The organism is Cupriavidus sp. 10L43_2, from assembly GCF_056395265.1.
The window spans coordinates 227,698-281,862 of record NZ_JBFTJE010000002.1 but is presented as its reverse complement, the minus strand read 5'-3'; the positions used below and the strand labels follow the sequence as shown (position 1 = coordinate 281,862).

The following is a 54,165-nucleotide window of genomic DNA, read 5'->3' as shown; positions in this document are numbered from 1 at the left end:
CGGGCCTTCGAGGACATTGGCTGCCGCCAACAGGCATTGGAGCGCAAGGGCCAGGAGGTGGCACATCAACATCCCCGACCAGACCATCCGCAACCCGCGTTCGATATTGGACCAGGGCATGTCAGGGATAGATATAGGCGTGCAGGACGATGCCGAACAGCAGTGGCATCGACCATGCCCAGTTTAGCCAGCGGCGGCGTTGCCGGACCCACAGCCCAGCCAATGCGAACAGAAGCAGGAAGATCTGTTCCCCGCTCGATTCGAAGTATGCGCGAAGGTTGGGGAATCCCTGGATCCGCCAGAGGGGCGGGCCGTTGTCGTCAGCAGGGTGCGGAATGCCGGCGACCGTCGCGAGGTCCGCGCACACGCTTAGGAAAAGAACGACCAGCAGCACGGACCAGAGGATGCGACAACCACGTTCAATAGCGAACCACGACATCCATGTCCTTTCCATACTTTAGAAATGCATCAACGAATGAAGGCATGTCGGAGGTCAGGTCTATACAGCCTGCCGAGCCGGCGACCCAGCCACCATGGATCGAGAAATCGCTGCGTCCATGTGTCCGGGTGCCCGGGAGTGGGTCCAGCCATACCCGGCGCTTGCCCCAGGACATGACGCAGCCCGGCCAGGTTCCACTTCCCTTCACGATGCCGAAGGCGCGGATGATGCACCGTCGTCGATCGGACCAGGAGTAGTTTTCCCACCGCTGCAGGCGGTCTTGCCTTGCACTGTAGTGGCCTTCGGGAATGGGCCCCAGATGCCGGGTTGCCTGATGTTCCTTGTCTGTATGTCCGGGCGCGCCCGAGACAGCATGCCACGACTGGTGCGCGCCATTCTCAACCCAAATGAGACGTGTGCCGTTGAAGTGCAACGTCGCTCGACGGGACTCCATGCGACGTATGGTCTCGGCAAGTCCGAGCATGCGAACGATCGATTCAGTATCGTTGCCAGCGGCGGCGGCAATCCCCAAGCGGCGGCCCGCCAGTTCGCGGAGCTCGGTTGCCAGATCCTGGCTCGCGTCGACTTCCCTGGCGATGTCTCTGGCGTCCATATGGGCCTCCACTCAAAGGTGAACGCCCAGCCTACCTATCCGACCGCTGCCCGCCTTGCGCGGGATCAATTGCCCGCATACTGTCTCAAACCTCAACACCCTTACCGCTTCGTTGCCTTCGGCAGGTCGAACGGCATGTCCTCATAGTCGATCAGCCGGGTCTTTTTGACGATCCGGTAGCCGATCCACAGGGCCAGGAACATCGGCACGCCGATATAGGTCGCCAGGATCTCTGGCCAGCGGTTGGCAATATCGGCGAATGCCGGGTAGTTCTGGCCGGCCACGATGACCACACACAGCACGCCGGCGAAGATCGGGCCGAAGGGGTAGAGGGGGGACCGGTATGCGAGGTCGCTCACGCTGTAGCCCTGGTAGACCAGCCCGCGCCGGAAGCGGTAGTGGCTCAGGGCGATGCCGAGCCAGGCGAAGAAGCCGGTCATGGCCGAGGTATTGAGCAGCCACAGGTACACCGCCTTGTCGCCAAACAGTGAACTGAAGAAGCACAGCGCGCCGATGCCGGTGGTGATCAGCAGCGCGTTGAACGGCACGCCGCTCGGCGTCAGCCGGGCGAACATGCGCGGGGCGCGGCCGCTGACGGCCAGGCCGTACAGGATGCGGGTGGAGACATACATGCTCGAGGTGCCCGCCGACAGCAGCGCCGTCAGCACCACCGCGTTCATCAGCCCCGCCGCGAAGGCCAGCCCGGCGTGGCGGAAGACCAGCGCGAACGGGCTCACGCCCACGTCGGTCACGTCGTTGCGGAGCAGGCTCGGGTCGGTGTAGGGAATCAGCACGCCGATGATCAGGATCGCCAGCACATAGAACAGCAGGATGCGCCAGAACGTCTGCCGGATGGCGCGCGGCAGCGTGCGGGCCGGGTCGGTGGCTTCGCCGGCGGCCACGCCCACGGTCTCGGTGCCCTGGAACGAGAACCCGGCGATCATCGCCACCGCGAACATCCCCGGCAGCCCGCCGACGAACGGCGCCTCGCCCATGGTGAAGTTGTGCCAGCCCGACTGCGGCCCGCCGTGCATGATGCCGACAATCATCAGCACGCCCACACCGAGGAACACCACCACCGTGACCACCTTGATCAGCGCGAACCAGTATTCGGCCTCGCCGAAGCCGCGCACCGAGAACGCGTTGAGCGCGAACATCAGTGCCAGGAAGCCGGCGCTCCAGGCCACGCCCGGCACGTCCGGGAACCAGTACTGCATGACGAGCTGGGCGGCGGTCAGTTCCACCGCAATCGTCACGGCCAGGCTGAACCAGTAGTTCCAGCCCAGCGCGAAGCCGAAGCCTTCCTCGACATAGACCGCGCTATAGGTGACAAACGAGCCGGCCACGGGCATGTGCACGGCCAGTTCGCCGAGGCTGGTCATCAGGCAATAGACCATCAGGCCGATCAGGCAGTAGGCGAGCAGGGCGCCGCCGGGGCCGGACTGGGCGATCGAGGCGCCGGAGGCCACGAACAGCCCCGTGCCGATGGCCCCGCCGAGGGCGATCATGGTCAGGTGGCGTGCCTTGAGCTGGCGGCGCAGGTCGTCGTGCTCGACGACGGGATGTTGATGCGGATGGGGATGCGAGTGAGTGGAAGACATCAGGTAGACACAGGGTCGCTGCAACGTCAGGGAATACCGGCGGCCTCGTAAGCCGGCCGGGGCGCGCGGGGACGCCATACCCATAAAAACGAAAAGGCGCGAGTCTAACCTGTCCTTTTTAGTGGATTGGAGGGCGGCGTCAAATAAAGTCGAACCTGGGCCGCAGGGTGGTTGAAAAGTGCCTCCGCCGCCATGACGGGCATCAAGCGGGCCGATTCCCTACGGGTTCCCCCTGAGGGTTTCGGCCCGCTTCGAGGCTCACCATGAACGCCGGATGGAGCGGCCATGAAGCCCGCGCATGACAGGGAATCCATCGCAGAAAATTGAAATTGAACGACCGTGCTATTTTGTGTATGCTTGATCCGCTTTCGGGCCCGACAGCCCGTGGAGCAAGGGATTGCGGGGTGAGGAGACATTTCACGACACCGCCGCGCAAGGCCCCGGCCGTAACAAAAATTCGAGAATTCGAATCCCGAGACAACCAAAGACCAAAGGAACCAGCATGACAGCGCAGTATCAGGTTCAGGACGGCGTTGCCGTCATCACGCTCGACAATCCCCCCGTCAACGGCCTGGGTCACAGCACCCGGCTGGGCATCGTCGAAGGCTTGACCCGTGCGCTGGACGATGCGGCCGTCAAGGCCGTCGTCATCACCGGCGCCGGCAAGGCTTTCTCGGGCGGCGCCGACATCCGCGAATTCAACACGCCGAAGGCCACGCAGGAGCCGACGCTGCATTCGGTGATCCGCGCCGTGGAAGCCTCCGCCAAGCCGGTTGTGGCCGCGATCCACTCGGTCGCCATGGGCGGCGGGCTGGAACTGGCGCTGGGCTGTAACTACCGCGTGGCCGCCAAGGGCGCGCAGATCGCGCTGCCGGAAGTGAAGCTGGGCCTGCTGCCCGGCGCCGGTGGCACGCAGCGCCTGCCACGCGTGATCGGCCTGGAGCATGCGCTGAACATGATCGTCTCGGGCACGGCCATCCCGTCCGAGAAGTTTGCGGGTTCGAAGCTGTTCGATGAAATCGTCGACGGTGACGTGCTGCCCGCCGCCATCAAGTTCGCCCAGAACGTTGGCGCGGCCCCCGGCCCGTACCCGAAGGTGCGCGACCTGAAGGTGCGCCACGAGAACGCCGAGGGCTTCCTGGCCTTCGCCAAGACCACCGTGGCCGCCGTAGCCAAGAACTTCCCGGCGCCGCTGAAGTGCGTGGAGGCCGTGGCCGCCTCGCTCAAGCCGTTCGAGCAGGGCCTGAAGGCCGAGCGCGAAGGCTTCATGTACCTGGTCGGCACGCCGGAATCGCGCGCGCTGCGCCATGCCTTCTTCGGCGAGCGCGCCGCCAGCAAGATTCCCGATGTGTCCAGCGACACGCCGGTGCGCAAGGTCGAGCGCGTGGCCGTGATCGGCGCCGGCACCATGGGCGGCGGCATCACCATGAACTTCCTGAACGCAGGCATTCCGGTGACCATGCTGGAAACCAAGCAGGAAGCGCTGGACCGTGGCGTGACCACGATCCGCAAGAACTACGAGAACAGCGCCAAGAAGGGCAAGCTCACGCAGGAGAAGGTCGAGCAGCGCATGGGCCTGCTGAACACCACGCTGTCCTATGACGACATCAAGGACGCCGACATGGTCATCGAGGCCGTGTTCGAGGAAATGGGCGTCAAGGAAATCGTGTTCAAGAAGCTGGACGAAGTGATGAAGCCCGGCGCGATCCTGGCCTCCAACACCTCCACGCTCGATGTGAACAAGATCGCCTCGTTCACCAAGCGTCCGCAGGACGTAGTCGGCATGCACTTCTTCAGCCCGGCCAACGTCATGAAGCTGCTGGAAGTGGTGCGTGGCGCGGAAACCGGCAAGGACGTGCTGGCCACGGTGATGCAGATCGCCAAGAAGATCAAGAAGACTGCCGTGGTGTCCGGCGTCTGCGACGGCTTCATCGGCAACCGCATGATCGAGCAGTACAGCCGCCAGGCTGGCTATCTGCTGGACGAAGGCGCGCTGCCCGAGCAGGTGGACAAGGCCATCGAGAAGTTCGGTTTCGCCATGGGCCCGTTCCGCATGGGCGACCTGGCCGGCAACGACATCGGCTGGGCCATCCGCAAGCGCCGTGCCGTGGACAAGCCGGACATTCAGTACTCGAAGACCGCCGACAAGCTCTGCGAGCTGGGCCGCTTCGGCCAGAAGACCGGCGCCGGCTGGTACGACTACAAGCCGGGCGACCGCAAGCCGTACCCGAACCAGCAGGTCAACGACATGATCGTCGAGCACTCGAAGGCGCTCGGACTCACGCGCCGCAAGATTTCCGACGAGGAGATCGTGGAGCGCCTGGTGTTCGCGCTGGTCAACGAGGGCGCCAAGATCCTGGACGAAGGCATTGCCTCGAAGGCGTCCGACATCGACATGGTCTACCTGACTGGCTACGGCTTCCCGCTGTTCCGCGGCGGCCCGATGCTGTACGCGGACCAGGTTGGCCTGTTCAACGTGGTCCAGGCCATGCAGCGCTACGCCAAGGGTTATCACGGCGAAGCCTGGAAGCCGGCCGCACTGCTGACGAAGCTGGCCGACGAGGGCAAGGGCTTCAACGGCTGACCCGCCACCGATATAGATAGTAGATAGCGTGAGGAAGCGGATTCGACCATGACCTACGGCGCGCAGGACTGCCTGCTGGTGATCGACGTGCAGAACGACTTCATGCCCGATGGCGCGCTGGCTGTGCCGCGGGGCGATGAAGTGGTGCCCGTCATCAACCGGCTGGCGCGGGCGTTCGGCCATGTGGTGATGACGCAGGACTGGCATCCCGCCGGGCATGCGTCGTTCGCCACCAGCCACGCCGGCCGCGCGCCGTTCCAGACCACCACGCTGGCCTATGGCGAGCAGGTGCTCTGGCCGGACCATTGCGTGCAGGAGACCCCGGGCGCCGCGCTGCATGCGGACCTGTGTATCCCGCACGCAAGGCTGGTGCTGCGCAAGGGCCATCATGCGGACGTGGACAGCTATTCCGCGTTCCTGGAGGCTGACCGCACCACCCGAACCGGGCTGGCCGGCTACCTGCGGGAGCATGGCGTCACCCGCGTCTTCTGCGCCGGGCTGGCCACGGACTACTGCGTGGCCTGGAGCGCGCTCGATGCGCGCGCCGCCGGCTTCGAGGTCGTGGTGATCGAGGACGCCTGCCGCGCCATCGACCTGAACGGCTCGCTGGAACAGGCCTGGGCGGACATGACCGCCGCCGGCGTGGTCCGGGCGACGTCGGCCCAGGTCCTGGAAGGCCATCCCGCCGCCCCACGCTGAACACACTGAATAACTCGCAAGAGACACCAAGATACCGAGGAGCAAGACATGAACGAGGCAGTCATCGTATCCACGGCCCGCACCGGGCTGGCCAAGAGCTGGAAGGGCGCATTCAACATGACCCACGGCGCGACCCTGGGCGGTCACGCGGTCCAGCACGCCATCGCGCGCGCCAAGATCGAGGCGGGTGAAGTGGAAGACGTGCTGATGGGCTGTGCCAACCCGGAAGGCGCCACCGGTGCCAACATCGCGCGCCAGATCGCCCTGCGCGCCGGCTGCCCGGTGACCGTGCCCGGCGCCACCGTGAACCGCTTCTGCTCGTCCGGCCTGCAAACCATCGCCATGGCCGCACAGCGCGTGATTGCCGATGAAGGCGACATCTTCGTGGCCGGCGGCGTGGAGTCCATCTCGTGCGTACAGCAGGAGATGAACCGCCACATGATCCAGGAAAGCTGGCTCAACAAGAACAAGCCGGAAATCTACTGGAGCATGCTCCAGACCGCCGAGAACGTGGCCAAGCGCTACAACATCTCGAAGGAGCGCCAGGACGAATACGGCGTGCGCAGCCAGCAACGTGCCGCCGCCGCGCTGGAAGCCGGCAAGTTCAAGGACGAGATCGTGCCGATGACGGTCCTCGCAGGCGTGGCCGACAAGGCCACCGGCCAGCTGATGACCAAGGAAGTGACGATCGACGCCGACGAGGGCATCCGCGCCGACACCACGCTGGAAGGCGTGTCGAAGATCCGCACCGCCATGCCCGGCGGCGTGGTCACGGCCGGCAATGCCTCGCAGTTCTCGGACGGCGCCTCGGCAGTGGTGGTGATGAACGCGAGCGTGGCGGCTGCCCGCGGCCTGCAGCCGATGGGCGTGTTCCGCGGCTTTGCCGTGGCCGGCTGCGAGCCTGACGAAATGGGCATCGGCCCGGTGTTCGCGGTGCCCAAGCTGCTGAAGAAGGCCGGCTTGAAGGTGGACGACATCGGCCTGTGGGAGCTGAACGAGGCCTTCGCGGTGCAGGTGCTCTACTGCGCCGACACCCTCGGCATTCCGATGGACCGCCTGAACGTGAACGGCGGCGCCATCGCCGTGGGCCACCCGTACGGCGTCTCCGGCGCCCGCCTGGTCGGCCATGCGCTGATCGAAGGCAAGCGCCGTGGCGTGAAGTACGTGGTCGTGACGATGTGCATCGGCGGCGGCCAGGGCGCTGCCGGGCTGTTCGAAGTGCTGTAAGTCTTCTCCCGCTTGATGGTTGTCTCCCCTCTCCCTCTGGGAGAGGGGCGGGGGAGAGGGCAGGCGGTTCAACATGCGCTATCGCATCGAGACATTCCCGCCCTCTCCCCCAACCCCTCTCCCGCAAGCGGGAGAGGGGAGCAACATCCCTCATCCCCTCAGCCCGGAGCCTCGCATTCCATGTCGCTGATTCTTTCCCGCCGTGACCTCAATTTTGTGCTCTATGAGTGGCTCAAGGCGGAGGACCTCACCCAGATTCCCCGTTACGCCGACCACTCGCGCGAGACCTTCGACGCCGCGCTGGACACCTGCGAGAAGATCGCCACGGACCTGTTCGCGCCGCACAACAAGAAGAGCGATGCCAACGAGCCGCACTTCGATGGCGAGACGGTCACCATCATTCCCGAAGTCAGCACCGCGCTGCGCGCCTTCTGCGACGCCGGCCTGATGGCCGCCGGGCAGGACTACGAGTACGGCGGCATGCAGCTGCCGGTCACGCTCGAGAAGGCCGCGTTCGCGTACTTCAAGGCGGCCAACGTCGGCACGAGTTCGTATCCGTTCCTGACCATCGGCAACGCCAACCTGCTGCTCACCCACGGCACGGCGGCGCAGATCGACACCTTTGTTCGCCCCGAACTCGAAGGCCGCTTCTTCGGCACGATGTGCCTGTCGGAGCCGCAGGCGGGCTCGTCGCTGTCGGACATCACCACGCGGGCCGACTACGAAGGCGAATCGCCGCTCGGCCAGCAATACCGGCTGCGCGGGAACAAGATGTGGATCTCGGCCGGCGAGCACGAGTTGTCGGACAACATCGTCCACCTCGTGCTGGCCAAGATTCCCGGCCCGGACGGCAAGCTGATCCCGGGCGTCAAGGGCATCTCGCTGTTCATCGTGCCGAAGTTCCTCGTCAATGGCGACGGCTCGCACGGCGAGCATAACGACGTGGTGCTGGCCGGCCTGAACCACAAGATGGGCTATCGCGGCACCACCAACTGCCTGCTGAACTTCGGCGAAGGCATGAAATATCGCCCGGACGGCAAGGCTGGCGCCATCGGCTACCTCGTGGGCGAGCCCCACAAGGGCCTGGCCTGCATGTTCCACATGATGAACGAGGCCCGCATCGGCGTGGGTCTGGGCGCGGTGACGCTGGGCTACACCGGCTACCTCCATGCGCTGGACTACGCGCGCAACCGTCCGCAGGGCCGGCCGGTCGGCCCGGGCGGCAAGGACCCGGCGAGCCCGCAGGTGAAGCTGGTCGAGCATGCCGACATCCGCCGCATGCTGCTGGCGCAGAAGAGCTATGTCGAAGGCGGCCTGGCGCTGAACCTGTACTGCGCGCGGCTGGTGGACGAGGAACACGCGGCCAAGGCTGCCGGCGAGGCCGAGCGGCACCGTGAACTGTCCCTGCTGCTCGACATCCTGACCCCGATCGCCAAGAGCTGGCCGTCGCAATGGTGTCTGGAGGCGAACAACCTCGCCATCCAGGTGCATGGCGGCTACGGCTACACGCGCGAGTACAACGTCGAACAGTTCTATCGCGATAACCGCCTGAACCCGATTCACGAAGGCACCCACGGCATTCAGGGGCTGGACCTGCTGGGCCGCAAGGTCGTGATGCAGGACGGCGCCGCGCTCCGGCTGGTGGGTGAGCGCCTGCGCGCCACGTGCGAGCGCGCCGTCGCCACCGGTGACAAGACGCTGGCCGCGCAGGCCGCCGCGCTCGGCAAGGCGTCGCAGCGGCTGGCGGAAGTCACCGCCACGCTGTGGTCCGCAGGGGACCCCAACGTCACGCTCGCCAACGCCTCGGTCTATCTGGAGGCGTTCGGCCACGTGGTGGTGGCGTGGATCTGGCTGGAGCAGGCGCTGGTGGCACAAGCCGCGCTGCCGCAGGCACAAGGCGAAGACGGCGATTTCTATCGCGGCAAGCTGGCGGCGGCGGCGTTCTTCTTCCGCTTCGAGCTGCCGAAGGTGTACCCGCAGCTCGACCTGCTGGCCACGCTGGACCGTACGACGCTGGACATGCAGGACGCCTGGTTCTGACCCCCTGCACGCCCGCATCCACAAGAAAACAAGGAGACAAGCATGCATACCATCCAGCAACTGTTCGACCTCAAGGGCCAGACCGCGCTGATCACCGGCGGCTCGCGCGGGCTCGGGCTGCAGATTGCCGAGGCGCTGGGCGAGCAGGGCGCGCGCATCGTGCTGTCCGCCCGCAAGGCCGACGAGCTGCAGGCCGCGCAGGCGCATTTGCAGTCGCGCGGCATCGAGGCCGACTGGATCGCCGCCGATGGCGCGCGTGATGACGAAATCGCGCGGCTGGCCGATGAGTCGCTGGCCCGGCTCGGCCACATCGACATCCTGGTCAACAACGCCGGCGCCACCTGGGGCGCCCCGGCCGAAGACCACCCCGTGGAAGCGTGGGACAAGGTGATGAACCTGAACATCCGCGGCCTGTTCCTGCTGACGCAGCGCGTGGGCAAGCTGTCGATGATCCCGCGCCGCCATGGCCGCGTGATCAACGTGGCGTCCATTGCCGGGCTGGCTGGCAACCCGCCGGGCAGCATGGAGACGATTGCCTACAACACTTCCAAGGGCGCCGTGGTCAACTTCACGCGCACGCTGGCGGCCGAGTGGGGCGAGCACAACATCACCGTCAACGCGCTGGCGCCGGGCTTCTTCCCGTCGAAGATGACCAAGGGCTCGCTGGAGCGGCTGGGCGTGGAGGCGATGTGCGCCGGCGTGCCGCTGCACCGCCTGGGCGACGACGAAGACCTCAAGGGCGCCGCGCTGCTGTTCGCCACGGCGGCGGGCAAGCACATCACCGGCCAGATCCTGGCCGTCGACGGTGGCGTGAGCGCGGTCTGAGCGCAACCTGAGCCCCATCTGAGCCATGACACAAGACAACGGCTTCAACCTCAAGATCCCGTTCCTGGCCGACCTCGGCGTGCGCTGCAACTTCATGGAGGGCGGGCGCAGCGAGATCGAACTCGACCTGCGCGAACGCCACCAGAACAGCTGGGACATGGCCCACGGCGGCGTGCTGATGACGCTGCTGGACGTGGCGATGGCCGTCGCCGGCCGTTCGATGGACACCGATGGCCGGGGCGTGGTCACCATCGAGATGAAAACCAGCTTTATGGCGCCGGGGCGCGGCAAGCTGCGCGCGCGTGGGCTGGCCGTGCATCGCACCTCGACCATGGTGTTCTGCGAGGGCGAGATCGTCGATGAGGCCGGCGCCATCGTCTCCAAGGCCTCAGGCACCTTCAAGTACATCAAGCGCAAGCCGCCCCAGCGCAAGCCCGGCTCGCCTGACTCCGGCGCGGACGGCTGAGTGCCGCGCCGCGTTTTCTCGTATTTTTCCGAACGTATCTCCTGACCGAGCGAAGGAACCCATCATGTCGAAGCAAACCTATCAGCGCATCGTCCTGGCATCGCGCCCCGAGGCCGCCGTCACGCCCGACAACTTCCGGCTGGAGCAGGCGCCCGTGCCGGAACTGGCCGATGGCCAGGTGCTCGTGCGCAACCACTATTTGTCGCTGGACCCGTACATGCGCGGCCGCATGAGCGAGGGCAAGTCGTACGCCAACCCGCAGCCGCTGGGCGAAGTGATGATCGGCGGCACCGTGGGCGAGGTGGCGGCGAGCAAGAATCCGAAGTGGAACGTGGGCGACAAGGTCGTCGGCATGTTCGGCTGGCAGGAATACGGCGTGACCGATGGCGGCGGCATCCAGAAGGTCGACACCACGCATATCCCGCTGTCGGCCTACCTCGGCTCGGTGGGCATGCCCGGCGTGACCGCCTGGTACGGCCTGAACAAGATCATCGCGCCGAAGGCGGGCGAGACCATCGTGGTCAGCGCCGCGTCCGGCGCGGTGGGCAGCGTGGTGGGCCAGTTGGCCAAGCTGGCCGGCTGCCGCGTGATCGGCGTGGCCGGTGGCAAGGACAAGTGCGACTACGTGGTCAAGGAACTCGGCTTCGACGCCTGCGTGGACTACAAGGCCGCCAAGGACGCCAAGGAACTCTATGCGATGGTCAAGGAAGTCACCCCGGACGGCATCGACGGTTACTTCGAGAACGTGGGCGGCGACATCCTCGACGTGGTGCTGGCCCGCCTGAACGCCTTCGCGCGCGTGGCGGTGTGCGGCCTGATCGCCGGCTACGACGGCCAGGACATGCCGATCCGCAATCCGCGGGCGATCCTTGTATCGCGTGCACGCATCGAGGGCTTTATCGTCTCCGAGCACATGGACGTCTGGCCGCAGGCGCTCAAGGAACTGGGCACCTACGTCGCCCAAGGCAAGATCAAGTTCCGCGAGAGCATTGCCGAAGGGCTGGCCAGCGCGCCGGAAGCCTTTATCGGCCTGCTGAAGGGCAAGAACTTCGGCAAGCAGCTCGTGAAGCTGGTCTGACGCTAAACGTATACATATAGAGGGAGACACCCCATGAACGCCCCGCAATCCGCACCCCGCCCCGACGACATGGCCGAGGGCCTGTCCGAGGAGGTCAAGGCCCGCTACCGCAACCTGCCGCGCCCGCCCAAGTTCGACACCCCGGCGCAGGAGCGGCTGCACCGCAAGCAGCGGCTGGCGGCGGCGTTCCGGCTGTTCTCGAAATTCGGATTCGATGAAGGCGTGGCTGGCCATATCACCGCGCGCGACCCCGAGTTCGAGGACACCTTCTGGGTCAACCCGTTCGGCGTCCATTTCAGCCAGGTGACGGTGTCGAACCTGATCCGCTGCGACCACCACGGCAACGTGGTGGAGGGCGACTACCCGGTCAACGCGGCGGCGTTCGCCATCCACTCGCGCGTGCACGGGACCCGGCCGGACGCCGTGGCGGCGGCGCACTCGCACAGCACCCATGGCCGCGCGTGGTCCACGCTGGGCCGCAAGCTCGATCCGCTGACCCAGGACGTCTGCGCCTTCTACGACGACCACGCGCTGTATGACGACTTCGGCGGCGTGGTGGTGGAACTCGACGAAGGCCAGCGCATTGCCAACGCGCTGGGCGACAACAAGGCCGCCATCCTCCAGAACCACGGCCTGCTGACCGTCGGCAAGACCGTGGACGAGGCCGCGTGGTGGTTCATCACGATGGAGCGCTCGTGCCAGGTGCAACTGCTGGCGGAGGCCGCGGCGGCGCGTACCAACGCCCCGCTCAAGATGATTGGCGAGGCAGCGGCGCGGCAGGCATACTCCATCGTCGGTACCGCACAGGCGGGCTGGTTCCAGTTCCAGCCGCTGTACGCGCGCATCGTGCGCGAGCAGCCCGACCTCCTGGAATAAGCCCCCAATCGATCCAACCCGACCTGACCGGACCCGCATCGCATGCCTGACATCATCCTGCATCAGTACGCCACCTCGCCGTTTTCCGAGAAGATTCGTCTCGTACTCGGCGCCAAGGGCTTGACCTGGAACGCGGTGGAGATCCCACCCATTCTGCCCAAGCCCGACCTGCTGGCGCTGACCGGCGGCTACCGGCGCACCCCGGTGATGCAGATTGGCGCGGACATCTATTGCGATACGGCGCTGATCTGCGACGTGCTGGACCGGCTGGCCCCCCAGCCGCCGCTCTATCCGGCCATCCAGGCTGCCTCGGCGCGGTTGGCGGCGGGGTGGATCGACAGCGCGCTGTTCACGGCCTCGGTCACCTACACGATGCAGCCAGCCGGCGTGCAGGCGATGCTGGCGCACCTGACGCCGGGCCAGGTGCAGGCGTTCATCGCCGACCGCAAGGCCATGCGCGGCGATACCAACGCGCTGCGCATGCCGCTGCCCGAGGCCGCCGCGATGCTCCACGACACGCTGGGCCGCCTGCAGGAGCAGTTCGCAGCCGGCGTGCCGCATGTGGCCGGCCCGGAATTGTCGATTGCCGATTTCTCGCTGTTCCACAACCTCTGGTTCATCCGCCGCGCCACGCCGCTGGCGGCGATCCTCGACGGCTACCCGCTGGTCAAGACCTGGTTCGCGCGCATGCAGGCGTACGGCCACGGCAAGCTGCGCGTGGTGCCGCCCGAGACCGCCATCGCCGACGCGCTGAACCACGACCCGCTGCCGCACGACACCACCATCCTGCCGGGCAGCGGCCTGGCGGCGGGCGACCCGGTCACGGTCACGCCCACCGATTATGCGAAGGATCCCGTCGCCGGCGTGCTGCTGACGCTGACCGGCCACGTGGTCACCATCCGCCGGCAGGACCCGCGTGCCGGCGCCGTCAACGTCCATTTCCCGCGGCAGGGCTACCACGTGCAGTCCGCCGCCTGACATCCCTATATAAGAAGGCATCTGCCGGAGGAGACGATATGAAGCAGTTCGAGAGCAAGGTGGCGGTGATCACCGGCGGCGCGTCCGGTTTCGGCAAGGAGTTCGCCCGGATCGGCGCTTCGCTGGGCATGAAGCTGGTGCTGGCCGATGTGCAGGAGGATGCACTCGACACAACCGTCGCCGAATTCAAGGCGCAGGGCGTGCAAGTCATCGGCCTGCGCACCGATGTGTCGCGCGCCGAAGACATGCAGGCGCTGGCTGACGCGGCGATGACCGCGTTCGGCGAAGTCCACCTGCTGTTCAACAACGCCGGCGTCGGCGCGGGCGGGCTGCTCTGGGAAAACACCCAGAAGGACTGGGACTGGGTGCTCGGCGTGAACCTCTACGGCGTGATCCACGGCGTGCGGATCTTCACCCCGCTGATGCTGGCCGCCGCCGCGAAGGACCCGGCCTACCAGGGCCATATCGTCAATACGGCGTCGATGGCGGGGCTGCTGAACCCGCCGGCGATGGGGGTCTACAACGTCTCCAAGCACGCGGTGGTGTCGCTATCGGAATCGCTCTACCAGGATCTGAGCCTGGTCACGGAGCAGGTGCATTGCTCGGTGCTGTGCCCGTACTTCGTGCCGACCGGCATCAGCCAGTCGCAGCGCAACCGGCCGGCCGGGCTGGCCAATGAGGCACCGCCCACGCGCTCGCAACTGGTGTCGCAGGCATTGTCGGACAAGGCCGTCCATTCGGGCAAGGTGACGGCGGCCGATGTGGCGCAGCTCACTTTCGACGCCATCCGCGACGAAAGCTTCTATATTTACTCCCACCCGCAGGCGCTGGAGACGGTGCGGCAACGCATGGAGGACATCGTCGGCCAGCGCAATCCGGGCGATCCGTTCGGCGACAAGAAAGAAGTGCGCGCCGGCCTGATCGCCGCGCTGCGCGGCTGAACCGAGCCACCCTAACGTAAAGGAGTGGCGATGGAGACCGCGATGACCGCACCCGCTGTGATTCAGCACCTGCAGTTTGCCAACCTGCCCAACGGCACCCGCCTCCATTACGCGAGCGCCGGGGAGCAGGGCAGGCCGCTGATCCTGTTCGTGCATGGCTTTCCCGAGTTCTGGTACGCCTGGGAGCACCAGTTGGCGCAGTTCGGCCAGACCCATTTCGCCGTGGCGCCGGACCTGCGTGGGTTCAACCTGTCCAGCAAGCCGGCCGAGCCGGACGCCTACAAACCGAAGCATCTGGTCGAGGATCTCGTGCAGTTCGTGCGCGCGCTGGGCTACCAGCGCTGCGTGGTGGTGGCGCACGACTGGGGCGGGGCGATCTGCTGGAACCTCGCCATCCAGCATCCGGATCTGGTCGAGCAGTTGATCATCATCAACTCGCCCCATCCCTATGTGTTTGCGCGCGCGCTGTCGGCCGATGCGGCGCAGCAAAAGGCGTCGGGCTATATGAACTGGCTGCGCAAGCCGGGGTCCGAGCAGGCGCTGGCCGCTGACGAATTCGCGCTGCTGGAGAAGATGCTGACGGGCGATGCCGACCGGCTGCCCGCCTGGTTCAACGGCGAGACGCGCACGCGGTACCACGCGGCGTGGTCGCAGCCGGGCGATGCCGGGAGCCATCCGCTTACGGGGGGCGTGAACTACTACCGCGCCTCGCCGATGCACCCGCCCGGGCCGGGCGAAGCCGCGCCGGACATCTCGCGGCTCGATCCGTCGGCCTTCGTCGTACGCGTGCCCACGCTGGTGATCTGGGGCGAGAACGACCGCGCGCTACCGAAGACGCTCGCGGACGGGCTGGAGGACTTCGTCCCCGACCTGCGCCTGGAGCGGATTCCGGAAGGCACGCACTGGATCATCCACGAGCAGCCCGAGCGGATCAATCTGCTGATCCGCAGCGCGCTGCCGTGATCGATCGTGGAGGGTGGTGAAGGTGACTAGGTGAGCCGCTCGCGATACAGGCGGTAGTTCTCGTCATCGAAGCAGACGAAGGTCACCTGCTCCAGGCTCGGCGCCTTGGGCAGGGCGTCCCGCACGGCGCGGATGGCGATGTCCACGGCGCGCTCGCGCGGAAAGCCGTAGATGCCGGTGCTGATGTTCGGGAAGGCGAGGGTGCGCAGGCCCTGCTCGCCGGCCAGCCGCACGCTGTTGCGGTAGGCGTTGGCCAGCAGCGCGTCCTCGTTCTGGCTCCCGCCTTTCCAGACCGGCCCCACCGCATGGATGACATAGGGCGCCGGCAGCAGGCCGCCCGTGGTGATGACCGCTTCGCCGGTCGGGCAGCCGCCCTGTGCATCGCGGATCGCCCGGCACGCGTTCATGATGGCCGGCCCGCCCGCGCCGTGGATGGCGCCGTCCACACCCCCGCCGCCCAACAAGCCGTTGTTCGCGGCATTGACGATGGCATCGACCTCCAGCCGCGTAATATCCCCGTGTACAACCTGCAAGTGCTCGCCTGTCATGGTGTCTCCCGATGGAATACGCTCTCAGCATAGCCGCTGATGTGGTCGATGATCGCGCAAAAGCGTCGCCAAAACACATCGCCGGAATGATTTCGTCATGCTGCAACCGCAAAACGCTGGCATGATACGGAAAACGAACGATCGTTCACTATTCGAACCTCGACAATATTCAGAGACAGCTTCCTCGGGTCAGTCCATGTCCGCCAAGCCTTTGCCGACCGATTCCGCGTCCGGTGTTCCTCCTGGCAAGTCCTCCCAGCCGCTCGACCCGCAAGTTGCGCAGTTGCTGGACCTGATCGCGCGCGCCAAGCGCCCGCCGATCCACGCGCTGGACGTGGCGGACGCCAAGATTGCGTACGAGAAAAGCGCCCCGATCCTCGATATTTCGCCGCCGCCCGTCCATGACGTGGAGAACTTCGCCATCCCGGCGCGCGACGGCCATCAGATTCCGGTGCGGCTCTATGCACCGCGCGAGGCAAGCTGGGCCGATCCGCTGCCGTTGCTGGTGTATTTCCACGGCGGCGGGTTTACAGTGGGGAGTGTCAATTCGCACGATGCGCTGTGCCGCACGTTCTGCATGGGCGCGGAATGCCTGGTGTTGTCGGTGGACTACCGGCTCGGGCCGGACTGGAAATTCCCGACGGCCGCCAACGATGCGTTCGACGCGCTGCACTGGGTCGTCGCCGAAGCCGAGCGGCTGGGCGCCGACCCGGCCCGGATCGCGCTCGGCGGCGACAGCGCCGGCGGCACGCTGGCCGCAGCCAGCGCCGTGGCGGCCCGCAACGCCGGCCTGGCGCCGGTGCTGCAACTGCTGATCTATCCAGGCACGAGCGCGCGGCAGGACACACCCTCGCACCGCGCACTGGCCGAGGGCTACCTGCTCACTGGCGACATGATCCAGTGGTTCTTTTCGCACTATCTGGGCCAGGACGCCGACCGTGACGACTGGCGCTTCGCGCCGCTGGACGGGGGCGGTACCGGCGCCGATGTGCGCGGGGTATGCCCGGCCTGGATCGCCGTGGCCGGCTACGACCCCTTGCATGACGAGGGCGTGGCCTACGCCGCCAAGCTCCAGGCGGCGGGCGTGCCGGCCACGCTGGTCGACTATCCGTCGATGATTCACGATTTTTTCAAGCTCGGCCGCTTCGTGCCGGCTGTACTACAGGCGCACGCCGACGCCAACGGCGCGCTCCGTCAAGCATTCAAGACCTGAAGTCGCAATATTGCAGAACTGCAGCAGAAGAAGGAGACATTGACTTATGCAACGCCGCCATTTCATCGCCCGTGCGGGCATGCTCGCCGCCACGGCCGCGATCGGTTTCGCAGCCCTGCCGGCCCACGCGCAGGCGGACAAATTCCCAACCCGGCCGATCCGCCTGATCATCGGCTACACGGCGGGCGGTTCCACCGACATCCCGTTCCGTGTGCTGGCCGACAACGCCTCGAAGATCCTCGGCCAGCCCGTGATCGTCGAGAACAAGCCGGGTGCCGGCGGCGTGCTGCCGGCCCAGTTGATGCAATCCACGGCGCCTGACGGCTACACGCTGGCCCAGGTCGCCATGCCGGTCTACCGCCTGCCGTACACCACCAAGATCAACTGGGATCCGGTGAAGGACCTGTCGTACGTCATCAACCTGGCCGGGTATTCGTTCGGTCTGGTGGTGCCGGCCGATTCGCCGATCAAGACGATGCAGGAGTACGTGGCCTACGCCAAGGCCAATCCGGGCAAGCTGACCTACGGCTCGCCAGGCTCGATGACCACGCTGCACCTGACCATGGAAGAACTGGCCATGCGCCAGGGCGTGCAGTTCTCGCATATTCCTTACAAAGGCAACTCGGAATCGATGCAGGCCCTGCTGGGCGGCCACGTGATGTCGGTGGCGGACACGCCGGCGTGGGCGCAGTATGTGGAGCAGGGCAAGCTGCGCCTGCTGTCCACCTGGGGCGAGAAGCGCTCGGCGCGCTTCCCGAACGTGCCGACGCTAAAGGAACTCGGCATGGGCATCGTCCAGACGTCGCCGTTCGGGCTGGTGGTGCCGAAGGGCACGGACCCGAAGATCGTGCAGAAACTGCATGACGCGTTCAAGAAGGCGATGGAAATGCCGAACTACCGCGAGTCGCTCGCCAAGTTCGACATGGAGCCGTACTACATGAGCAGCGAGCAGTACGCGGCTTTCGCCGCCGAGACGGTCAAGAAGGAAAAGGCCATCATCGAGAAGCTGGGCCTGGCCAAGGCACAGTAATTCGCTGAATGTCGATGACATGCGGGCGCCCCTCGAGGCGCCCGTATTGGCTTGGGGAATACGAAACATGGCGAAAGAGGATTTCCGCCACAGCGTGCCGCTGCGCGTGCGCTGGGCCGAGGTGGACCCGCAGTCCATCGTCTTCAACGCGCACTACCTGACGTATTGCGATATCTGCGTGACCGAGTACTGGCGCGCGGTGGGCATCCGCTATCCCGAAGACGTCCTCCACGCGCACGGCGTGGACATCTTCGTGGTGAAGTCGACCCTGGAATACCACGCCTCGGCGCGGTTCGACGACATGCTGGAGATCCGCGGCCGCATGGCCCGCCTGGGCCGCTCGAGCATGCTGTTCCGCGTGGAAATGTATCGCGGCGACGAACACCTGATCACCGGGGAGGTGATCTACGTCTGCGCTGACCCGGCCACGCAGAAATCGGCCCCGATCCCCGGGCAGGTCAGGGAGACGATCGAGGCGTACGAGGTGGTGAAGCCGGAGCGGTAGGGCGGAGGCTTTCGGGGACGAAAACCTCCGCAATCGAACCGCAGTCGGACGGTTTAGCCCCCGATTCCCGCATCCTCCATATAGCCGCGGATCACGTCATCGAAGCTCGCGTCGCTCTGGAAGCCCAGTTCGACGGCGCGGGTGACGTCCCATGCCGCCGGCCAGGTGCCGACGATGTTCTCGATGCGTTCTTCGCGCTGCCAGGTGACGCGGTCGGCCACGGTGTCGCCGGCCACGCGCCGGAGCGCCTCGACCATTTGCTTGGCGGTTACCGACAGGCCCGGCAGGTTCACCACGCGGCGGTTGCCGAAGCGCGCGCCGTCCAGTTCCAGGCCGTTGACCAGCGCCGTGATGGCGCCGCGCGGCGAGAGCAGCCACAGCGACGTCTCGGGGGCCACCGGGCAGTTGGCGGCCTCGCCGGCCAGCGGTTCGCGGATGATGCCGCTGGCGAACGACGACGCCGCCGCGTTGGGCTTGCCCGGGCGGACGCTGATGGTCGGCAGGCGCAGCACGCGGCCATCGACGAAGCCGCGTCGGCTGTAGTCGGACAGCAGCAGTTCGCCGATGGCCTTCTGCGCGCCATACGACGACTGCGGGTTCAGCGCGGTGTCGTCCTGCACTACGGCCGGCAGCTTGCCGCCATAGACGGCCACCGAACTCGTGAACACCACGCGCGGGCGGTGGCCCAGCTGGCGGCAGGTTTCGAGCAGCGCGCGCGAGGCATCGAGGTTCACGCGCATGCCGAGGTCGAAGTCGGCCTCGGCTTGCCCGCTGACCACGGCGGCCAGGTGGAACACGGCGCCGGTATCGGCATCCATCGCGCGGGCCAGCACGGCCGGGTCGGAGAGGTCGCCGGTGACCACGCGCACGCGCGCATCGTCGATCTGCGGCGCCACCACGTCCAGCAGCGTCAGGCGGTCGATCGTGACGGCCTTGCCGTCGAGGTTCAGGCTGCCGCGCTTGAGCAGCAGGCGGGCCAGTTGCAGGCCGAGGAAGCCGGCGCCGCCGGTAATCAGTACATTCATGGTTGCAGCTCAGTCGTGTAGACGTTCAGTTCAGCGATTGAGGTACGGCGTCAGCCAGCCGAGACCCGCCGAGGTGCCCGCGCGCGGGCGGTACTCGCAGCCGATCCAGCCGTCGTAGCCGAGTTCGTCGATCACGTTGAACAGGTAGGGATAGTTCAGTTCGCCCAGATCCGGCTCGTGGCGGTCCGGCACGCCGGCGATCTGGATATGGCCGATGCCCGCGAAGTCGCGCTTGAGCTTGACCGCGAGGTCGCCCTCGACGATCTGGCAGTGGTAGCAGTCGAACTGCACCTTCAGGTTGGCGGCGCCCACCTGCTGGCAGATGGCCTGGCCGTCGTCCTGGCGGTTCAGGAAGTAGCCCGGCATGTCGCGCGTGTTGATCGGCTCGATCAGCACCGTCACGCCCTGCGCGGCGGCCGAGGCGGCGGCATAGGCCAGGTTCTCGAGATACGTGGCACGCGCCTTCGCGCGGTCCGCATCGGCCGGCACCAGGCCGGCCATCACGTGGACGCGGTCGTTGCCGATCACGCCGGCGTACTCGAGCGCCCGCGCGAACGCGGTGCGGAACTCGGTTTCGCGGCCGGGCAGGGCGGCGATGCCGCGCTCGCCCGCGCCCCAGTCGCCCGGCGGCGCATTGAACAGTGCCTGGGTCAGCCCGTTGTCATCGAGCCGCTTGCGGATCTCGGCGGCCGGATGATCGTACGGGAACAGGTATTCCACCGCCTGGAAACCGTCCGCCGCCGCGGCGGCGAACCGGTCCAGAAAATCGTGCTCGGTGTACATCATCGAGAGGTTCGCGGCAAAGCGCGGCATGGCGGTCTCCTAGGAGGAATGGAATCAGCGGTTGACCATCTTAGCGGGCGTCAGCCACACCAGCAGCGCGCCCACCACCAGGATGCCGGACAGCACATACATCGGCAGCTGCGTGCTGTGGGTCAGATCCTTCAGCGTGCCCACCATGTACGGCGAGACAAAGCCGGCGAGGTTGCCCACCGAGTTGACCACGGCGATGCCCGATGCGGCGGCGATGCCCGACAGGAACGCCGTCGGCAGCGACCAGAACAGCGGTGCGCAGGTCAACACCCCGGCGGCCGCCAGGGACAGCGCGGCGATGGCTACCACGGTATTGTCGGTGAACGAGGCCGCGATGGCAAAGCCCACGGCACCCATCAGGGCCGGCACGATCAGGTGCCAGCGGCGTTCGCGACGGGCGTCGGCGCTGTGGCCGAGGATGTTCATGACGACGATGGCGCAGACGAACGGAATCGCCGAGAGCAGGCCGATCTTCAGGTTGCCGCTTACGCCGCTGGCCTTGACCAGGGTCGGCATCCAGAACGTCAGCGCGTACTGGCCGGTCACGAAGCAGAAGTAGATCAGGCACATCCACCACACGCGGCGGTCGCTGAACACGGCGCCGAGCGAATGCACGCCGCGCTGGCCGTTGGCCGTGGCGGCGGCGCTGGCGTTGCGCTCGTCTTCCTCGATATTGCGCTTGAGCACGCGCTTTTCATCGGCGTCGAGCCACGGGGCCTTGTCGATGCCGTCGCGCAGCACGAAGACCGTGACGACACCGATCAGGAATGCCGGCAGGGCCTCGATGAAGAACATCCACTGCCAGCCGGCCCAGCCGTGCGTGTCGTGGAAGGCGTCCATGATCCAGCCCGAGAGCGGGTTGCCGAACATGCCGGCCACCGGAATGCCCGACATGAACAGCGCGATCATCTTGGCGCGGCGGTCGGCCGGGAACCAGTAGGTGAGGTACAGGATCACGCCGGGATAGAAGCCCGCTTCAGCCAAACCGAGCAGGAAGCGCATGATGTAGAACGTGGTCGGCGTCTTCACGAACACGAAGAGCGCCGAGATGATGCCCCACGTGATCATGATCCGCGCGATCCAGATGCGCGCGCCGATGCGGTGCATCAGCAGGTTGCTGGGCACCTCGAACAGGAAGTAGCCGATGAAGAACAGCCCGGCGCCGAGGCCGAACACGGTTTCCGAGAATTGCAGGTCCTGGGCCATCTGCAGCTTGGCGAAGCCCACGTTCACGCGATCGAGGTAGGCGATCACGTAGCAGAGCATCAGGAACGGCATGATGCGCCAGAACACCTTCTTGTAGGCGCGTTTCTCGATGACGGCGTCGGCGTCGAGCCGGCCGCTGGCGGGAATGGCAGCCGCGCCGGCCGCCGTGTGGGAAGTATTCACGTTTGAGGTCTCCAATTTCATGGCCGTCGGATGACGGCCGGCAATCGTTGGCGCGCACGCATCCCGCGCGGGGCCGGGGGCACCACGCAGCTCGCGTCGCGAAAATCGTCGCGTTTTGTCCTAGGGGGGCGTTCTACTGATCGACGTCGGGCCTGCCCGGGCTACCAGCGCGCCTTGAAGGCGTCGCGCAGCTCGGTCAACGCAGCCTCATCGAGGCTGGCGCGGTCGGCAAAGCCGGCCTGGTCCTTGAGCATCATCCATAACTTGGCGGTCTCCTCCAGTTCTTCCAGCGCGTACGCCGCGCGCGAGACACTGTCTTCCCACACCACCGGCCCGAGGCGCGCCAGCAGCACGCCGCGCACGTCGTTGGCCAGCGTGGCCACGCGCGCGGCCACGGCTGGGTCGCCGGGACGGTGGTAGGGAATCAGCGGTATATGACCCACCTTCATCACGTGGTACGGCGTGAGAGGGGGCAGGACATCGTCGGGCTGCCAGACGCCAGCCAGCGTCAGCGCCACCAGGTGCGTGGAGTGGGTATGGACCACGCCATGCACGTTCGGATTGTTGTCGTAGACGGCGCGGTGCAGCGTCAGCGTCTTGGACGGCTTGTCGCCGGACACCCAACTGCCGTCCAGGCCGACCTTGGCCACGGCGGCCGGGTCGAGCGTGCCGAGGCAGGCGTCGGTCGGCGTGATCAGCCAGCCGTCATCGAGCCGGGCACTGATATTGCCCGCCGTGCCGACCGTGTAGCCGCGCTGGTAGAGGCTGACGCCGACGCGGCAGATCTCCTCGCGCAGCGCGGATTCCGTCTTGCCGCTCATTGCGCCGCTCCCAGCGCGCGCAGCGCCTCGTCGAAGAAATTCTCGCCGCCGAAGTTGCCCGATTTCAGGGCCAGCGCAAGTGGCGTGGCGTCCAGCGTGACCGTGGCGGGCACGCCCGGCGCGATCTGCGTGCCGATACGCAGCGCCTGCACGGCGAGCGACTGGACCACGGCGCCGGAGGTCTCGCCGCCGGCCACCACGAAGCGGCGCGTGCCCGAGGCCTTGAGCGCGGCGGCGATGCCAGCCAGCGCGGCCTCCACCAGATGGCCGGCGCGCTCCACGCCCAGTTCGGCCTGCACGGCCTTGACCTGATCCGGGGTGGCGGTGGCGTAGATCAGCACGGGTTCAGCGCGATCGGCGGCAAAGGCCAGCGCCTCGTCCACCACCGGCTCGCCACGGGCCAGCCGGAGGGGGTCGATGCGCAGGGCGGGGCGCTTCTGGGCGATCCAGTGCGCTACCTGCCCATTGGTGGCGCGCGACGCGCTGCCAGCCAGCACCACACCGTGGCCATCGACGGACGGCACCTCGGCGGCATCCACGCGTTGCGGCAGCAGGCCGGCACGGCGGAAGTTCTCGGGCAAGCCCAGGGCGATACCGGAGCCGCCGGTGATCAGCGGCAGGTCGGCGCAGGCCTGGCCGAGCGTGAACAGGTCGGCGTCGGAGATCGCATCGGCAATCGCCAGCCGCGCGCCTTCGGCACGCAGGGCGCCGATGCGCGTGCGGGTCTCGTCGGCACCGCGCGCCACGCTGTCGTAGCGCAGCAGGCCGACCTTGCTCTGGCTCTGGCGTTGCAGCACGCGCACCAGGTTGGCGTCGGTCATCGGCGTGAGCGGATGGTGTTCCATGCCGGACTCGCTCAGCAGCGTATCGGCCACGAACAGGTGACCGCGGAAGATGGTGCGGCCGTTCTCTGGGAAGGCCGGGCAGGCGATGGTGAAGTCGCTGCCCAGCGCCTCGAGCAGCGCCTCGGCCACGGGGCCGATGTTGCCGGCGTCCGTCGAATCGAAGGTTGAGCAGTACTTGAACACGAACTGGCGGCAGCCCTGGGCGCGCAGCCAGGCCAGCGCGGCCAGCGATTGCGCGACGGCGTCGGCGGCCGGGATGGTGCGGGACTTCAGCGCCACGACGATGGCGTCCGCCTGCACGGCGTCATTGGCCGTGCCGGATGCCGGCACGCCAATCGTCTGCACGGTGCGCATGCCATTGCGGACCAGCGTGTTGGCGAGGTCGGTGGCGCCGGTGAAGTCGTCAGCAATGCAGCCGAGCAGGGGCGTGTGGGTCGATGGGGTCGATGCAGTCATCATCGCGCTCCCTTACTTGGCCTTGGCCGCCGGCAGTTCGATGCCGGGGAAGATCTTGATCACGGCCGAGTCGTCCTCGCCGCCGTGGCCGGCGGTGGAGGCCATCATGAACATCTGGTGTGCGGCGGCGGACAGCGGCAGCGGGAATTTGCTGGTGCGCGCGGTGTCGAGCACCATCCCCAGATCCTTGACGAAGATGTCAACGGCGGACAGCGGGGTGTAGTCGCCGGAGAGGATGTGCGGCACGCGGTTCTCGAACATCCACGAGTTGCCGGCGCTGTGCGTGATGACGTCGTAGAGCGCGTCCGGGTCCACGCCCTCGCGCAGGCCCAGCGCCATGGCCTCGGCGGCGGCGGCGATATGCACGCCGGCCAGCAGCTGGTTGATGATCTTGACCTTGGAGCCGGCACCGTGCGCGTCGCCCAGGCGGTAGACCTTGCCCGCCATCGCGGCCAGCACGTCCTCGGCCAGCGCGTAGGCCTCGGCGGGGCCGGAGGTCATCATGGTCATTTCGCCGCTGGCGGCGCGGGCTGCGCCACCGGAGACCGGTGCGTCCAGCAGCAGCAGGCCGCGCTCGGCCAGCCGCTTGCCCAGCGTCTCGGCGAAGACGGGCGGCACGGTGGCGCTGGCGATGACCAGCTTGCCGGCGGACATGGCCGGCACGGCCCCGTTGTCACCGAACAGCACCGCTTCCGTTTGCGCGGCGTTCACCACCAGCGTGATGACCACGTCGCAACGTTCGCCGAGTTCGGCCGGATTGGCGCACGGCACACCGCCGGCATCGGCAAAGCGTTGCAGCACCTCGGGGCGCAGGTCGCAGGCGTGGACCTTGAAACCGGCACGCAGCAGCGACTGCGCGACACCATTGCCCATTGCGCCCAAACCGATGACGCCGACATTGCGGGACATATTGAATCTCCTACGGAAGTGTTTCAGTGCGAGCGGAGGCCGTCGCGTTCGGCCGGCGTGTCCTCGCCCAGTTGGGCGAGGCGGCGCGCGGCGTTGTACATGTGGGTCTGCGCGGCGTTGCGCGCGGCATCGGCATCGCCGGCGCGGATGGCCGCGACGATGGTCTGGTGTTCCTCGCGCACCTGGCGCGAGAAGTCCTCGCGGCGGGCTTCGTTGGTGCGGGTCACCCGCGTGGCGGTTTCGAGGTACTGGCTCAGGAAGGCCAGCGTCTTCAGGAAATAGGGGTTGCCGGTGGCTTCGGCGATGGCACGGTGGAAGGCCACGTCCGCCTGCACGCCATCGCCGCCTTCGGCCACGGTGGCATCGAGGTGCGCCAGCGCGGCGTCGATATTGGTCATGGCCGTATCGGTGCGGCGGCGCGCGGCCTGCGCGGCTACCTCGGCTTCGATCGAACGGCGCAGTTCCACGATCTGGAGCACCGATTCGAGCGTGCCGGTATCGGTGTAGTCGATGCGCAGCGGCCGGATGCCCGCCTGATCGGTGACGAATACGCCGCTTCCCTGGCGCGATTCCACCAGCCCCTCGTACTTCAGCCGGGCAATCGCCTCGCGGACCACGGTGCGGCTGACGCCGAATTCCTCGGACAGCACGGCCTCTGTCGGCAACTTGGCGCCGCGCGGGAAGGCGCCACCCTCGATCTTCTCGAGCAGTTGTTCGGCAACGCTGTCGGTCAGGGCGCGGGCGGGAATTTTCTGGAAGACGGGCACGGCGAGGGAGGGCAGTGATCAGGTAGTCAGGTCATCATACAAATTTTCGGCGCGCCTGCCGACCGGGGAAACCCTAGGATGTTTGGTGCATTGCGTTACGATTCGCCCGTTGCGCAGCGTATCATTGCGCCTTTCTACAGACTTCCAAGCTGGATCGAATCATGTCCGAGACCGTCATCGTTTGCGCCTGGGCCGAAGCCCTCGAGCGCGCCCGCGCCATCCGCTACAGCGTTTTTGTCGAGGAGCAGGGTGTGCCGGTGGAACTGGAATGGGACGACATGGACGAGCCGAGCTGGCACGCGCTGGCATTCGCCGCCGATGGCACGCCCGTGGCCACGGGCCGGCTGCTGCCGGACGGCCACATCGGCCGCATGGCCGTGCTGAAGGTGGCGCGCGGCACCGGCATGGGTGCGAAGGTGCTGGACGCGCTGATGGCCAAGGCCGCTGAACTCGGTTATCCCGAACTGATCCTCAACGCGCAGACCCACGCGGCGCCGTTCTACGCGCGCGTGGGGTTCGAGCAGGTGGGTGAGGAATTCGAGGAAGCCGGCATCCCGCACGTGGAGATGCGGAAACGGATTTAACAGTGATTACCGGGGCGCCGGCACGGTGCCCGGGTCGCGCGCCACGTTGAGCCGGCCGCGATACATCACCTCGCCGGTCGGACCATTCGCATCGAAGCTGCGCTCGCTGAAGTCGAAACGGCCATCGTGCCGCACGCGGAGCAGCGTGCTGGCGCGCGTGCCGTAGCTCGGCGAGCGGATGAACGACGACGACAGCAGCTTTTCCCATTCCGGCGCCACGCCCGTGCGCGGCAGTTCCCAGTCGGGCGCCTGACGGTCGTCAGCCAGCAGTTGCAGGTACGGTTCCGCGCTGGCGGTAGGCTGGCCGCTATCCGCTGCCAACACTTCGCACATCGCGCCCACGCGGCTGCGCACCTTGGGCCACGGCGTATCGAGCAGCGCGTTGGACAAGCCGTAGAGCCCCGGCTTGAGCCGTTGCGGCTGGCGCGACGGCGAACGGTTGCTGTACCACCAGAGGTCGTGCAGATCGCTCGCGAGCAGGTTGAAGCCGTTGTAGGCGCCGTGGTCGCCGGCCAGCGCATGCAGGTATTCGTCGGCGCTCTGGTTGCCGCGCAAAAACTGCGACACCAGTTCGCCGCGCGAGCGCGCATCGGTGCGCTTCTCGGACGGCGCGCGGTAATTGGTCAGCGCGGCAAAGCGCGCGCCCGGGTGGGCGTGGCCGGCATGCTGGGCGTCAGCGCCCGCAATGCCCATCCACGTACCGGGTTCGCCAATCACTTCCGCGAGGTCGCGACCGCCCAGCACGTGGGGGGCATCCTGCCACCAGTGCGCGGCCGCCGCCGGGCGGGCATAGAACTCGTCGCGGTTGCCGGCAACCACCAGGGCATAGTCCGGGTGCGATTGCCAGGCCACCAGAATCAGGCACATAGCACTTCCTTTACAACTTGATCAGTCGATGTCTTCATGCAGCACACTGCAAGACAACTACAAGACATCGAGATCCACGAACCGTTCCGCCATCCGCTCGCCGCTGACCCATTGCGACAACCCGCTCTGGTGCCACAGGCCCGTGAGCGTGGCGTCGAAGGCGGGCGGCACATCGGCATAGCATTCCATCCAGGTTTGCAGGCCGGCGCGGGTCTCGGGCCTGCGCATGAGCGTACCACCAATCCCGGTGGCTTCGGCCACCGTTTCCATCCAGCGGTGCCAGTGGGGCAGGGCCTCGACGGCCCGCTCGTCCGGTACATTGAAATAGACGTACAGATGATCGCTCATGTCGGCGCTCCGGGGAGATTCAGCCGGCCGCTTCGGCCGCATTCGGCAGCGGCACTTCGTACGGCAGCGCACGCGTGGCCACGGCCGGGCCGTCAGCAGCGCCGAGCCGCAGCGCGCCCGTGGCCGCCTCGATCTTCAGTTCCGCCAGCGCATCCCAGCCGCCCTCAGGCGACGGCGCCGCGTTGACGATCATCCCGCACGGCTGTTCCGGGTCTTCCGGGCGGAAGATCTCGGCGGCGGCGGCCGGTACCTCGCCATCGCCATGCAGGCGCCACATGCGCCGCTTGAGCGTGCCGCGATACTGGCTGCGCGCCACGACTTCCTGGCCCGGATAGCAGCCCTTGCGGAAGTTCACGCCGCCAATCAGCTCGAAATTGATCATCTGCGGCACGAACTGCTCCTGCGTCGGCGTGCTGATGCGCGGCACGCCGGAGAGCACGTCGAGCCAGTCCCAGAAGGCCGGCGCGGCGGCGTCGAGGTTGCCGGACAGCGTCTGCTGCAGGGCGGCGATGCGCTCCGCCGGGGCCACGATCTGCCAGCGGGGGGCGCCATCGGCATCAGCCAGACGAATCACGGTGACGCCTTCGGCACTCGCTGCCTGAAGCGGACCCTGCGGCGCGGGCAGGCCCGCCACGGCGAGCGCGCCGGCGGCAGCCGGGCCGGCCACGCCGAGCACGCCATGCGTGGCGGAAAGATCGGACAGCTTGGCCTTGGCACGCAGCACGAACATGCTCAGGCGCTTCTGGATGGCCGGCTGGATGTCGGCCGAGATCTGCAGGACGATGCCGTCGGCATCGCGCCACATCAGGAAGCTGGCTTGCAGGCGACCCTTGGGCGAGCAGTAGCCGGCCAGCCGCGCCGTGTCCGGGGACAGATCCTCGACGGCGTTGGTCAGTTGGGTGTGCAGGAACGCGGCGGCATCGTCGCCGGCCACGCGGATCAGCCCGACGCCAGCAGGCGTGGCGATTACGCCGGTGCGGCGCAGCGATTCAAGGCTCGAAGCCAGGGTGGGAGTTGCGTTGGACATGCAATCAGGCCGGTTGGCGAACAGGTGACGGGAGGCGGCCGCACGCCGAATGGGGTGCCGCCGCCTCCTCTATATAGGGACGCTTGCCGCCAGGGCAATCGGCAAGGTGACGATGCGGGCTCGTGGCGGCGCGGGGCTCCCGGTATTATATGGGGCTGTCGCCATTCCGGCCCGCCGCCCTGCCGATCCCGACCCGCCGTTGGGGGCATGGCGTTGGCATCACCCTGGCGTCGCCAAAATTCACCAATCCTCCATGAAACGTATTGTTCTGCGTCTGATCGGGGTCCTGCTGGTCTTTGCCCTGGCAGCCGCCGGCGGCTTCGCCTGGTGGGCGCACCAGCCGGTCGGCCTGTCCGCCTCGCCCGTCGAGGTCATCATCAAGCCCAGTTCGGGCGTCACCGCCGTCGGCCGCCAGATCCAGCGCGGCGGCGTGTCGATGGACCCGCGCCTGTTCCAGTTGCTGGCCCGCATCACCGGCCACGGCGCCGACCTCAAGGCCGGCGGCTACCAGTTCGAGACCGGTATCACGCCGCTCGACATCATCGAGAAGATGGTGAAGGGCGAGGTCACGCACTATGTGGTTACCGTGATCGAAGGCTGGGAATTTCGCAAGATGCGGGCGGCGGTCGATGCCAACCCGGCACTCAAGCACGACACGGCGGGCATGTCCGATGCAGACCTGATGAAGGCCATCGGTGCGACGGAACCGTCACCCGAGGGGCTGTTTTTCCCCGATACCTACCTGTTCGCGCGCGGCAGCAGCGATGTCGAGCTGTATCGCCACGCTTACCGCGCCATGCAGAAGCGCCTGAACGAAGCCTGGAACGCCCGCGCGCCGGACCTCCCGTACAAGACGCCGTACGAGGCGCTGGTCATGGCCTCCATCGTCGAGAAGGAGACCGGGCAGGCCGTGGAGCGGCCGATGATTGCCGCCGTGTTCATCAACCGGCTGCGCAAGAACATGATGCTGCAGACCGATCCGACCGTGATCTATGGCGTGGGCGAGTCGTTCGACGGCAACCTGCGCAAGAAGGACCTGCAGACGGACACCCCGTACAATACGTACACCCGCACCGGCCTGCCGCCCACGCCGATCGCGCTGCCGGGCATCGCCTCGCTGGCCGCGGCCACCACGCCGGCGCCGTCCGATGCGCTGTACTTCGTGGCGCGCGGCGACGGCAGCAGCCATTTCTCCAATTCGCTTCCCGAACACAATCGCGCGGTAGATAAATACCAGCGCGGCAAATAAGCCTTTCATGCGCGGAAAATTCATTACCTTCGAAGGCATCGACGGCGCCGGCAAGAGCACCCATATCGACTGGGTGGCCGAACGCCTGCGCGCACGTGCCGATACGGGCAGCGTGGTGACCACGCGCGAGCCGGGCGGCACGCCGCTGGGCGAGGACCTGCGCCAGCTGCTGCTGCACCGGCCGATGCACCTGGAAACCGAGGCGCTGCTGATGTTCGCGGCGCGCCGCGAGCACATCGCCGAAGTCATCGAGCCAGCCCTGTCTCGAGGCGACTGGGTGATCTCGGACCGATTCACCGACGCCACGTTCGCCTATCAGGGCGGCGGGCGGGGCCTGCCCACCGGGCGGCTGGAAGTGCTCGAAACCTGGGTGCAGGGCGGCCTGCAACCCGACCTGACCCTGTTGTTCGACGTGCCGCTGGAGACCGCCAGTGCGCGGCTGGCCGGCGCGCGTTCCCCGGACAAGTTCGAGGCCGAATCGCGCGCCTTCTTCCAGCGCACGCGTGACGAGTACCTGCGCCGTGCGGCGGCAGCCCCGGCGCGCTTCCGGGTCATTGACGCCACGCGCTCGATCGACGAGATTCGCGTAACGCTCGAGGAAATCATCGCAAGCCTTTGATCCGGATGGCCTATATGGCGGCGATGATGTCCGCTGGCCACCCTCCGACAATACATGAGCGATCCCTGCTAACTGACTGAATCGGCATGCTTTATCCCTGGCAACGAGAAGACTGGCAACGACTGGCTGCGCTGCGCCCCCGGCTGCCGCACGCGATGCTGCTGCATGGCCAGCAAGGCATTGGCAAGCGGGACCTGGCGCTGCATTTCGCCCAGGGCCTGCTGTGCGAGTCGGCTCTTGCCGATGGCCAGCCGTGCAATACCTGCGGGGCCTGCCACTGGTTCAGCCAGGGCAACCATCCCGATTTCACGGTGGTCCGCCCCGAGGCGCTCGATGCGAGCGGCGAGGCGGATGGCGAGGCCGAGGGCGGCGCCAAGAAGAAGGCGCCAAGCAAGATCATCCGCATGGAGCAGGTGCGCGCGCTGATCGAGGCCGTGGGCGTGGGCACGCACCGCGCCGGGCTGCGCGTGGTGGTGGTCTATCCGCTCGATGCCCTGCAGACCGAAGGCGCGAACGCGCTGCTGAAGACGCTTGAAGAGCCGCCGCCGTCCACGGTTTTCCTGCTGGTGACCGACCGGCTGGACCGCGTGCTGCCGACCATCCTGTCCCGCTGCCGCCAGTTTTCCGTGGAGCGCCCCACGGCCGCCGCTGCGCTGGACTGGCTGCGCAGCCAGGGCGTGGCCGATGCCGAGGCGCAACTGGCGCTGGCTGGCGGATCGCCGCTGACGGCGCTCCATGCCGCCGAAGCCGAGGAGCAGCCGATGCAGCGCTGGCTGGTCTCGCAACTGGGCGCGGGCGCCGCGTTCGACGCGCTGGCCGCCGCCGAGCAGCTTCAGAAGCTGCCGGTGCCGGCCGTGCTCGGCACGCTCCAGCGCTGGACCTATGACCTGCTGGCGCTCTGCGTCGGCACCGGCGCGGTCCGCTATTTCCCGAAGGAGCAGGCGGCGCTGGCGCGTTGTGCCGGCGCCACCGATGCCCACCGCCTCCAGGCGTTCAGCGCCCGGCTGGTCGGCCATCGGCGCAACGAGAACCATCCGTTGGCGGCGCGCCTCGTCATGGAGTCCGTTTTCCTCGATTACCGGCATTTGTTCCAGGGAAGTGCCGCCGGGCGATAGGAATCGGGCGCCGCCCGTGGTAAAAGCTAACGCAGTCAAGCTGTCGATTTGTCAAACGCGCCAAATAGCGCCGCACCAAGCGGACAGGGCGCAACGCCAAACAGGGGTCAAACAATGAATGCACCAGTCACCGGCGCGCCCGTGCGTCCGGCCGCACCCGGAGCACCCGGAGCACCCGCCACCGTGCCGGGCCAACCTGCCACGGCAGGCGCCGCGCAGCGGCCGAACGTGCTGTCGCTGTCGATCAAGGACCAGGCGGGGCTGTACGCGGCCTACATGCCGTTCCTGACGCGCGGCGGTATCTTCGTGCCGTCCAACCGGCCGTTCCGGATTGGCGAACAGGTGTTCCTGGTGCTGTCCCTGCTGGACCGCCCGCAGAAATACCAGGTGCAGGGCACGGTGGCGTGGATCACGCCGGCCGGTACGCCGATGAAGACCCCCGGCGTGGGCGTGCATCTGCCCGAGGACGACAATGGCCGCAACCTGCGCCGTGCCGTCGAGGAAATCCTGGGCAAGGCCATCGATTCCGGACGGCCGACCCAGACCTTGTAGCAATCTGATCATCCACGCGAAGTTAGCTTCGCAAGTATTTGTTATTCATGCGTATTTCCGATTTCACCCTGCGCCTGGCCACGCCAGCCGACCTGCCCGGCATCGTCGAGATCTATAACAGTACGGTGCCATCACGCATGGTCACGGCGGATACGGAGCCGGTGAGCGTGGCGTCCCGCCAGGCGTGGTTCGACGCCCATCAGCCGGAGCGCCGCCCGCTGTGGGTGTGCGAGGATGCCGAGGGCCGTATGGCCGGCTGGCTCAGCTATTCGGATTTCTATGGCCGTCCGGCCTATGGCGCGACCGCCGAGCTGTCGATCTACCTACACGCGGACCGCCGTGGGCAAGGGCTGGGGCGCTACCTGCTCGAGCAGGCCATCGCCCATGCCCCGCAGGTGGGCGTGACCACGCTGCTCGGTTTCATCTTCGGCCACAACACGCCGAGCCTGGCCCTGTTCGAGCGGCACGGTTTCGCCCGCTGGGGCGACCTGCCGCGCGTGGCGGTGCTCGATGGCATTGAGCGCGATCTCGTGATCGTCGGCCGCCGGCTCGACTGACCCGCATCCAGAGACTGACGATGTTCGTTGATTCCCACTGCCATATCGATTTCCCGGAACTGTCCGAGCGGCTGCCGCAGCTGCTCGAGAACATGAAGGCCAATCAGGTCACCCACGCGCTGTGCATCTCGGTGACGCTGGAGGACTTCCCGCGCGTGCTGGCGCTGGCCGAGCAGCATCCGCACCTGTATGCGTCGGTGGGTGTGCACCCGGACTACGAGGAGGGCGAGGACCCGACGCTCGAACGCCTGCTGGCGCTGTCCGCTCACCCGCGCGTGGTGGGCACCGGCGAGACCGGGCTCGATTACTACCGGCTCAATGGCCGCAGCGTCGACGACATGGAATGGCAGCGCGAGCGCTTCCGCACCCATATCCGCGCCGCCAAACAGACCGGCAAGCCGCTGATCATCCATACCCGGTCGTCGGCGGACGACACGCTGCGCGTGATGCGCGAGGAAAATGCGCGCGAGGCCGGCGGCGTGATGCACTGCTTTACCGAAACCTGGGATGTGGCGAAACAGGCGCTCGACGAGGGCTTCCATATCTCGTTCTCAGGCATCGTCACCTTCAAGAGCGCGGCGGACCTCCAGGAAACCGCCAAGAAGGTGCCGCTGGACCGCATGCTGATCGAGACCGATTCGCCCTATCTGGCGCCGGTGCCGTATCGCGGCAAGACCAATGAGCCGGCCTGGGTGCGCCATGTGGGCGAGTTCATTGCCCAGCTGCGCGGGGTGCCGGTGGAAACCATCGCCGAACAGACGACGGATAATTTCTTCCGTCTCTTCAAGCACATAGACAGGAATGCTCATGTTTGACATGAAGACGATGCGTGGCGCGGTGGCCGCCCTGACGCTGGGCGCCGCCACGGCAGGCTGGGCCGCGCCGGCGGACGACATGCGCAAGGCCGTGGAATTCGACGATGCCAACACGGTGCAGAAACTGCTGGCGCGCGGCGTGGACCCGAACCTGACCGACGCCCGGGGCAACCCGATGCTGGTGTTGGCGCTGCGCGAGAAATCGATCAAGGCCGCCACGGTGCTGATCAAGGCGAAGAACATCGACTTCGACAAGACCAACCCGGCCGGCGAGAACGCGCTGATGATGGCCAGCCTGCAGGGCGAGCTGGACATGGTGAAGCTGATGGTCGACGGCGAAGAGGCCGAGATCAACAAGAAGGGCTGGGCGCCGCTGCACTACGCGGCCTCCAACGGCCACAACGAGGTGGTGAAGTACCTCGTCGATCACGCCGCCTATATCGATGCGGAAAGCCCCAACGGCACCACGCCGCTGATGATGGCCGCGCGCGGCGGGCATATCGACACCGTGAAGGTGCTGCTGGACGAGGGCGCGGACCTGCGCCTGAAGAACCAGCAGCGCATGACCGCGATCGACTTTGCCGAGCAGTACAACCAGAAGGAGATTGCCGACGGGCTGAAGTCCCGCTGGCAGAAACTCTATGGCGCGGTACCGGCCCCCGCGCCGAAGCCGGTGCCCTATAACCCCTCGGGCACCCAGGGCGCGCCGAACAAGCAGCCGCAGCCCAAGCCGTACTGAACGGCGACTGAGCTGTTACTGGGCCGGCGCCAGCCGGTTCAGGGAAATTCCGATTCCGTGATGGTCACGCTCTTCGACTTGCCCATCACGCTGTAGAGCGTGAGCGTGTTGTTGGCGAAGCTCGTGCCGTTGGCCTCCTGGATCTCCTTGAGGTCGAAGCGCTCGGAACGGAAGATCTCCCCGGAGTCGAGGCTCCGGTAGCGCACGTCATAACGGCCGGGCGCAATATTCTCCATCGTGAACATCGACCCGCTGCGTACGAAGCTTGTGCGCACCGGAATCGCCGCGTCACCCTCGATCGATACCAGTTTCAGGAACACATCGGACACATTGCGGGTGTTGTCCACGGTCACCGTGGACAACCCGTTGCTGTTCAGCACCGGATAGCCGGTCAGGTAGCCCGAGCGGCTCGGCCACGGCATGCCGCGCGGCGTGTTGGCCGGCCGGCTGTAGCGGGGCGGTTGCGGCGGGAAGGCTTCCTCGGCCCGGGCCGGCTTGACCAGCGCGACCGGGGTGTCGGCGGCCGAACTGGCGCTGGGCGTCCAGTCGCCAAGCAGGACCACGATGCTGGCCCCCACCGCGATATAGAGCAGGAAGGCCAGATGGGCCGGCAGCGGCTGGCCGCGCGGCGGCGGGCCATCGGGCCGGGGTTCGGGTTTGGGGCGGAAACGGGTCTTCTCGCCGCGCGAGGGGCGGGCTTCTTCGGCTTTCTGCGAGGACTTGTTGTTGGCGCCGCGCGCGGAGGCACCCTGGGCGGACGCACCGCCGGCCTTGGCCCCTCCCGCCGCCCCGGCAGCGCCGCTGGCAGCGCGTGGCTGCCGGGGCTGGGCCTGCGGACGCGCCGTCTGGGGCCGCGCCGTGCCCGGTGCAGGGCGCGGCGGCACCTCGCGGCGGCGGGCGCGGATCGCCTCCATCCGCTCCTGCTCCACGATCCACTGGTCATGCTCCGCGCGCCGCCCGGGGTCGCTCAGGACGTCATAGGCCACGTTCAGCAGCCGCATGATGCGATTGGATTCCTCGCCGTCCGCATGGCGATCGGGATGATATTTCTGGCTAAGCGACTTGTACGCGGCCCGGATTACTTCCTGGGGCGCGTCGCGGGATACCTTGAGGTTGTCGTAATGGGTATGCATCAAGCAGGAAAGACGCAATAGCGGAGGCCGACAACAATTAACGGCAGATTGCCGAATTTTTCAAGGTATAGCGGCCCGGCCCGGCCGCGTATGCTGGCTGGGCAACAGATGCACAGCCCCCGGCAACACCGCCCGGCCGTGGAGTGTGTCCAGCAGCCGCTGCATGGCCGCATCGATCTCCTCGATGCTGAGGCCGCCGTAGCCCATCAGCACGCCGGGGCGCGGTGGCCGCCCCGCGAACATGCCGCTGACGCCGTAGAGCCCGATCGACGCCGCCCCGGCCCGGGCGATAAAGGCGGCTTCGTCAGCCTGTTTCAGGCCGACCGGACGGATTTCGGCCACGAGGTGGATGCCGGCCGACGCCGGCAGCGGGGCCAGCCAGGGCGACAGGTCGAGATCGAGCCAGCGCAGCAGCGCCGCGCGCCGCGCCGCGTACTCCTTGTGCATGCGCCGCAGGTGCTTGGCGAAATAGCCGTCGAGCATGAACTTGGCCAGCGCGGTCTGGGTGAGGGTGCAGCTATGCCAGTCGCTGGTCTGCTTGGCCCGGCACAGCGCCTGCGCCAGCGGGGCGGGCGGAATCACGTAGCCGATGCGCAGTTCCGGAAAAATAGTCTTCGAGAATGTGCCGACATAGGCGACCACGTCGTCATGGTCGAGGCTCTTGAGCGAGTCCATCGGCCGGCCCTCGAAGCGGAATTCGCCGTCGTAGTCGTCCTCCACCACCAGCGCGCCGCGCCGCTGCGCCCAGTCGAGCAGCGCCAGCCGGCGCTCCAGGCTCATCGGCATGCCGAGCGGGAACTGGTGCGAGGGGGTGACATAGATGATGCGGGCGTCCGCGGGCAGGGCGCTGACCACGATGCCATCCGCATCCACCGGTACCGGCACCACCCGGGCGCCCGCCGCCGTAAAGCTCATGCGGGCGGGCGGATAGCCGGGGTCTTCCATGGCCACCACGTCGCCGGGCCGCAGCACCACCCGCGCCAGCAGGGTCAGCGCCTGCTGGGCGCCCTGGGTCATGATCACGTCGTGCCAGTTGCTGACCACGGCGCGGCTGAAGGCCAGGTAGCGCGACACCGCCAGCCGCAGCTCCGGCTCGCCGGCCGGATCCCGGTAGCCTGCCGGCACGCGCGCCTGCACGCGTATCGCATGGCTCACGCAGCGGCGCCACTGGTCGAACGGAAACAGCCGCTTTTCGGTCACGCCGCCCATGAAGTCGTACTGCGGGGAGACGCCCTCCTGGCGGATCGGCAGCGCGTCCGGCATCGATTCCCAGAGCGCGTCGGCCGGCTGCAAGGCCGTGGCGTGCGTGGGCAGGTTGCCGCGCCGCGTCATGGCCGCCGCCACGAAGGTGCCCTCGCCGGTGCGCGAGCGCAGATAGCCCTCGGCGGTGAGCCGTTCGAAGACATCGAGTGTTGTCTTTCGGGAAACACCGAGTTGCGTGGCAAGTTCGCGCGTCGACGGGAGCCGCTCTCCAGCGGCCAGCCGGCCGTCGAGAATACCGGCGCGCAACTGGCGATAAATCTGACTGGCCAGGCCGTGGCGGCCTTCAATGCTCAAGTGGACGTTCATGATGGGGGCGGGGGCGAGTCATCGGTCGGAAAACCGCGCGCAGGCAGGCGCTGCCGCCATTCTAGTTAAGTTGCATCTCTGATGCAATTTAAGGTAATTCGACAAAAAACCACGCTGCGGAGGCGGGGACCGGCGCGGCGCTCTCCAGGGGGCGGGCTCCCATCGGTGCCTCGATTCAGTACCCGCTGCGCGCCCCCTGCGCGTATCTCGCCTGCAACCTGAGGCGGCGGTGGTCACCCAAAAAACGCAGGAAGTGGCTATGGGCGCCTATCCGCCCCGTGCGTAATCTGCGCAGGACTCATCTCATGCCTGCCGGCAATGCCATGAATACCATCGCCATTCTGCTCTCCGCGTTCCTGCTTTCCGTGATCGCGCTGGCGGCCTTTATCTGGAGCATGCAGAAGGGCCTGTTCGATACTTCGCCAGCCGCCGCGCGGGTGATCTTTGCCGACGGCGAGACCGGGCACCCCGAGGATCCTGCCTCGGCGCACCTGACGCCCGGGCTGGACGATCCCTCCCGCGATGCCGCCGATGCATCTTCCGCGCCAGTCGTGTTCCTGTTCATCTGCTGCGCCATGGTGTGGCTGGTGGTGGCGTCGATGGCCGGGCTCACCGCCTCGATCAAGCTGCACGAACCGGACCTGCTCGCCAGCGTGCCCTGGCTGTCCTTCGGCCGCATCCGCACCATCCACCTGAACGCCGTGGCCTACGGCTGGGCGCCGATGGCCGGGCTGGCCATCGCCCTGTTCCTGCTGCCCCGGCTGCTCAAGACGGCGCTGGTCGGCGCCCGTTGGGCGGTGCTGGGGGCGGCGGTGTGGAATGCGGGGCTGATTGCCGGCATCGGCAGCATCGGCGCGGGGATTTCCGATGGGCTGGAGTGGCTCGAGATTCCCTGGCAGGTGGACATCCTGTTCGTGATCGGCGGCGCCTTCGTGGGGTTGCCGCTGGTGCTGACGCTGGTCAACCGGAAGGTGGATCACCTCTACGTGTCGGTCTGGTACATGGGCTGCGCGCTGTTCTGGTTCCCGGTGCTGTTCCTGGTGGCGAACGTGCCGGGCGTGCACTTCGGCGTAGAGCAGGCCACCATGAACTGGTGGTTCGGCCACAACGTGCTGGGGCTGTTCTACACGCCGCTGGCGCTGGCTTCCATCTACTATTTCCTGCCCAAGATCATCGGCCAGCCGGTCCGGTCGTACGGGCTCTCGCTGCTGGGTTTCTGGGCGCTGGCGTTCTTCTACGGGCAGGTGGGCGGCCACCACCTCGTGGGCGGGCCGGTGCCGGGGTGGCTGATTACGCTGTCCATCGTGCAGAGCATGATGATGCTGATTCCGGTGGTCGCGTTCTCCATCAACCAGCACCAGACGCTGCGCGGCAACTTCCGCCGGCTGATCGACTCGCCGACGCTGCGTTTCATCACCTTCGGCGGGATGATGTACACGCTGAGTTCCATCCAGGGCTCGTTCGAGGCGCTGCGCACGGTGAGCCGCGTGGCCCACTTCACGCACTACACCGTGGCCCACGCCCACCTGGGGCTGTACGCGTTCGTCAGCTTCGCCTTCTTCGGCGCGCTGTACTTCATCGTGCCGCGCGTGACCGGCCGCGAATGGCCGTACCGCTGGATGATCTACATGCACTTCTGGCTCGCGGCGGGCGGCATCGGCATCTATTTCGTCTTCCTGAGCATTGGCGGCTGGCTGCAGGGGCTGGCCATGCTGGACGCGGCGCGCCCGTTCATGGACTCGGTCGCCGTGACCCTGCCGTACCTGCGCGCCCGCTCGCTGGGCGGGGCAATGATGCTGACGGGCCACCTGTTCTTCGTGACGAACTTCGTCTGCGCGGTCTTCGGCTTCGGGCCGAATCGTGACCGCCCGGCGCTGTTCCACCAGGGCCGCCTGCGCAAAACGGGCCAGTCGGGCCAAAAACCTGCCGAGGGAGTCTGAACCGTGAACAATGAAAGCGCCCTGCTGGCGGGGGGCATGACCATGCTGGCGCTGGCCACCAGCGCGCTGGTCGTCCTGCCGTATCTGCAACTCCAGGACGTCAAGCCCACCGAAGGCACCAAGCCCTATACCGCCGCGCAGCTGCGCGGGCGGGAGGTCTATATCGCCAACGGCTGCATCTACTGCCATTCCCAGCAGCCGCGCGACAGTTCTTACGCGCCGGACGCCAAGCGCGGCTGGGGTCGCGTGGCCGTGGCCGGCGACTACTACTACGACAAGCCGCACCTGCTGGGCACCATGCGCACCGGGCCGGACCTGATGAACATCGGCGTGCGCCAGCCCGGCGCCGACTGGCACCTCGGGCACCTGTACCAGCCGCGCGCCTACGTGAGCGGCAGCATCATGCCCAGCTACCCGTACTTGTTCGATGTGAAGGACGCGCCGGAGCCGGGCGACAAGCCGGTGACGCTGCCCCCGGGCTACGCACCGCCGGGCAAGGTGGTGGTGCCGACCGCCGCCGCGTCTGACCTGGTGGCCTATCTCCAGTCGCTGAACCGCACCGGGGCGGTGTTGCCGCCCGAAGGTAGCGAGTCGAACCCGCGATAAGCACCCGATAAGCGCATCCGCAGAGGAAACAGATGGCAGATCCATCGGAAGAACGTCAGGCCGCCGCGGCGCGTGCCCGCGAGAATGCCGATCCGCACGAGAACCGCGCGCCGATTCCCCGCTACGTGCTGGCCATGGTGGCCGCGCTGGTGGCGTGGGGGGCGTTCTATATCGTGACGTCCGAAAGCGACCAGCCCTCGTCGCTGGGCGACAGCCGCACCCTGGCGGACCTGAAAGGCAAGCCGAAGGGCGCCGGCGGCGGCACCGTGGATGGCGCGGCGGTGTTCCAGGCCCGTTGCGTGGCCTGCCATCAGGCCACCGGGCAGGGTTTGCCGGGCGTGTTCCCGCCGCTGGCGGGCTCGGAGTGGGTGGTGGGGCAGGAGGCGCGGCTGGCGTCTATCGTGCTGCGCGGCGTGACCGGCAAGCTGACCGTCAAGGGCACGGCCTACAACGGGGCGATGCCGGCCTTCGCGGACCAGTTGTCCGATGCCGAAATTGCCGCGGTGCTGACCCATGTGCGCAGCCAGTGGGGCAATACCGCTGGCCCGGTAACGGCGGAAGCCGTCGCCGCCGCACGCACCCAGACGGCCGCCATGGCGGCGCCGTTCGATGGTGACGCGGCGCTCGGCAGCCCGGGTGGCTAGCCTCGCACACGGTGTTCGGCCCGCGCGCCCGCGCGGGTCTCTGGCTGTGCGCGCGGTTTTCGGTCTGGTGCTGGTACTGGGCGGCATCACTCTCTGGGCCATCACGCATGGCCTGACCGCCTGGACGCTCGACCAGCGCCGCGAGGCGCGCATCGCCGCGCACGAGATGCGCCTGCCGCCCATCGCGGTGCATGACCAGCTTGGCCAGCCGCAGAGGTTTTTCGGCGAACTACCAGCCGCAGGACCAGCCGCAGGCGCCCCCACCGTCTATCTCGTCGATGTCATCTACACCCGCTGCCAGACCGTGTGCCGCGCGCTCGGGGCCGCCTTCGCCCAGCTATCGCGCCAGGTGGAGGCGGACGGCATGGCGGGCCGGATCGGCCTGATCTCGCTGTCTTTCGACCCGCGCGATGACGGCGCCGACCTCGCCAGCTACGCCCGCGAGCATGGTGCACGGCCGCCGCAATGGCGGGTGGCTGCGCCGGACGCGCCCGTCGCCATGCAAGCGCTGCTGCGCGAGGCCGACATTATCGCCATTCCGGACGGCTTCGGTGGCTTCGTCCACAACGGCGGCCTGCAGGTGGTGGATGCGCTCGGGGTGGTGCTGGGCAGTTTCGAGTTGGAAGACTTCCAGGCGGCCTATGCGCTGGCCCTGCGCCATGCGGCGGCGGGCGGAGTGGGGCGATGAGAGTCGTCCGATTCCTGGCGTTGATCGCCGTCCCGATCGTCCTGGCCGTCCCGCCGCTGCGGGAGCCCCTGGAAGCCTCGATGGCCCTGCAGATGCTGGGCCTGCTGCCGGCCGTGTTCGCCGCTGGCTGGCTGTCCGCGCGGGTGGCCCCGGTGCGCTGGCAGGCCCGGACGATGGCGGCGCTGCGGCCGCACGCCCTGAGTCTGCTGGTGGTGGCGGCGCTCGGCTACGGGCTGTGGATGCTGCCGATTGCACTGGACCTCGCGCGGCTGTCGCCGATGGTCAATGCCGCCAAATTCGCTACGGTGTTCGTGGCCGGCTTGTCAACCGGCATCGCGCTCCGCGTGGCGGCGTGGCCGCTGGTGTTGTTCTTCGGCGGCAACATGGTCTGGATGGGCCTGACCTTCGGTATGCTCTTCGTCGACGCACCCGCGCGCCTGTGCGCGAGCTACCTGATCGACGACCAGCGCATGGCCGGCGTCGGGCTGGTGGCGGGGTCGGCCGGGGTTGGGGTCTGGCTGCTGGCCTGGGTGGTGCGTCGCGCGGGATGGTCGAATTCGGAAGAATCCGAAGAAACCACTAAAGATCGGCCGGCGTTTGCCGTTAACGCGGGCCAAAAGGGTCTTACACAACTGGGTCGCAAACAACAACTGCGTGCCGCGGCAACGACCGCGACACCGGACAAGGGGCCTGACAGAGCCCCGGATTGACGGGTTCGCGGAGACATCCGCACCCATTTCAAGGGGCAAGTGCATGCTGAGAAGAATTCGCGCGGAACAGCTCCAGGTGGGCATGTTCGTGGCCAGGCTGGGCGGACCCTGGATCAACCACCCGTTCTGGCGCTCGCGTTTCCTCGTCACCAGCGACGACCAGGTCACGCAGATCCAGTCGGCCAACGTGCAGGATGTGTGGATCGACATCCTCAAGGGCCGCAACCTCCCCACGCCGGCCGCGCCGGAGATGATGGAGGCCGATCTCGCCGACGACGAGCCCGAGGCCAGTTTCGAGGAAGAACTGGAACGCGCGCGCGAGCTGATCAAGAGTGGTCGCTCTCTGGTCGGCAACATGTTCAGCGATGTGCGCATGGGCCGCGCGCTGGAGACCGCCGGGGCACTGCTGCTGGTGGATTCGGCGTCGCTGTCGCTGTCGCGCCATTCGCAGGCGCTGCTGGCCATGGCGCGGCTCAAGGCCAAGGACGACTACACCTACCTGCACTCGTTCTCCGTGTGTGCGCTGATGATTGCCGTGGGCCGCACGCTCAAGCTGCCCGATGGCGAGGTGCGCGAACTCGGGCTGGCCGGGCTGGTGCACGACATCGGCAAGCTGACGCTGCCCGATTCGCTGCTGCACAAGGCCACCGACCTGACGCCGGCCGAGGAAGAGCAGATGCGCCGCCATCCGTCGGCGGGCTACCGCATCCTCAACGAGGCGCGCCTGTATACCAATATCCCGCTCGACGTCTGCGTGCACCACCACGAGCGCGTGGACGGGCGCGGCTACCCGTTCGGGCTGGTCGAGCACGAGATCAGCGTGCACGCCAAGATCGCGGCGATCTGCGATACCTATGACTCGCTGACCTCGCCCCGGCCCAATCACCAGGCCTGGGCGCCGGCGCGCGCGGTGGAGTACATCGCCGTGCGCGTGGACACGCTGTTCGACCGCCGGGTCTTCAAGGCGTTTACGCGGACGGTGGGCATCTACCCGCTCGGCACGGTGTTGCGGCTGCGCTCCAGCCGGCTGGGCGTGGTGTGCGGCCAGAACGAGGACGAGCCGCTGCGGCCCCGCGTGATGACGTTCTACAACGTGGCGGCGTCCCAGGCGGTGCCACCGCAGGTCATCGACCTGTCCCACAGCGAGGACACCGTGGTGGCGTTCGAGGACGCGCGCCAGTGGGGCTACACCGACGAGCAGCTGATGGCGATGTACGCGCCGCACGGGTGAGCAGGTTTTCCCCTCTCCCGCAAGCGGGAGAGGGGAGACACACGCGGGGCTAGTACACTTGGCGCTTGTTTGATGACCGACCTGCCTGCCGCATGAATTTCGATGCCCTGCTGGACCTGTTCCAGCAACGCCTTCCCGCCCATCCCTCGGCCCAGATCGCGCTCTATGTGCTGGCGCTCGGCGTGATCGCCGCGCTGGCCCAGTGGCTGATCGCGCGCGTGGCGGGCCGCCTGGTCTACCGCGTGCTCAGCCTGTCCGGCCACCGCAACTGGGCCGCGGCGCTGCTGCGCCACCGCATCTACCGCCGGCTCGGCTACGCCATCTTCCTGGCGGTGATCGCGCTTGGCATCGGCGAGGTGCCCAACCTCGGCCGTTTCTCGCGACTGATCGAGCGGCTGGCCCATGCCGGCACGTGGGTCAGCGTGTTCCTGATGCTGTCCGGGGTGTTCTCGGCCTGGCAGACCGTGTTCGCGGGCAGCCAGCGGGCGCAGACGCGCTCGATCAAGGGCTATGTGCAGATCGCCCAGCTGGCGCTGTGGCTGATCTGCGGCGTGCTGGTGCTGTCGATCCTGATCGACCGCTCGCCGCTCTGGATGCTCTCCGGCCTGGGCGCGCTCTCGGCGGTGCTGCTGCTGGTCTTCAAGGACACGCTGCTGTCGCTGGTGGCCAGCACGCAGCTGACCACCAACGACATGCTGCGCATCGGCGACTGGATCGAGATGCCACAGTCCAATGCCGACGGCTTCGTCATGGACATCGCGCTGCACACGGTCAAGGTCAAGAACTGGGACAACACCGTGACCACGGTGCCCACCTACAAGCTGTTCTCGGAGAGCTACCGCAACTACCGGCACATGTTCGAGTCCGGCGCGCGGCGGATCAAGCGGACGCTGCGCATCGACGCCACCAGCGTGCGCTTTCTGGAGGACGAGGAACTGCACGCGCTGATGCGCTTCCGGCTGCTGCACGACTACCTGGAGATCAAGCAGGCGCAGGTGGCGCAGACCAACCTCACCCTGAGCGGCCCGGACGACGACCCGGTGAACCGGCGCCGCCTGACCAACGTGGGCACATTCCGCGCCTACGGCATGGCCTACCTGCGTGCCCATCCCGAAATCCACCACGACCTGCTGCTGAACCTGCGCATGATGGAGCCCGATTCGCAGGGCATTCCCATCGAGGTCTACTGCTTCACCACGCTGACCGGCTGGACGGACTACGAGCGCATTCAGGGCGATATCTTCGACCACCTGCTGGCGATCCTGCCGGAACTGGGGCTGCGGCTGTACCAGGCGCCGTCCGGTGCGGACCTGAGCGGGCTGCGGGCCAATCCGGTGCTCGGCGCGCAGCATGCGGCACTTGCCGTGGCGGCGGCGGACGCGCGGGCGTAACGGCGTTTCCTTGATCTGAAGCTTCAGACTTTGCAGCAAGCTTGCACGCGATCAACCCGCGCGCAGATGACCCGGCTCCGGATTGGCATGTCCTTGTCCCATCGCCTAGCCTGTTTATCTGCGACAACCGTCGGGAGTGCGTCATGGCAAGCATGCAAGCGTTGGTCTTCAAGGGACCCGGACAGATCGAACTCCGGGAAAAGCCGATTCCGGAAGTGGGGCCGACCGATGCGTTGATCCGCATCACGACGACCACGATCTGCGGCACCGATGTCCACATCCTCAAGGGTGAATATCCGGTCAAGCCGGGCCTGACCATCGGCCATGAGCCGGTCGGCGTGATCGAGAAGCTTGGCAGCGTGGTGACGGGCTACCGGGTGGGCCAGCGCGTGATTGCCGGGGCGATCTGTCCGAGCTTCCATTCCTATGCGTGCCAGGACGGGCGGCCTTCGCAGGACGGCCAGGCGCACGGCCATGGCTACAAGCCGATGGGCGGCTGGCGCTTCGGCAACACCATCGACGGCACGCAGGCCGAATTCGTGCTGGTGCCCGATGCCCAGGCGAACCTCTCGCCGATTCCGGATGGCCTGACCGATGAGCAGGTGCTGATGTGCCCGGACATCATGTCCACGGGCTTTGCCGGGGCGGAGCAGGCCAACATCAAGATCGGCGATGCGGTGGCGGTCTTCGCCCAGGGGCCGATCGGGCTCTGCGCCACGGCTGGCGCGCGGCTGTGCGGCGCGGGGATGATTATCGTGGTGGATGGGCTCGACGAGCGTCTGGCCATCGCGCAGAAGATGGGCGCGGATGCCGTGGTGAACTTCCGCAAGGTGGACGTCGTGGCGGAGATCCTGCGCCTGACCGGGGGGCGGGGCGTGGACGCCTCCATCGAGGCGCTCGGCACGCAGGCCACCTTCGAGGCGGCGCTGCGCGTGCTGAAGCCGGGTGGCACCTTGTCGAGCCTGGGCGTCTATTCGAGCGACCTGCGTATTCCGCTCGATGCCTTCGCCGCCGGGCTGGGCGACCATCGCATCGTGACGTCGCTGTGCCCGGGCGGCAAGGAGCGGATGCGGCGGCTGATGCAGGTGATCGAGACCAATCGCCTCGATCTCGGACCGATGGTGACCCACCGGTTCCCGCTGTCTCGCATCGTCGAGGCGTACGACCTGTTCTCGAATCAGCGTGACGGCGTGCTGAAGGTCGCCATCACGCCTTGACCGGCGTCAAACCGGCTCGGCCGGTCAGCCCTTGCGTGGCTTGACGCGGCTGGCCGCGTCCTTGGCACGCTCGCGGGCCACATCCACATTTTCGGCGTAGGCCAGCGCCACACCCATGCGGCGCTTTTCGAAGCTTTCCGGCTTGCCGAACAGGCGCAGCTCGGTCTGCGGCACGCGCAGGGCGTCGTCCACGCCGTCGAAGACGATGCCCTGGGCTTCCACGCCACCGTAGATCACGGCGCTGGCACCGGGGCTCTTGAGCGCCGTGCTGACCGGCAGGCCGAGGATGGCGCGGGCGTGGAGTTCGAACTCGTTCTGCCACTGGGTGATCATCGTCACCATGCCGGTGTCGTGCGGACGCGGGCTGACCTCGCTGAACCAGACCTGCTCGCCCTTGACGAACAGTTCCACGCCGAACAGCCCCTGGCCGCCGAGGTCGGCCGTCACCGCGCGGGCGATGTGCTGCGCCGTGGCGAGGGCCTTTGGGTGCATCGGGTGGGGCTGCCAGCTTTCCACGTAGTCGCCGCTGACCTGCACATGGCCGATCGGCTCGCAGAATTGCGTTTCCACCTGGCCATCGGCGCCCACGGCGCGCACGGTCAACAGGGTGATTTCGTAGTCGAAGTCGATGAAACCTTCCACGATCACGCGGCCGTGGCTCACGCGGCCGCCGGCCATGGCGTAGTCCCAGGCAGCCTTGACGCCCTCGGGGCCGTCGATCTTGCTCTGGCCCTTGCCGGAGCTGCTCATCACCGGCTTGACCACGCACGGGTAGCCGATGCCGCCGTCGATGGCGGCCTGGAGTTCCTCGAGCGAGTCGCAGAACTTGTACGGGCTGGTCGGCAGGGCCAGCGTTTCGGCGGCCAGGCGGCGGATGCCCTCGCGGTCCATGGTCAGCCGTGCGGCGCGGGCGGTCGGAATCACGCGGACCACGCCGGCGGCTTCCAGCGCCTCCAGCATCGGGGTGGCGATGGCCTCGATCTCGGGCACCACCAGGTCCGGGCGCTCAGCCTCGATCAGCGCCTTCAGTTGCTCGCCATCGCTCATGGTGATGGTGCGGGCGTGGTGCGCCACCTGCTGGCCCGGCGCGTTCTCGTAGCGGTCCACGGCGATGGTTTCCACGCCCAGCCGTTGCAGCGCGATCAGCACTTCCTTGCCGAGCTCGCCGGAGCCGAGCAGCATCACTTTGGTGGCGGAGGGGGAGAGGGGCGTTCCGAGGGTGGTCATGGCGGGGCGGAGGTCTGGGGTGAACGGATAAAGACCGCGATTGTATACGGGCAGGATCGGCGCTCCAACCTGCCGCAAAGCAAAACGCCCTGCCAGGGCAGGGCGTTTCACATGTGGCGTAATCGCCGCAGTACGCGACGGGTGCGCGCCTTAGTACGCGATCTTCGCCGTCAGGCTGATGGCGCGCGGGTCCGCCGGCTGGACGTAGCCAGCGTACTGGAAGCCCCAGTAGCGCTTGTTGGCGAGGTTGGTCAACGCTGCGCGCAGCGTCAGTTCCTTGCCCGCCACGCGGGTGTTGTACGAGGCGCCCAGGTTGAACACCGTGTAGCCGCCCGCCGTCAGGTCGCCCTCGGGGCGGACCTTGGTCGTCCCCGTGTACTTGCCGTCGAGGCCCACCTTCAGGCCCGGCACGAACGGAATGCGGTAGCTGATCCGGCCCGTGAGGATCCAGTTCGGCGCACCGGCCACGCGGTTGCCGATGTTCAGCTGGCCCTGGTCGTAGGAGCTGTCCAGGTACATCGCGCTGCCGCCCACTTCCCACTGCGAGCCGATCCGCGTGCTGCCGGCCAGCTCCACACCCTGGTAGATCGACTTGCCGTCCTGGACGAAGACCGGCAGGGAGCCGCCATCGTTGCGGCCGAATTCCGTGCGCTGCTCGATGCGGAACAGTGCCGCCGTACCGGTCCAGAGACCCTGGTCCGTCTTGGCGCCCACTTCGTACTGGCGGCTCTTGGCCGGCGTCAGCGCGGCACCGGCGTTCGAGTAGAACGACGAGACGATGCCGCCGCCGTCGAACGACTCCACGTAGCTGGCGTACAGCGTGGTGCTCGGCATCGGCTTGAACATGATCGCCGCGGTGGGCGTGATCAGGCCGTTCTTGGTGAAGTTGGTGTTGCCGCCCGTGGTGCCGGGGAAGCCGTAGCCGTTCTGCTCGTAGTTGGTGACGCGCAGGCCGCCCAGCACCGACCATTGCTCGGTCAGGAACATGGTGTCGCTGACGAACGCCGACTTCTGCTCGGTGTCGCCGGCGCGGTACTTGTTGAAGCCGGTCTGGCTGTAGTACACGCCGGTGTACGGGGCGTAGATATTGCCGTCGGCCAGTTGCGTGTAGACCGAGTTGGTGCTGTAGCGGTCGATCTGCTTCTGCCAGCTCAGGCCGGCCACCAGTTCATGGCGGAACGGGCCGGTGCGGAACTTGCCTTCGACCATCGACGTCCAGTTGGTGAACTGCTGGCTTTCGGCGCCGTCGTAGCGGAAGTCGGTGTAGTCGCCCAGGCCGTTCTGCAGGTTGAGCGTGGTTTCGTTACGGCTGCGCGACTGCTTGCTGAAGCTGTAGGTCGTGCTGACGGTCCAGTCGTCATTGAGCCGGTAGCGCAGGCCGGTCTGGTACACCTGCAGGTTCGAGTAGAAGTGCGCGTCCGGGCCGGCGTACAGGCCGCCGCGACCGCTGACCACGCCCGGGAGCTGGCCGCCGGCGGGGATCTGGCCGGTGTAGAACGTCGGCGTGGCGCCCCAGGTGTTGCGGTCCTGGTAGATGCCGTCGAAGGTCCAGGTCAGGTCGCGCGTGATGCGTGCGTCCAGGCCCAGCGAGACCGAATTACGGTTGATGCCCACGGCATTGCTGGGCTTGCCTTCCTCGTGCGTCAGGTTCAGGCGGTAGCCGAACATGTTGTCCGGGCCGGCGCGGCCGCCCACGTCGACGTGCTCGGTCCACACGTGCGACGAGCGGTAGCCCAGTTCCACGCTGGCCGTGAACTGGTCGGTCGGGCGCTTCGTCACGTAGTTGATCGTGCCGCCCGGGTTGCCGAAGCCGTACATGAAGCCGGAGGCGCCCTTGAGCAGTTCCACCTGTTCGAGCTGTTCGTAGGGCAGCGTCAGGCCGTAGCTGATGAACGGCATGCCGTTGATCTTGTACGCGTTGCGCCAGTCGAGCTGCAGGCCGCGCACGGTGGTGTACGCCGCCCACGCGTTATTCGCGTTGCTGTTGTCGGAGACCGAGGCGTCGTTGAAGAACACGTCGCCGATCTTGGTCACCTGGCGGTCGGCCAGGTCTTCGCCGGTCACGATGGTCGTGGAGAACGGCGTGTCGAGCTGCGGGCGGCTGCCCAGGGCGCCGCCGGAGGCCTTCTTCTTCAACTGCGGCCCAATCTCGATTTCCTGCGCCGCGCTCACGGTCACGGCCGGCAGCGCCTGCTCGGACGGGGCGGCTGCCGCCGGCTCCGTGGTCTGGGCGAAGGCGACGCCACACAGCGGGAATCCGGTCAGGACAGCCATCCGGGCGAAAGCGGCCAGAGGGCGCACGCGCGACGGCGCGTGCTGCCGGCGCGCGGCATTGGGCAAGCAGGAAGTCATTGTTATGTTGGCTCGTAGGTGCGAATACTAACGGGAATGCGAACGATTCGCGTTAATGTGAAAACACGAATGATCCTAGCCGAGCGTTGCGCCGTCAAGGAAAAGCCCGTGCGATGACGGTCTTTTGTGGTGTTTTTGCGATGATTTGCCGCGTCAGCGCAGCCCCAGCCGCGTCTCGAGCTGATGGGCCAGCGCCACGAGGCGCGGGCCAACCACCTTCTCGGCGGCATGGAAGGCCCCCGTTCGGGCCAAAACCCCGCAATTCAGCACGAACCAGCGTGAATCCACGCGCGCGCAGAGTGGCACCGCGAAGCCGAAGGCATCCCGCCGCCATTCGTCCCGGCTGGTGCAGTAGCCGTGCCGTGCCAGATCCTTGCGCGCCTGGGCCAGCGCCGGCGCGGCGCGGTGGAACGCCTCCGGGTCTTCCAGCCGCAGGCGGTTCAGCACGGGCGCGCTGGCCTCGGACGGCGCCCGGCACAGCCACGCCTTGCCGATGGCGGTGGCCAGCATCGGCATGGCGGCGCCCACATCGGGGGTGACCGCGAGGTCATGGGTGGCGAGCGCCGTCTCCACGTAGATCATCCGGGTCCGGTCCCGCACGCCCAGTGAGACCGCGCCGCCCACTTCGTCGGCCATCGCCTGCATCAGCGGGCGGGCGAGCTGGCGGATCGGCATGCCGCACAGCAACGGGTAGGCCGGCGCCAGCACCGCCGCGCCGAGGCGGTATTTGCCCAGCGCCACGTCGTGGCGCAGGTAGCCGAGCGCGGCGAGCGTGTGGGTCAGCCGGGCGACGGTGGACTTCGACAAGCCCGTGCGCAGCACGAAGTCCCGGTTGCCAAGCAAGGACTCGCCGGGGCGGTAGGCCAGCAGGATGTCGATGCCGCGCGCCAGCGTGGTGGCGAACTGGCGGTCGCGCTCGGGCGAGGCGGGGGCTTGGGGAAGAGGAAGCGCCATCAGCCGGCTCCCGCCAGCAGCATTTCCACCTCGTGCACCATCTCCATCAGGCCCGGGCCCATCCGTTCCTCCAGCATGCCGGGCGGCAGGCGGCTGGCCAGCACGCCGCAGTTGAAGATCAGGATCTCGCCGTCGATCAGCGTGCGCATCGGCGCGGCCACGGCGTGCACGTCGCGCTGCCAGGCGCCCGGCGTGCGCGTGAAGCCGAGCCGTGCCAGATGTTCGATGGCTTCCGGCAGGGCCTCGGCATGCTCGCGCCAGTCGTCCGGTACGTGCTCGCGCAGGCCGGCGATGACCGGCGCGCGCACCGGTTCCGGGGCCTGGGCGAGCCAGGCGCGCCCCATCGCCGTGGTCAGCATGGGCAGCGAGGCACCGATCTCCGGGCGGAACGCGATGGCGTCGTGGCCCCGGATGGTTTCCACGTAGACCATATGCAGGCGGTCGCGCATGCCGAGCGAGACCGTGCCGCCCATGCGGTCGCTGAGGCGTTTCATCAGCGGGCGGGCCAGTTGGCGCACGCCCAGCGAGGCCAGCAGCGGATAGCCGAGCGAGAGCGCCGTGGAGCCCAGCCGGTAGCGGCGCAAGTGGCTGTCGTAGAGCAGCAGGCCCCGGGCGGCCAGCGTGTACGTCAGCCGGCTGATGGTGGCCTTCGACAAGCCGGTCCGGTCCGCCAGTTCCTTGTTGCTCAGCACCGTCTCGCCCGCGCGAAAGCACTGGAGCAGCCCGAGGCCATGGGCCAGCGTGGTGGCGAACGCGGGATCGGGGTGGTGGGGGCTAGAGGGCATGGGGTTAACCCTTAGTTTGCGGTCTTGGCCGCGCGGTTCCATAAGGGTAGACGATGTTCAAGATAGCGAAACATCGATAGTGCGAACGATGCGCCCCCCGTAGGCTCGATTCGATGCATCGCCTTTGCTGGTGCCGATTAGAGCGAGACACTGAATGATCAGAGACCCGGAAGTCTTCGATCCCTTCCTGCAAGCGTTGCAACGCTTCGTGCGTGAACGTCTGGTGCCGCGCGAGGCCGAGGTGGCGGAGCGCGACGAAGTGCCCGGCGACATCGTGGACGCGATGGCCGCGCAAGGCATGTTCGGCTATTCGATTCCAGAGGAATACGGCGGCGCGGGCATGACCACCGAGGAACTGGTGCTGGCGGCGATGGTGCTGTCGCAGTGCTCGGTGGCGTTCCGGGCCCGCGTGGGCACCAACACGGGCATCGGCTCGGAGGCGCTGGTGGCCGACGGCACGCCCGCCCAGAAGCGCCGCTACTTGCCGCTACTGGCCAGCGGCGAGGTGACTGGCGCCTTCGCGCTGACCGAGCCTGAAGCCGGCTCGGACGCCACCGCGCTGCAAACCTCGGCCCGGCGCGACGGCGACCACTACGTGCTGAACGGCACCAAGTGCTTCATCACCAATGCGCCCCTCGCCGGCCTGTTCACGGTGATGGCCCGCACGGACCCGGACACCGCCGGCGCGGCCGGCATCTCGGCCTTCATCATCCCGCGCGACACCCCGGGGCTCACCACCGGCGCGCCGTACCGCAAGATGGGGCAGGCCGGCTCGCCGGTCTCCGAGGTGTATTTCCACGATTGCCGCGTGCCGGCAGAGAGCGTGATCGGCGGCGAGCCGGGGCAGGGCTTCCGCACGGCGATGAAGGTGCTGAACAAGCAGCGCATCCACCTGGCGGCGCTGTGCACCGGGCCGGCCATCCGCATGTTGGACGACGCCGTGCGCTTCGTCACCCACCGCAAACAGTTCGGCCAGCCGCTGGCGGACTTCCAGCTCGTGCAGGGCCTGATTGCCGATTGCCAGACCGACATCCATGCGGCCCGCGCGCTGATCCTGGAGACCGCGCGCCAGCGTGACGCGGGCGCGGACGTGACCATGGAGGCGTCGATCTGCAAGTACTTCGCCTCCGAGATGTGCGGCCGCGTGGCGGACCGCTGCGTGCAGATGTTCGGCGGCTACGGCTATATCGCCGACTACGGCATCGAGCGTTTCTACCGGGACGTGCGCCTGTTCCGGCTGTACGAGGGTACCAGCCAGATCCATCAGTTGAATATCGCCCGGCGCACCATCGCGCAGGCGACGGCGCAGCGCTGAACGTGTAATGTCACATCCGGATAAAACCACCGGAGATGACAAAAATGTTCAAAGCATCTGTAGTCGTCGCAAGTCTTGCATGGGCGATGTTGGGCGTGGTGGGGGTGGCGCAGGCGCAGGGCGCGTACCCCAATAGGGTGATACGGCTCGTGGTGCCGTTCGCGCCGGGCGGCACGGCAGACATCGTCGCGCGCCTGCTGGCCGATCCGCTGCGCGAGGAGCTGGGCCAGACCGTGGTGGTCGAGAACAAGCCCGGGGCGGGCGGCAATATCGGCGGCGAGATCGTCGCCCGTGCCGCGCCGGACGGCTACACGCTGTTGCTGGCCAGCGCGGGGCCGACGGTGATCAACCCGAGCCTGTATCCGAAGATGACCTTCGACCCCGCGCGCGACCTCGCGCCGGTGACGATGATCTCGCGCGACTTCAATCTGATGGTGGTGAATGCCGGGCTGCCGGTGACCACGGTGAGCGAGTTCATCGCCTACGCCCGCACGCACAACGGGCAGGTCACCTTCGGCTCGCCCGGCAACGGCACGCCGGCCCAGCTGGCGGGCGAGCTGCTGAACCAGATGGCCGGCCTGCGCATGCAGCACGTGCCATACAAGGGCACCGGCCCGGCCGTGGCGGACCTCGTGGCGGGGCACATCACGGTGTTGATCGACAACATGCCGCCGCTGTGGCCGCACGTGCAGTCCGGCAAGCTGCGCGCGCTGGCGGTGGCCAGCGACAAGCGTGTGCCGATTGCCCCGGACGTGCCGACGGCGGAGGAGGCCGGGCTGAAGGGATTCACGGTCACGGCCTGGAAGGGCCTGATGGCGCCGGCCGGCACGCCGCGCGCGGTCATCGACCGGCTCAACCAGGCCACGCTGAAGATCCTGGCGCGGCCGGAGATGCGCAAGCGGTTGATCGACCAGGGCGCCGAGCCGGTCGGCAACACGCCTGAGCAGTTCGCCCAGCAGATCCGCGCGGACACCGCGTGGTGGGCGGCGCTGGTGAAGTCCACCGGCACGTCGCTGGATTGATTGGCAATGGTTTGATTGGCAATGGATAGATAGGAAAGGCTATGTCCCGATTTCTGGCTTACCGGCTTCACGCGCCCACGGCAGGGTCCAGCACCCCCACCGCCGGCTTTGTCGAACTGAACGTCGACGACCTGTCGCCCGGCGAGGTGCTGGTGCGCGTGGCGTGGTCGAGCCTGAACTACAAGGACGCGCTGGCCGCCGCCGGCATCAACGCCATCGTGCGGCAGTACCCGCGCATCGGCGGCATCGACCTGACCGGCACCGTGGCGGCCTCGTCCGACGCGCGCTTCCGTGAAGGCGACCTGGTGGTCGTGCATGGCTTCGGCATCGGCGTGGACCATGACGGCGGCCACGCGCAGTACGCGCGCGTGAAGGCGGACTGGGCGATGCCGCTGCCGGCCGGGCTCTCGCTGCGCGAGGCCGCCACGCTCGGCGCGGCCGGCTACACGGCCGGGCTGTGCCTGCACTGGATGGAGCACAACGGGCTGGCGCCGGCGCGCGGCAAGGTGGTGGTGAGCGGGGCGACGGGCGGCGTGGGCAGCATCGCCATCGACATGCTGGCGGGGCGCGGCTACGCCGTGACGGCGCTGACCGGCAAGGCTGCCGAACTCGATTACCTGCGCACGCTGGGCGCGGCGGAGATCCTGCCGGCCGAGGTGGCCAAGGGGACGGGCAAGCCGCTGGACCCGGCGCAGTGGGCCGGCGCCGTCGACGCCGTGGGCGGGGAGGTGCTGGCGTGGATGCTGCGCACGCTCCAGCCAGACGGCGTGGCCACGGCCTTCGGCAACGCGGCGGGCGCCCAGTTCGACGCCACCGTTCTGCCATTCATCCTGCGCGGCGTAAAGCTGATCGGCATCAACGCCAACAGCCCGATGGCGCTGCGCCGCGAAGTCTGGGCGAAGATCGCCGATACCTACCGCCCGCGCCACCTCGATCTGGTCGCCAACGAGATCGCCTTCCAGGACATCCCCGACGCCATGGCCCGCATGCTGGCGCGGCAGTCACGCGGGCGCTATCTGGTGCGGATGGGCGACTGACTTCGTAGCGGCGCTGCCCCTCTCCCCCGGCCCCTCTCCCGCAAGCGGGAGAGGGGAGCACCCAACTGGCATATCAACGCGACGGTGTTCTCCCCTCTCCCTCTGGGAGAGGGGCCGGGGGAGAGGGCACGCGCCTGCCGCAGCCGCAGCGGCCCCTACTGCATCAGCCCCAGCACAGTTTCAATCGCGCTCATCAGTTCCTGCAGCCGCAGCGGCTTGCC

General features: G+C 67.4%; 55 protein-coding genes (2 of these 55 cut by a window edge). 33 read left to right on the top strand and 22 right to left on the bottom strand.

What is annotated here, in order from left to right:
* The 4 genes from AC1DEL_RS03560 to AC1DEL_RS03545 all read right to left on the bottom strand — a co-directional run.
* Positions 1-120: the beginning of a hypothetical protein gene (locus tag AC1DEL_RS03560; protein ID WP_092293140.1), read on the bottom strand. The gene continues 219 nt to the left of window position 1, outside the view; 120 of the gene's 339 nt are visible here — the first part of the coding sequence; the start codon lies at positions 118-120; the stop codon falls past the left edge of the window.
* Between the two features lies 1 nt (position 121).
* Entirely contained in the window at positions 122-439 is a 318-nt protein-coding gene (locus tag AC1DEL_RS03555) for a hypothetical protein (protein ID WP_092293142.1), read from the bottom strand.
* Positions 420-1,052 (bottom strand): hypothetical protein, encoded by a 633-nt coding sequence (locus tag AC1DEL_RS03550; protein ID WP_441591042.1) that lies wholly within the window; start codon positions 1,050-1,052, stop codon positions 420-422. Before AC1DEL_RS03550 ends, AC1DEL_RS03555 begins: the two co-directional genes overlap by 20 nt.
* A gap of 101 nt (positions 1,053-1,153) precedes the next feature.
* Positions 1,154-2,653, bottom strand: a complete 1,500-nt coding sequence (locus tag AC1DEL_RS03545) for an amino acid permease (protein WP_477125220.1) — start codon at positions 2,651-2,653, stop codon at positions 1,154-1,156.
* A 502-nt stretch (positions 2,654-3,155) separates the two neighbouring features.
* Here AC1DEL_RS03545 and AC1DEL_RS03540 point away from each other — a divergent pair.
* From AC1DEL_RS03540 to AC1DEL_RS03490, 11 genes are all read left to right on the top strand, one after another.
* Positions 3,156-5,237 (top strand): 3-hydroxyacyl-CoA dehydrogenase NAD-binding domain-containing protein, encoded by a 2,082-nt coding sequence (locus AC1DEL_RS03540; RefSeq protein WP_092293149.1) that lies wholly within the window; start codon positions 3,156-3,158, stop codon positions 5,235-5,237.
* A 48-nt stretch (positions 5,238-5,285) separates the two neighbouring features.
* A complete protein-coding gene (pncA, locus tag AC1DEL_RS03535; RefSeq protein ID WP_441591041.1) occupies positions 5,286-5,936 on the top strand; it encodes a bifunctional nicotinamidase/pyrazinamidase in 651 nt (216 codons plus the stop codon).
* Between the two features lie 48 nt (positions 5,937-5,984).
* The gene (locus AC1DEL_RS03530; RefSeq protein ID WP_477125219.1) at positions 5,985-7,163 is read left to right on the top strand and encodes an acetyl-CoA C-acyltransferase; all 1,179 of its coding nucleotides are present in this window, start codon (positions 5,985-5,987) and stop codon (positions 7,161-7,163) included.
* Positions 7,164-7,343: 180 nt separating this feature from the next.
* The gene (locus AC1DEL_RS03525; RefSeq protein ID WP_477125218.1) at positions 7,344-9,203 is read left to right on the top strand and encodes an acyl-CoA dehydrogenase; all 1,860 of its coding nucleotides are present in this window, start codon (positions 7,344-7,346) and stop codon (positions 9,201-9,203) included.
* Between the two features lie 42 nt (positions 9,204-9,245).
* Entirely contained in the window at positions 9,246-10,028 is a 783-nt protein-coding gene (locus AC1DEL_RS03520; protein ID WP_092293158.1) for an SDR family oxidoreductase, read from the top strand.
* Positions 10,029-10,053: 25 nt separating this feature from the next.
* Positions 10,054-10,494 (top strand): PaaI family thioesterase, encoded by a 441-nt coding sequence (locus tag AC1DEL_RS03515; protein WP_092293161.1) that lies wholly within the window; start codon positions 10,054-10,056, stop codon positions 10,492-10,494.
* A gap of 64 nt (positions 10,495-10,558) precedes the next feature.
* Entirely contained in the window at positions 10,559-11,572 is a 1,014-nt protein-coding gene (locus tag AC1DEL_RS03510) for an NADP-dependent oxidoreductase (protein WP_092293163.1), read from the top strand.
* Between the two features lie 33 nt (positions 11,573-11,605).
* Positions 11,606-12,448, top strand: coding sequence for a class II aldolase/adducin family protein (locus AC1DEL_RS03505; RefSeq protein WP_441591039.1), 843 nt, complete (start codon positions 11,606-11,608; stop codon positions 12,446-12,448).
* Positions 12,449-12,490: 42 nt separating this feature from the next.
* Entirely contained in the window at positions 12,491-13,426 is a 936-nt protein-coding gene (locus AC1DEL_RS03500; protein ID WP_477125217.1) for a glutathione S-transferase family protein, read from the top strand.
* 38 nt (positions 13,427-13,464) lie between these two features.
* Complete coding sequence (locus AC1DEL_RS03495; RefSeq protein ID WP_441644186.1) at positions 13,465-14,367, top strand: SDR family oxidoreductase; 903 nt, start codon at positions 13,465-13,467, stop codon at positions 14,365-14,367.
* 30 nt (positions 14,368-14,397) lie between these two features.
* A complete protein-coding gene (locus tag AC1DEL_RS03490; RefSeq protein ID WP_454757031.1) occupies positions 14,398-15,330 on the top strand; it encodes an alpha/beta fold hydrolase in 933 nt (310 codons plus the stop codon).
* 26 nt (positions 15,331-15,356) lie between these two features.
* On the opposite strand, the gene AC1DEL_RS03485 is transcribed toward AC1DEL_RS03490, so the two are convergent.
* On the bottom strand, positions 15,357-15,878 hold the full coding sequence (locus AC1DEL_RS03485) for an O-acetyl-ADP-ribose deacetylase (RefSeq protein WP_092293176.1): 522 nt from the start codon (positions 15,876-15,878) through the stop codon (positions 15,357-15,359).
* A gap of 196 nt (positions 15,879-16,074) precedes the next feature.
* On the opposite strand from AC1DEL_RS03485, the gene AC1DEL_RS03480 reads away from it, so the two are divergent.
* The 3 genes from AC1DEL_RS03480 to AC1DEL_RS03470 all read left to right on the top strand — a co-directional run bounded on the left by AC1DEL_RS03480 (position 16,075) and on the right by AC1DEL_RS03470 (position 18,626).
* A complete protein-coding gene (locus tag AC1DEL_RS03480) occupies positions 16,075-17,091 on the top strand; it encodes an alpha/beta hydrolase (RefSeq protein ID WP_092293178.1) in 1,017 nt (338 codons plus the stop codon).
* A 46-nt stretch (positions 17,092-17,137) separates the two neighbouring features.
* Complete coding sequence (locus AC1DEL_RS03475) at positions 17,138-18,121, top strand: tripartite tricarboxylate transporter substrate binding protein (protein WP_092293180.1); 984 nt, start codon at positions 17,138-17,140, stop codon at positions 18,119-18,121.
* 67 nt (positions 18,122-18,188) lie between these two features.
* Positions 18,189-18,626: a YbgC/FadM family acyl-CoA thioesterase gene (locus tag AC1DEL_RS03470; RefSeq protein WP_144195519.1), complete on the top strand. Its 438-nt coding sequence runs from the start codon at positions 18,189-18,191 to the stop codon at positions 18,624-18,626.
* Between the two features lie 53 nt (positions 18,627-18,679).
* On the opposite strand, the gene denD is transcribed toward AC1DEL_RS03470, so the two are convergent.
* The 7 genes from denD to AC1DEL_RS03435 form a co-directional block, all read right to left on the bottom strand.
* Positions 18,680-19,651, bottom strand: coding sequence for a D-erythronate dehydrogenase (denD, locus tag AC1DEL_RS03465; RefSeq protein ID WP_441591037.1), 972 nt, complete (start codon positions 19,649-19,651; stop codon positions 18,680-18,682).
* A gap of 30 nt (positions 19,652-19,681) precedes the next feature.
* Positions 19,682-20,464, bottom strand: a complete 783-nt coding sequence (gene otnI, locus AC1DEL_RS03460) for a 2-oxo-tetronate isomerase (RefSeq protein ID WP_477125216.1) — start codon at positions 20,462-20,464, stop codon at positions 19,682-19,684.
* A gap of 24 nt (positions 20,465-20,488) precedes the next feature.
* Positions 20,489-21,874 carry an MFS transporter gene (locus tag AC1DEL_RS03455; RefSeq protein ID WP_369823377.1) on the bottom strand — a complete coding sequence of 462 codons (1,386 nt, stop codon included), beginning with the start codon at positions 21,872-21,874 and terminating at the stop codon, positions 20,489-20,491.
* A gap of 140 nt (positions 21,875-22,014) precedes the next feature.
* On the bottom strand, positions 22,015-22,674 hold the full coding sequence (gene otnC / locus AC1DEL_RS03450) for a 3-oxo-tetronate 4-phosphate decarboxylase (RefSeq protein WP_441591035.1): 660 nt from the start codon (positions 22,672-22,674) through the stop codon (positions 22,015-22,017).
* Entirely contained in the window at positions 22,671-23,975 is a 1,305-nt protein-coding gene (gene otnK, locus AC1DEL_RS03445) for a 3-oxo-tetronate kinase (RefSeq protein ID WP_477110268.1), read from the bottom strand. Before otnK ends, otnC begins: the two co-directional genes overlap by 4 nt.
* Positions 23,976-23,987: 12 nt before the next feature.
* A complete protein-coding gene (gene ltnD, locus AC1DEL_RS03440) occupies positions 23,988-24,884 on the bottom strand; it encodes an L-threonate dehydrogenase (RefSeq protein ID WP_092293190.1) in 897 nt (298 codons plus the stop codon).
* Between the two features lie 23 nt (positions 24,885-24,907).
* Positions 24,908-25,651 (bottom strand): FadR/GntR family transcriptional regulator, encoded by a 744-nt coding sequence (locus AC1DEL_RS03435; protein WP_092293192.1) that lies wholly within the window; start codon positions 25,649-25,651, stop codon positions 24,908-24,910.
* Between the two features lie 161 nt (positions 25,652-25,812).
* On the opposite strand from AC1DEL_RS03435, the gene AC1DEL_RS03430 reads away from it, so the two are divergent.
* A complete protein-coding gene (locus AC1DEL_RS03430) occupies positions 25,813-26,235 on the top strand; it encodes a GNAT family N-acetyltransferase (protein ID WP_092293193.1) in 423 nt (140 codons plus the stop codon).
* Between the two features lie 6 nt (positions 26,236-26,241).
* Here the strand turns inward: AC1DEL_RS03430 and AC1DEL_RS03425 are convergent, their stop codons facing one another.
* Genes AC1DEL_RS03425 through ygfZ form a run of 3 tightly spaced genes read right to left on the bottom strand, consistent with a single transcriptional unit; the run spans position 26,242 to position 28,477 of the window.
* The gene (locus AC1DEL_RS03425; RefSeq protein WP_092293195.1) at positions 26,242-27,102 is read right to left on the bottom strand and encodes an NRDE family protein; all 861 of its coding nucleotides are present in this window, start codon (positions 27,100-27,102) and stop codon (positions 26,242-26,244) included.
* A gap of 57 nt (positions 27,103-27,159) precedes the next feature.
* On the bottom strand, positions 27,160-27,450 hold the full coding sequence (locus AC1DEL_RS03420) for a DUF4936 family protein (RefSeq protein WP_092293197.1): 291 nt from the start codon (positions 27,448-27,450) through the stop codon (positions 27,160-27,162).
* Positions 27,451-27,469: 19 nt separating this feature from the next.
* On the bottom strand, positions 27,470-28,477 hold the full coding sequence (gene ygfZ / locus AC1DEL_RS03415; protein WP_092293199.1) for a CAF17-like 4Fe-4S cluster assembly/insertion protein YgfZ: 1,008 nt from the start codon (positions 28,475-28,477) through the stop codon (positions 27,470-27,472).
* A gap of 253 nt (positions 28,478-28,730) precedes the next feature.
* Between ygfZ and mltG the strand changes: the two genes are divergently transcribed.
* The 7 genes from mltG to AC1DEL_RS03380 all read left to right on the top strand — a co-directional run bounded on the left by mltG (position 28,731) and on the right by AC1DEL_RS03380 (position 34,123).
* Positions 28,731-29,726, top strand: coding sequence for an endolytic transglycosylase MltG (mltG, locus tag AC1DEL_RS03410; RefSeq protein WP_477125215.1), 996 nt, complete (start codon positions 28,731-28,733; stop codon positions 29,724-29,726).
* Positions 29,727-29,733: 7 nt separating this feature from the next.
* Entirely contained in the window at positions 29,734-30,345 is a 612-nt protein-coding gene (tmk, locus tag AC1DEL_RS03405; protein WP_092293203.1) for a dTMP kinase, read from the top strand.
* A gap of 86 nt (positions 30,346-30,431) precedes the next feature.
* A complete protein-coding gene (locus AC1DEL_RS03400; protein WP_092293205.1) occupies positions 30,432-31,460 on the top strand; it encodes a DNA polymerase III subunit delta' in 1,029 nt (342 codons plus the stop codon).
* 114 nt (positions 31,461-31,574) lie between these two features.
* The gene (locus AC1DEL_RS03395) at positions 31,575-32,012 is read left to right on the top strand and encodes a PilZ domain-containing protein (RefSeq protein ID WP_441591031.1); all 438 of its coding nucleotides are present in this window, start codon (positions 31,575-31,577) and stop codon (positions 32,010-32,012) included.
* A 47-nt stretch (positions 32,013-32,059) separates the two neighbouring features.
* Positions 32,060-32,569 (top strand): GNAT family N-acetyltransferase, encoded by a 510-nt coding sequence (locus tag AC1DEL_RS03390; RefSeq protein WP_441591030.1) that lies wholly within the window; start codon positions 32,060-32,062, stop codon positions 32,567-32,569.
* 20 nt (positions 32,570-32,589) lie between these two features.
* Entirely contained in the window at positions 32,590-33,384 is a 795-nt protein-coding gene (locus tag AC1DEL_RS03385) for a TatD family hydrolase (RefSeq protein WP_092293211.1), read from the top strand.
* Complete coding sequence (locus AC1DEL_RS03380; protein WP_454757036.1) at positions 33,377-34,123, top strand: ankyrin repeat domain-containing protein; 747 nt, start codon at positions 33,377-33,379, stop codon at positions 34,121-34,123. The genes AC1DEL_RS03385 and AC1DEL_RS03380 overlap by 8 nt, the downstream gene beginning before the upstream one ends.
* A gap of 38 nt (positions 34,124-34,161) precedes the next feature.
* Here AC1DEL_RS03380 and AC1DEL_RS03375 read toward each other — a convergent pair whose 3' ends face one another.
* Positions 34,162-35,256 (bottom strand): J domain-containing protein, encoded by a 1,095-nt coding sequence (locus AC1DEL_RS03375; protein WP_477113008.1) that lies wholly within the window; start codon positions 35,254-35,256, stop codon positions 34,162-34,164.
* Positions 35,257-35,316: 60 nt separating this feature from the next.
* Positions 35,317-36,825 (bottom strand): MocR-like pyridoxine biosynthesis transcription factor PdxR, encoded by a 1,509-nt coding sequence (pdxR, locus tag AC1DEL_RS03370; RefSeq protein WP_092293217.1) that lies wholly within the window; start codon positions 36,823-36,825, stop codon positions 35,317-35,319.
* Positions 36,826-37,148: 323 nt separating this feature from the next.
* On the opposite strand from pdxR, the gene AC1DEL_RS03365 reads away from it, so the two are divergent.
* From AC1DEL_RS03365 to AC1DEL_RS03330, 8 genes are all read left to right on the top strand, one after another.
* Positions 37,149-38,765 carry a cbb3-type cytochrome c oxidase subunit I gene (locus tag AC1DEL_RS03365; protein ID WP_092293345.1) on the top strand — a complete coding sequence of 539 codons (1,617 nt, stop codon included), beginning with the start codon at positions 37,149-37,151 and terminating at the stop codon, positions 38,763-38,765.
* A gap of 3 nt (positions 38,766-38,768) precedes the next feature.
* Positions 38,769-39,371 (top strand): cbb3-type cytochrome c oxidase subunit II, encoded by a 603-nt coding sequence (locus AC1DEL_RS03360; protein WP_092293219.1) that lies wholly within the window; start codon positions 38,769-38,771, stop codon positions 39,369-39,371.
* Positions 39,372-39,403: 32 nt separating this feature from the next.
* A complete protein-coding gene (locus tag AC1DEL_RS03355; RefSeq protein WP_441644199.1) occupies positions 39,404-40,015 on the top strand; it encodes a c-type cytochrome in 612 nt (203 codons plus the stop codon).
* 46 nt (positions 40,016-40,061) lie between these two features.
* Positions 40,062-40,703: an SCO family protein gene (locus tag AC1DEL_RS03350; protein ID WP_477125214.1), complete on the top strand. Its 642-nt coding sequence runs from the start codon at positions 40,062-40,064 to the stop codon at positions 40,701-40,703.
* Positions 40,700-41,413 carry a hypothetical protein gene (locus AC1DEL_RS03345; RefSeq protein WP_477125213.1) on the top strand — a complete coding sequence of 238 codons (714 nt, stop codon included), beginning with the start codon at positions 40,700-40,702 and terminating at the stop codon, positions 41,411-41,413. Before AC1DEL_RS03350 ends, AC1DEL_RS03345 begins: the two co-directional genes overlap by 4 nt.
* A gap of 43 nt (positions 41,414-41,456) precedes the next feature.
* Positions 41,457-42,644, top strand: a complete 1,188-nt coding sequence (locus AC1DEL_RS03340; protein ID WP_477125212.1) for an HD-GYP domain-containing protein — start codon at positions 41,457-41,459, stop codon at positions 42,642-42,644.
* A 92-nt stretch (positions 42,645-42,736) separates the two neighbouring features.
* The gene (locus tag AC1DEL_RS03335) at positions 42,737-44,035 is read left to right on the top strand and encodes a mechanosensitive ion channel family protein (protein WP_092293227.1); all 1,299 of its coding nucleotides are present in this window, start codon (positions 42,737-42,739) and stop codon (positions 44,033-44,035) included.
* 143 nt (positions 44,036-44,178) lie between these two features.
* On the top strand, positions 44,179-45,252 hold the full coding sequence (locus AC1DEL_RS03330) for an NAD(P)-dependent alcohol dehydrogenase (protein ID WP_092293229.1): 1,074 nt from the start codon (positions 44,179-44,181) through the stop codon (positions 45,250-45,252).
* Between the two features lie 24 nt (positions 45,253-45,276).
* Here AC1DEL_RS03330 and purT read toward each other — a convergent pair whose 3' ends face one another.
* The 4 genes from purT to AC1DEL_RS03310 form a co-directional block, all read right to left on the bottom strand.
* Positions 45,277-46,479: a formate-dependent phosphoribosylglycinamide formyltransferase gene (gene purT, locus AC1DEL_RS03325; RefSeq protein WP_092293231.1), complete on the bottom strand. Its 1,203-nt coding sequence runs from the start codon at positions 46,477-46,479 to the stop codon at positions 45,277-45,279.
* A gap of 150 nt (positions 46,480-46,629) precedes the next feature.
* Positions 46,630-48,831: a TonB-dependent siderophore receptor gene (locus AC1DEL_RS03320; protein WP_092293233.1), complete on the bottom strand. Its 2,202-nt coding sequence runs from the start codon at positions 48,829-48,831 to the stop codon at positions 46,630-46,632.
* Positions 48,832-48,984: 153 nt separating this feature from the next.
* Positions 48,985-49,785, bottom strand: coding sequence for an IclR family transcriptional regulator (locus tag AC1DEL_RS03315; protein ID WP_477125211.1), 801 nt, complete (start codon positions 49,783-49,785; stop codon positions 48,985-48,987).
* Entirely contained in the window at positions 49,785-50,570 is a 786-nt protein-coding gene (locus AC1DEL_RS03310) for an IclR family transcriptional regulator (protein WP_477125210.1), read from the bottom strand. The genes AC1DEL_RS03315 and AC1DEL_RS03310 overlap by 1 nt, the downstream gene beginning before the upstream one ends.
* 154 nt (positions 50,571-50,724) lie before the next feature.
* On the opposite strand from AC1DEL_RS03310, the gene AC1DEL_RS03305 reads away from it, so the two are divergent.
* From AC1DEL_RS03305 to AC1DEL_RS03295, 3 genes are all read left to right on the top strand, one after another.
* Positions 50,725-51,885 carry an acyl-CoA dehydrogenase family protein gene (locus AC1DEL_RS03305; protein ID WP_092293239.1) on the top strand — a complete coding sequence of 387 codons (1,161 nt, stop codon included), beginning with the start codon at positions 50,725-50,727 and terminating at the stop codon, positions 51,883-51,885.
* A gap of 86 nt (positions 51,886-51,971) precedes the next feature.
* Positions 51,972-52,907: a Bug family tripartite tricarboxylate transporter substrate binding protein gene (locus tag AC1DEL_RS03300; protein ID WP_255370766.1), complete on the top strand. Its 936-nt coding sequence runs from the start codon at positions 51,972-51,974 to the stop codon at positions 52,905-52,907.
* Between the two features lie 41 nt (positions 52,908-52,948).
* Positions 52,949-53,944, top strand: coding sequence for an oxidoreductase (locus AC1DEL_RS03295; RefSeq protein WP_092293243.1), 996 nt, complete (start codon positions 52,949-52,951; stop codon positions 53,942-53,944).
* A gap of 155 nt (positions 53,945-54,099) precedes the next feature.
* On the opposite strand, the gene AC1DEL_RS03290 is transcribed toward AC1DEL_RS03295, so the two are convergent.
* Positions 54,100-54,165 carry the 3' end of a hybrid sensor histidine kinase/response regulator gene (locus AC1DEL_RS03290; protein WP_477125209.1) on the bottom strand. It continues 1,905 nt past the right edge of the window, so 66 of the gene's 1,971 nt are visible here — the last part of the coding sequence; its start codon lies off the right edge, out of view — the gene reads right to left on this strand; the stop codon is at positions 54,100-54,102.

What these genes read in the sequence shown, in the direction of transcription:
- AC1DEL_RS03555 (WP_092293142.1), bottom strand. Translation starts at nt 439, where the DNA reads ATGTCGTGGTTCGCTATTGAACGTGGTTGTCGCATCCTCTGGTCCGTG.
- AC1DEL_RS03550 (WP_441591042.1), bottom strand. Translation starts at nt 1,052, where the DNA reads ATGGACGCCAGAGACATCGCCAGGGAAGTCGACGCGAGCCAGGATCTG.
- AC1DEL_RS03545 (WP_477125220.1), bottom strand. Translation starts at nt 2,653, where the DNA reads ATGTCTTCCACTCACTCGCATCCCCATCCGCATCAACATCCCGTCGTC.
- AC1DEL_RS03540 (WP_092293149.1), top strand. Translation starts at nt 3,156, where the DNA reads ATGACAGCGCAGTATCAGGTTCAGGACGGCGTTGCCGTCATCACGCTC.
- pncA (WP_441591041.1), top strand. Translation starts at nt 5,286, where the DNA reads ATGACCTACGGCGCGCAGGACTGCCTGCTGGTGATCGACGTGCAGAAC.
- AC1DEL_RS03530 (WP_477125219.1), top strand. Translation starts at nt 5,985, where the DNA reads ATGAACGAGGCAGTCATCGTATCCACGGCCCGCACCGGGCTGGCCAAG.
- AC1DEL_RS03525 (WP_477125218.1), top strand. Translation starts at nt 7,344, where the DNA reads ATGTCGCTGATTCTTTCCCGCCGTGACCTCAATTTTGTGCTCTATGAG.
- AC1DEL_RS03520 (WP_092293158.1), top strand. Translation starts at nt 9,246, where the DNA reads ATGCATACCATCCAGCAACTGTTCGACCTCAAGGGCCAGACCGCGCTG.
- AC1DEL_RS03515 (WP_092293161.1), top strand. Translation starts at nt 10,054, where the DNA reads ATGACACAAGACAACGGCTTCAACCTCAAGATCCCGTTCCTGGCCGAC.
- AC1DEL_RS03510 (WP_092293163.1), top strand. Translation starts at nt 10,559, where the DNA reads ATGTCGAAGCAAACCTATCAGCGCATCGTCCTGGCATCGCGCCCCGAG.
- AC1DEL_RS03505 (WP_441591039.1), top strand. Translation starts at nt 11,606, where the DNA reads ATGAACGCCCCGCAATCCGCACCCCGCCCCGACGACATGGCCGAGGGC.
- AC1DEL_RS03500 (WP_477125217.1), top strand. Translation starts at nt 12,491, where the DNA reads ATGCCTGACATCATCCTGCATCAGTACGCCACCTCGCCGTTTTCCGAG.
- AC1DEL_RS03495 (WP_441644186.1), top strand. Translation starts at nt 13,465, where the DNA reads ATGAAGCAGTTCGAGAGCAAGGTGGCGGTGATCACCGGCGGCGCGTCC.
- AC1DEL_RS03490 (WP_454757031.1), top strand. Translation starts at nt 14,398, where the DNA reads ATGGAGACCGCGATGACCGCACCCGCTGTGATTCAGCACCTGCAGTTT.
- AC1DEL_RS03485 (WP_092293176.1), bottom strand. Translation starts at nt 15,878, where the DNA reads ATGACAGGCGAGCACTTGCAGGTTGTACACGGGGATATTACGCGGCTG.
- AC1DEL_RS03480 (WP_092293178.1), top strand. Translation starts at nt 16,075, where the DNA reads ATGTCCGCCAAGCCTTTGCCGACCGATTCCGCGTCCGGTGTTCCTCCT.
- AC1DEL_RS03475 (WP_092293180.1), top strand. Translation starts at nt 17,138, where the DNA reads ATGCAACGCCGCCATTTCATCGCCCGTGCGGGCATGCTCGCCGCCACG.
- AC1DEL_RS03470 (WP_144195519.1), top strand. Translation starts at nt 18,189, where the DNA reads ATGGCGAAAGAGGATTTCCGCCACAGCGTGCCGCTGCGCGTGCGCTGG.
- denD (WP_441591037.1), bottom strand. Translation starts at nt 19,651, where the DNA reads ATGAATGTACTGATTACCGGCGGCGCCGGCTTCCTCGGCCTGCAACTG.
- otnI (WP_477125216.1), bottom strand. Translation starts at nt 20,464, where the DNA reads ATGCCGCGCTTTGCCGCGAACCTCTCGATGATGTACACCGAGCACGAT.
- AC1DEL_RS03455 (WP_369823377.1), bottom strand. Translation starts at nt 21,874, where the DNA reads ATGAAATTGGAGACCTCAAACGTGAATACTTCCCACACGGCGGCCGGC.
- otnC (WP_441591035.1), bottom strand. Translation starts at nt 22,674, where the DNA reads ATGAGCGGCAAGACGGAATCCGCGCTGCGCGAGGAGATCTGCCGCGTC.
- otnK (WP_477110268.1), bottom strand. Translation starts at nt 23,975, where the DNA reads ATGACTGCATCGACCCCATCGACCCACACGCCCCTGCTCGGCTGCATT.
- ltnD (WP_092293190.1), bottom strand. Translation starts at nt 24,884, where the DNA reads ATGTCCCGCAATGTCGGCGTCATCGGTTTGGGCGCAATGGGCAATGGT.
- AC1DEL_RS03430 (WP_092293193.1), top strand. Translation starts at nt 25,813, where the DNA reads ATGTCCGAGACCGTCATCGTTTGCGCCTGGGCCGAAGCCCTCGAGCGC.
- AC1DEL_RS03425 (WP_092293195.1), bottom strand. Translation starts at nt 27,102, where the DNA reads ATGTGCCTGATTCTGGTGGCCTGGCAATCGCACCCGGACTATGCCCTG.
- AC1DEL_RS03420 (WP_092293197.1), bottom strand. Translation starts at nt 27,450, where the DNA reads ATGAGCGATCATCTGTACGTCTATTTCAATGTACCGGACGAGCGGGCC.
- ygfZ (WP_092293199.1), bottom strand. Translation starts at nt 28,477, where the DNA reads ATGTCCAACGCAACTCCCACCCTGGCTTCGAGCCTTGAATCGCTGCGC.
- mltG (WP_477125215.1), top strand. Translation starts at nt 28,731, where the DNA reads ATGAAACGTATTGTTCTGCGTCTGATCGGGGTCCTGCTGGTCTTTGCC.
- tmk (WP_092293203.1), top strand. Translation starts at nt 29,734, where the DNA reads ATGCGCGGAAAATTCATTACCTTCGAAGGCATCGACGGCGCCGGCAAG.
- AC1DEL_RS03400 (WP_092293205.1), top strand. Translation starts at nt 30,432, where the DNA reads ATGCTTTATCCCTGGCAACGAGAAGACTGGCAACGACTGGCTGCGCTG.
- AC1DEL_RS03395 (WP_441591031.1), top strand. Translation starts at nt 31,575, where the DNA reads ATGAATGCACCAGTCACCGGCGCGCCCGTGCGTCCGGCCGCACCCGGA.
- AC1DEL_RS03390 (WP_441591030.1), top strand. Translation starts at nt 32,060, where the DNA reads ATGCGTATTTCCGATTTCACCCTGCGCCTGGCCACGCCAGCCGACCTG.
- AC1DEL_RS03385 (WP_092293211.1), top strand. Translation starts at nt 32,590, where the DNA reads ATGTTCGTTGATTCCCACTGCCATATCGATTTCCCGGAACTGTCCGAG.
- AC1DEL_RS03380 (WP_454757036.1), top strand. Translation starts at nt 33,377, where the DNA reads ATGTTTGACATGAAGACGATGCGTGGCGCGGTGGCCGCCCTGACGCTG.
- AC1DEL_RS03375 (WP_477113008.1), bottom strand. Translation starts at nt 35,256, where the DNA reads ATGCATACCCATTACGACAACCTCAAGGTATCCCGCGACGCGCCCCAG.
- pdxR (WP_092293217.1), bottom strand. Translation starts at nt 36,825, where the DNA reads ATGAACGTCCACTTGAGCATTGAAGGCCGCCACGGCCTGGCCAGTCAG.
- AC1DEL_RS03365 (WP_092293345.1), top strand. Translation starts at nt 37,149, where the DNA reads ATGAATACCATCGCCATTCTGCTCTCCGCGTTCCTGCTTTCCGTGATC.
- AC1DEL_RS03355 (WP_441644199.1), top strand. Translation starts at nt 39,404, where the DNA reads ATGGCAGATCCATCGGAAGAACGTCAGGCCGCCGCGGCGCGTGCCCGC.
- AC1DEL_RS03345 (WP_477125213.1), top strand. Translation starts at nt 40,700, where the DNA reads ATGAGAGTCGTCCGATTCCTGGCGTTGATCGCCGTCCCGATCGTCCTG.
- AC1DEL_RS03340 (WP_477125212.1), top strand. Translation starts at nt 41,457, where the DNA reads ATGCTGAGAAGAATTCGCGCGGAACAGCTCCAGGTGGGCATGTTCGTG.
- AC1DEL_RS03335 (WP_092293227.1), top strand. Translation starts at nt 42,737, where the DNA reads ATGAATTTCGATGCCCTGCTGGACCTGTTCCAGCAACGCCTTCCCGCC.
- AC1DEL_RS03330 (WP_092293229.1), top strand. Translation starts at nt 44,179, where the DNA reads ATGGCAAGCATGCAAGCGTTGGTCTTCAAGGGACCCGGACAGATCGAA.
- purT (WP_092293231.1), bottom strand. Translation starts at nt 46,479, where the DNA reads ATGACCACCCTCGGAACGCCCCTCTCCCCCTCCGCCACCAAAGTGATG.
- AC1DEL_RS03320 (WP_092293233.1), bottom strand. Translation starts at nt 48,831, where the DNA reads ATGACTTCCTGCTTGCCCAATGCCGCGCGCCGGCAGCACGCGCCGTCG.
- AC1DEL_RS03315 (WP_477125211.1), bottom strand. Translation starts at nt 49,785, where the DNA reads ATGGCGCTTCCTCTTCCCCAAGCCCCCGCCTCGCCCGAGCGCGACCGC.
- AC1DEL_RS03310 (WP_477125210.1), bottom strand. Translation starts at nt 50,570, where the DNA reads ATGCCCTCTAGCCCCCACCACCCCGATCCCGCGTTCGCCACCACGCTG.
- AC1DEL_RS03305 (WP_092293239.1), top strand. Translation starts at nt 50,725, where the DNA reads ATGATCAGAGACCCGGAAGTCTTCGATCCCTTCCTGCAAGCGTTGCAA.
- AC1DEL_RS03300 (WP_255370766.1), top strand. Translation starts at nt 51,972, where the DNA reads ATGTTGGGCGTGGTGGGGGTGGCGCAGGCGCAGGGCGCGTACCCCAAT.
- AC1DEL_RS03295 (WP_092293243.1), top strand. Translation starts at nt 52,949, where the DNA reads ATGTCCCGATTTCTGGCTTACCGGCTTCACGCGCCCACGGCAGGGTCC.